Annotated in this window: 53 protein-coding genes and 2 pseudogenes (1 of these 55 only partly in view); 30 read left to right on the forward strand and 25 right to left on the reverse strand. The window is 70.0% G+C overall.

The features are described 5' to 3' along the window. Positions 1 to 518: the 3' portion of an MFS transporter gene (locus ABZ345_RS22560; RefSeq protein WP_359851878.1), read on the forward strand. The gene continues 799 nt to the left of window position 1, outside the view; the window shows 518 of its 1,317 coding nt (coding positions 800–1,317); its start codon lies beyond the left edge, outside the window; it ends in the stop codon at positions 516 to 518. Beyond that, positions 457 to 1,893: a long-chain fatty acid--CoA ligase gene (locus ABZ345_RS22565; RefSeq protein ID WP_359851881.1), complete on the forward strand. Its 1,437-nt coding sequence runs from the start codon at positions 457 to 459 to the stop codon at positions 1,891 to 1,893. Before ABZ345_RS22560 ends, ABZ345_RS22565 begins: the two co-directional genes overlap by 62 nt. Here ABZ345_RS22565 and ABZ345_RS22570 read toward each other — a convergent pair. The 5 genes from ABZ345_RS22570 to ABZ345_RS22590 all read right to left on the reverse strand — a co-directional run bounded on the left by ABZ345_RS22570 (position 1,862) and on the right by ABZ345_RS22590 (position 6,735). After that, positions 1,862 to 2,512 (reverse strand): hypothetical protein, encoded by a 651-nt coding sequence (locus tag ABZ345_RS22570; protein ID WP_359851884.1) that lies wholly within the window; start codon positions 2,510 to 2,512, stop codon positions 1,862 to 1,864. The genes ABZ345_RS22565 and ABZ345_RS22570 overlap by 32 nt on opposite strands. A 1-nt stretch (position 2,513) precedes the next feature. Further along, positions 2,514 to 3,110, reverse strand: coding sequence for a TIGR03086 family metal-binding protein (locus ABZ345_RS22575; protein WP_359851887.1), 597 nt, complete (start codon positions 3,108 to 3,110; stop codon positions 2,514 to 2,516). A gap of 61 nt (positions 3,111 to 3,171) precedes the next feature. Then, entirely contained in the window at positions 3,172 to 3,993 is an 822-nt protein-coding gene (locus tag ABZ345_RS22580) for an HD domain-containing protein (protein WP_359851890.1), read from the reverse strand. 65 nt (positions 3,994 to 4,058) lie between these two features. Then, positions 4,059 to 4,607, reverse strand: coding sequence for an AAA family ATPase (locus ABZ345_RS22585; RefSeq protein WP_359851893.1), 549 nt, complete (start codon positions 4,605 to 4,607; stop codon positions 4,059 to 4,061). Positions 4,608 to 4,671: 64 nt separating this feature from the next. Continuing rightward, positions 4,672 to 6,735 (reverse strand): 2Fe-2S iron-sulfur cluster-binding protein, encoded by a 2,064-nt coding sequence (locus tag ABZ345_RS22590; protein WP_359851896.1) that lies wholly within the window; start codon positions 6,733 to 6,735, stop codon positions 4,672 to 4,674. Between the two features lie 67 nt (positions 6,736 to 6,802). Between ABZ345_RS22590 and ABZ345_RS22595 the strand changes: the two genes are divergently transcribed. Beyond that, entirely contained in the window at positions 6,803 to 7,417 is a 615-nt protein-coding gene (locus ABZ345_RS22595) for a TetR/AcrR family transcriptional regulator (protein ID WP_359851899.1), read from the forward strand. Here the strand turns inward: ABZ345_RS22595 and ABZ345_RS22600 are convergent. Genes ABZ345_RS22600 through ABZ345_RS22610 form a run of 3 tightly spaced genes read right to left on the reverse strand, consistent with a single transcriptional unit; the run spans position 7,402 to position 12,192 of the window. Then, positions 7,402 to 9,297: a hypothetical protein gene (locus tag ABZ345_RS22600; RefSeq protein WP_359851902.1), complete on the reverse strand. Its 1,896-nt coding sequence runs from the start codon at positions 9,295 to 9,297 to the stop codon at positions 7,402 to 7,404. The two genes, ABZ345_RS22595 and ABZ345_RS22600, sit on opposite strands and share 16 nt — an antisense overlap. A 40-nt stretch (positions 9,298 to 9,337) precedes the next feature. Continuing rightward, positions 9,338 to 11,632: a VIT domain-containing protein gene (locus ABZ345_RS22605; RefSeq protein WP_359851905.1), complete on the reverse strand. Its 2,295-nt coding sequence runs from the start codon at positions 11,630 to 11,632 to the stop codon at positions 9,338 to 9,340. Further along, a complete protein-coding gene (locus tag ABZ345_RS22610; RefSeq protein WP_359851908.1) occupies positions 11,629 to 12,192 on the reverse strand; it encodes a MerR family transcriptional regulator in 564 nt (187 codons plus the stop codon). Before ABZ345_RS22610 ends, ABZ345_RS22605 begins: the two co-directional genes overlap by 4 nt. Positions 12,193 to 12,303: 111 nt before the next feature. On the opposite strand from ABZ345_RS22610, the gene ABZ345_RS22615 reads away from it, so the two are divergent. The 5 genes from ABZ345_RS22615 to ABZ345_RS22635 all read left to right on the forward strand — a co-directional run bounded on the left by ABZ345_RS22615 (position 12,304) and on the right by ABZ345_RS22635 (position 17,513). Beyond that, positions 12,304 to 13,521, forward strand: coding sequence for a lysyl oxidase family protein (locus tag ABZ345_RS22615; RefSeq protein WP_359851911.1), 1,218 nt, complete (start codon positions 12,304 to 12,306; stop codon positions 13,519 to 13,521). Between the two features lie 161 nt (positions 13,522 to 13,682). Continuing rightward, positions 13,683 to 14,570, forward strand: a complete 888-nt coding sequence (locus tag ABZ345_RS22620; RefSeq protein WP_359851914.1) for an Asp23/Gls24 family envelope stress response protein — start codon at positions 13,683 to 13,685, stop codon at positions 14,568 to 14,570. Between the two features lie 221 nt (positions 14,571 to 14,791). Then, positions 14,792 to 15,796, forward strand: a complete 1,005-nt coding sequence (locus tag ABZ345_RS22625) for a hypothetical protein (RefSeq protein WP_359851917.1) — start codon at positions 14,792 to 14,794, stop codon at positions 15,794 to 15,796. Continuing rightward, the gene (locus tag ABZ345_RS22630; protein ID WP_359851920.1) at positions 15,793 to 16,305 is read left to right on the forward strand and encodes a GNAT family N-acetyltransferase; all 513 of its coding nucleotides are present in this window, start codon (positions 15,793 to 15,795) and stop codon (positions 16,303 to 16,305) included. Before ABZ345_RS22625 ends, ABZ345_RS22630 begins: the two co-directional genes overlap by 4 nt. 83 nt (positions 16,306 to 16,388) lie before the next feature. Continuing rightward, the gene (locus ABZ345_RS22635) at positions 16,389 to 17,513 is read left to right on the forward strand and encodes a BMP family ABC transporter substrate-binding protein (protein WP_359852061.1); all 1,125 of its coding nucleotides are present in this window, start codon (positions 16,389 to 16,391) and stop codon (positions 17,511 to 17,513) included. Positions 17,514 to 17,518: 5 nt separating this feature from the next. Here the strand turns inward: ABZ345_RS22635 and ABZ345_RS22640 are convergent, their stop codons facing one another. From ABZ345_RS22640 to ABZ345_RS22650, 3 genes are read right to left on the reverse strand one after another with little or no spacing between them, the layout of a single operon-like run. After that, positions 17,519 to 18,244: a maleylpyruvate isomerase family mycothiol-dependent enzyme gene (locus ABZ345_RS22640; RefSeq protein ID WP_359851923.1), complete on the reverse strand. Its 726-nt coding sequence runs from the start codon at positions 18,242 to 18,244 to the stop codon at positions 17,519 to 17,521. A gap of 40 nt (positions 18,245 to 18,284) precedes the next feature. Next, a complete protein-coding gene (locus ABZ345_RS22645) occupies positions 18,285 to 19,442 on the reverse strand; it encodes a nucleotide disphospho-sugar-binding domain-containing protein (RefSeq protein ID WP_359851926.1) in 1,158 nt (385 codons plus the stop codon). Positions 19,443 to 19,447: 5 nt separating this feature from the next. After that, complete coding sequence (locus tag ABZ345_RS22650; RefSeq protein ID WP_359851929.1) at positions 19,448 to 20,041, reverse strand: GNAT family N-acetyltransferase; 594 nt, start codon at positions 20,039 to 20,041, stop codon at positions 19,448 to 19,450. Positions 20,042 to 20,091: 50 nt separating this feature from the next. Here ABZ345_RS22650 and ABZ345_RS22655 point away from each other — a divergent pair, with 50 nt between their 5' ends. From ABZ345_RS22655 to ABZ345_RS22665, 3 genes are read left to right on the forward strand one after another with little or no spacing between them, the layout of a single operon-like run. After that, entirely contained in the window at positions 20,092 to 21,531 is a 1,440-nt protein-coding gene (locus tag ABZ345_RS22655; RefSeq protein ID WP_359851932.1) for a hypothetical protein, read from the forward strand. Beyond that, positions 21,528 to 22,517 (forward strand): hypothetical protein, encoded by a 990-nt coding sequence (locus ABZ345_RS22660; protein ID WP_359851935.1) that lies wholly within the window; start codon positions 21,528 to 21,530, stop codon positions 22,515 to 22,517. The genes ABZ345_RS22655 and ABZ345_RS22660 overlap by 4 nt, the downstream gene beginning before the upstream one ends. Before the next feature lie 15 nt (positions 22,518 to 22,532). Then, positions 22,533 to 23,132: a TetR/AcrR family transcriptional regulator gene (locus tag ABZ345_RS22665; protein ID WP_359851938.1), complete on the forward strand. Its 600-nt coding sequence runs from the start codon at positions 22,533 to 22,535 to the stop codon at positions 23,130 to 23,132. Here ABZ345_RS22665 and ABZ345_RS22670 read toward each other — a convergent pair. Both ABZ345_RS22670 and ABZ345_RS22675 read right to left on the reverse strand, forming a co-directional pair. Next, positions 23,121 to 25,481 (reverse strand): GH92 family glycosyl hydrolase, encoded by a 2,361-nt coding sequence (locus tag ABZ345_RS22670; RefSeq protein ID WP_359851941.1) that lies wholly within the window; start codon positions 25,479 to 25,481, stop codon positions 23,121 to 23,123. The genes ABZ345_RS22665 and ABZ345_RS22670 overlap by 12 nt on opposite strands. Before the next feature lie 428 nt (positions 25,482 to 25,909). Then, positions 25,910 to 26,278, reverse strand: a complete 369-nt coding sequence (locus ABZ345_RS22675) for a DoxX family protein (protein ID WP_359851944.1) — start codon at positions 26,276 to 26,278, stop codon at positions 25,910 to 25,912. Positions 26,279 to 26,383: 105 nt separating this feature from the next. Here ABZ345_RS22675 and ABZ345_RS22680 point away from each other — a divergent pair, with 105 nt between their 5' ends. Further along, positions 26,384 to 26,770: a helix-turn-helix domain-containing protein gene (locus ABZ345_RS22680; RefSeq protein ID WP_359851947.1), complete on the forward strand. Its 387-nt coding sequence runs from the start codon at positions 26,384 to 26,386 to the stop codon at positions 26,768 to 26,770. A gap of 23 nt (positions 26,771 to 26,793) precedes the next feature. After that, on the forward strand, positions 26,794 to 28,053 hold the full coding sequence (locus ABZ345_RS22685; protein ID WP_359851950.1) for a cation:proton antiporter: 1,260 nt from the start codon (positions 26,794 to 26,796) through the stop codon (positions 28,051 to 28,053). Here ABZ345_RS22685 and ABZ345_RS22690 read toward each other — a convergent pair. Next, the gene (locus tag ABZ345_RS22690) at positions 28,025 to 28,675 is read right to left on the reverse strand and encodes a TetR/AcrR family transcriptional regulator (RefSeq protein ID WP_359851952.1); all 651 of its coding nucleotides are present in this window, start codon (positions 28,673 to 28,675) and stop codon (positions 28,025 to 28,027) included. The two genes, ABZ345_RS22685 and ABZ345_RS22690, sit on opposite strands and share 29 nt — an antisense overlap. Positions 28,676 to 28,810: 135 nt before the next feature. Between ABZ345_RS22690 and ABZ345_RS22695 the strand changes: the two genes are divergently transcribed. The 3 genes from ABZ345_RS22695 to ABZ345_RS22705 are packed head-to-tail and all read left to right on the forward strand — an operon-like array spanning position 28,811 to position 32,264. Next, positions 28,811 to 29,614, forward strand: coding sequence for an SDR family oxidoreductase (locus ABZ345_RS22695; RefSeq protein WP_359851955.1), 804 nt, complete (start codon positions 28,811 to 28,813; stop codon positions 29,612 to 29,614). Beyond that, positions 29,614 to 30,735 (forward strand): DUF5938 domain-containing protein, encoded by a 1,122-nt coding sequence (locus ABZ345_RS22700; protein WP_359851958.1) that lies wholly within the window; start codon positions 29,614 to 29,616, stop codon positions 30,733 to 30,735. The genes ABZ345_RS22695 and ABZ345_RS22700 overlap by 1 nt, the downstream gene beginning before the upstream one ends. Then, positions 30,735 to 32,264, forward strand: coding sequence for a long-chain fatty acid--CoA ligase (locus ABZ345_RS22705; protein ID WP_359851961.1), 1,530 nt, complete (start codon positions 30,735 to 30,737; stop codon positions 32,262 to 32,264). Before ABZ345_RS22700 ends, ABZ345_RS22705 begins: the two co-directional genes overlap by 1 nt. Here the strand turns inward: ABZ345_RS22705 and ABZ345_RS22710 are convergent. Genes ABZ345_RS22710 through ABZ345_RS22725 form a run of 4 tightly spaced genes read right to left on the reverse strand, consistent with a single transcriptional unit; the run spans position 32,257 to position 34,849 of the window. Further along, positions 32,257 to 33,354 (reverse strand): zinc-binding dehydrogenase, encoded by a 1,098-nt coding sequence (locus tag ABZ345_RS22710; protein WP_359851964.1) that lies wholly within the window; start codon positions 33,352 to 33,354, stop codon positions 32,257 to 32,259. The genes ABZ345_RS22705 and ABZ345_RS22710 overlap by 8 nt on opposite strands. Continuing rightward, positions 33,351 to 33,773, reverse strand: coding sequence for a thioesterase family protein (locus tag ABZ345_RS22715; protein WP_359851967.1), 423 nt, complete (start codon positions 33,771 to 33,773; stop codon positions 33,351 to 33,353). The genes ABZ345_RS22710 and ABZ345_RS22715 overlap by 4 nt, the downstream gene beginning before the upstream one ends. Positions 33,774 to 33,801: 28 nt before the next feature. Further along, on the reverse strand, positions 33,802 to 34,188 hold the full coding sequence (locus ABZ345_RS22720; protein ID WP_359851970.1) for a VOC family protein: 387 nt from the start codon (positions 34,186 to 34,188) through the stop codon (positions 33,802 to 33,804). A 1-nt stretch (position 34,189) separates the two neighbouring features. Then, positions 34,190 to 34,849: an ArsR family transcriptional regulator gene (locus ABZ345_RS22725; protein WP_359852064.1), complete on the reverse strand. Its 660-nt coding sequence runs from the start codon at positions 34,847 to 34,849 to the stop codon at positions 34,190 to 34,192. A gap of 150 nt (positions 34,850 to 34,999) precedes the next feature. Here ABZ345_RS22725 and ABZ345_RS22730 point away from each other — a divergent pair, with 150 nt between their 5' ends. Continuing rightward, positions 35,000 to 36,181: an MFS transporter gene (locus tag ABZ345_RS22730; protein WP_359851973.1), complete on the forward strand. Its 1,182-nt coding sequence runs from the start codon at positions 35,000 to 35,002 to the stop codon at positions 36,179 to 36,181. Here the strand turns inward: ABZ345_RS22730 and ABZ345_RS22735 are convergent. Both ABZ345_RS22735 and ABZ345_RS22740 read right to left on the reverse strand, forming a co-directional pair. Further along, on the reverse strand, positions 36,178 to 37,371 hold the full coding sequence (locus ABZ345_RS22735) for a serine/threonine-protein kinase (protein ID WP_359851976.1): 1,194 nt from the start codon (positions 37,369 to 37,371) through the stop codon (positions 36,178 to 36,180). The two genes, ABZ345_RS22730 and ABZ345_RS22735, sit on opposite strands and share 4 nt — an antisense overlap. Before the next feature lie 82 nt (positions 37,372 to 37,453). Then, positions 37,454 to 38,419, reverse strand: a complete 966-nt coding sequence (locus ABZ345_RS22740; RefSeq protein ID WP_359851979.1) for a WYL domain-containing protein — start codon at positions 38,417 to 38,419, stop codon at positions 37,454 to 37,456. An 89-nt stretch (positions 38,420 to 38,508) separates the two neighbouring features. On the opposite strand from ABZ345_RS22740, the gene ABZ345_RS22745 reads away from it, so the two are divergent. After that, positions 38,509 to 38,904: a RidA family protein gene (locus ABZ345_RS22745; RefSeq protein ID WP_359852067.1), complete on the forward strand. Its 396-nt coding sequence runs from the start codon at positions 38,509 to 38,511 to the stop codon at positions 38,902 to 38,904. Continuing rightward, positions 38,901 to 39,377 (forward strand): DUF488 domain-containing protein, encoded by a 477-nt coding sequence (locus tag ABZ345_RS22750; protein ID WP_359851982.1) that lies wholly within the window; start codon positions 38,901 to 38,903, stop codon positions 39,375 to 39,377. The genes ABZ345_RS22745 and ABZ345_RS22750 overlap by 4 nt, the downstream gene beginning before the upstream one ends. On the opposite strand, the gene ABZ345_RS22755 is transcribed toward ABZ345_RS22750, so the two are convergent. Beyond that, positions 39,374 to 40,078: a hypothetical protein gene (locus ABZ345_RS22755; protein WP_359851985.1), complete on the reverse strand. Its 705-nt coding sequence runs from the start codon at positions 40,076 to 40,078 to the stop codon at positions 39,374 to 39,376. The genes ABZ345_RS22750 and ABZ345_RS22755 overlap by 4 nt on opposite strands. Positions 40,079 to 40,171: 93 nt before the next feature. Here ABZ345_RS22755 and ABZ345_RS22760 point away from each other — a divergent pair, with 93 nt between their 5' ends. The 6 genes from ABZ345_RS22760 to ABZ345_RS22785 all read left to right on the forward strand — a co-directional run bounded on the left by ABZ345_RS22760 (position 40,172) and on the right by ABZ345_RS22785 (position 44,513). Then, positions 40,172 to 41,071 carry an ABC transporter ATP-binding protein gene (locus ABZ345_RS22760; RefSeq protein ID WP_359851988.1) on the forward strand — a complete coding sequence of 300 codons (900 nt, stop codon included), beginning with the start codon at positions 40,172 to 40,174 and terminating at the stop codon, positions 41,069 to 41,071. Next, complete coding sequence (locus ABZ345_RS22765; protein ID WP_359851991.1) at positions 41,071 to 41,799, forward strand: ABC transporter permease; 729 nt, start codon at positions 41,071 to 41,073, stop codon at positions 41,797 to 41,799. The genes ABZ345_RS22760 and ABZ345_RS22765 overlap by 1 nt, the downstream gene beginning before the upstream one ends. 10 nt (positions 41,800 to 41,809) lie before the next feature. Then, on the forward strand, positions 41,810 to 42,886 hold the full coding sequence (locus ABZ345_RS22770; protein ID WP_359851994.1) for a histidine kinase: 1,077 nt from the start codon (positions 41,810 to 41,812) through the stop codon (positions 42,884 to 42,886). Positions 42,887 to 43,082: 196 nt separating this feature from the next. Continuing rightward, positions 43,083 to 43,241, forward strand: coding sequence for a hypothetical protein (locus tag ABZ345_RS22775; RefSeq protein WP_359851997.1), 159 nt, complete (start codon positions 43,083 to 43,085; stop codon positions 43,239 to 43,241). After that, positions 43,238 to 43,843, forward strand: a complete 606-nt coding sequence (locus ABZ345_RS22780) for a response regulator transcription factor (protein WP_359852000.1) — start codon at positions 43,238 to 43,240, stop codon at positions 43,841 to 43,843. Before ABZ345_RS22775 ends, ABZ345_RS22780 begins: the two co-directional genes overlap by 4 nt. Positions 43,844 to 43,916: 73 nt before the next feature. Continuing rightward, entirely contained in the window at positions 43,917 to 44,513 is a 597-nt protein-coding gene (locus ABZ345_RS22785; RefSeq protein ID WP_359852003.1) for a TetR/AcrR family transcriptional regulator, read from the forward strand. A 2-nt stretch (positions 44,514 to 44,515) separates the two neighbouring features. On the opposite strand, the gene ABZ345_RS22790 is transcribed toward ABZ345_RS22785, so the two are convergent. The 3 genes from ABZ345_RS22790 to ABZ345_RS22800 form a co-directional block, all read right to left on the reverse strand. After that, positions 44,516 to 45,022 (reverse strand): hypothetical protein, encoded by a 507-nt coding sequence (locus ABZ345_RS22790; protein WP_359852006.1) that lies wholly within the window; start codon positions 45,020 to 45,022, stop codon positions 44,516 to 44,518. After that, on the reverse strand, positions 45,012 to 45,842 hold the full coding sequence (locus ABZ345_RS22795) for a thermonuclease family protein (protein ID WP_359852008.1): 831 nt from the start codon (positions 45,840 to 45,842) through the stop codon (positions 45,012 to 45,014). The genes ABZ345_RS22790 and ABZ345_RS22795 overlap by 11 nt, the downstream gene beginning before the upstream one ends. A gap of 184 nt (positions 45,843 to 46,026) precedes the next feature. Next, positions 46,027 to 47,631: a M28 family metallopeptidase gene (locus ABZ345_RS22800; RefSeq protein ID WP_359852011.1), complete on the reverse strand. Its 1,605-nt coding sequence runs from the start codon at positions 47,629 to 47,631 to the stop codon at positions 46,027 to 46,029. A 248-nt stretch (positions 47,632 to 47,879) separates the two neighbouring features. Here ABZ345_RS22800 and ABZ345_RS22805 point away from each other — a divergent pair, with 248 nt between their 5' ends. The 5 genes and pseudogenes from ABZ345_RS22805 to ABZ345_RS22825 form a co-directional block, all read left to right on the forward strand. Beyond that, positions 47,880 to 48,317, forward strand: a complete 438-nt coding sequence (locus ABZ345_RS22805) for a hypothetical protein (RefSeq protein WP_359852014.1) — start codon at positions 47,880 to 47,882, stop codon at positions 48,315 to 48,317. Next, entirely contained in the window at positions 48,314 to 49,186 is an 873-nt protein-coding gene (locus ABZ345_RS22810) for an AAA family ATPase (protein WP_359852017.1), read from the forward strand. The genes ABZ345_RS22805 and ABZ345_RS22810 overlap by 4 nt, the downstream gene beginning before the upstream one ends. Next, complete coding sequence (locus tag ABZ345_RS22815) at positions 49,183 to 49,713, forward strand: hypothetical protein (protein ID WP_359852020.1); 531 nt, start codon at positions 49,183 to 49,185, stop codon at positions 49,711 to 49,713. The genes ABZ345_RS22810 and ABZ345_RS22815 overlap by 4 nt, the downstream gene beginning before the upstream one ends. A 3-nt stretch (positions 49,714 to 49,716) precedes the next feature. Next, complete coding sequence (locus tag ABZ345_RS22820) at positions 49,717 to 50,424, forward strand: SGNH/GDSL hydrolase family protein (RefSeq protein ID WP_359852023.1); 708 nt, start codon at positions 49,717 to 49,719, stop codon at positions 50,422 to 50,424. A gap of 231 nt (positions 50,425 to 50,655) precedes the next feature. Next, positions 50,656 to 50,832 (forward strand): annotated as a pseudogene (locus ABZ345_RS22825) (helix-turn-helix domain-containing protein); the annotation flags it as partial. Between the two features lie 101 nt (positions 50,833 to 50,933). On the opposite strand, the pseudogene ABZ345_RS22830 reads toward ABZ345_RS22825, so the two are convergent. Beyond that, positions 50,934 to 51,393 (reverse strand): annotated as a pseudogene (locus ABZ345_RS22830) (transposase family protein); the annotation flags it as partial.

Here is a 51,393-nt window from a genome sequence, read left to right on the forward strand (position 1 = left end):
CCATTCTCAACGCCCTGACGCTGTCGTCGGCGCTCGCGATCATCGGCATCATCGGCTGGTCGGCGGCGTCGGACCGGTTCGGGCGCAGGCCGGTGGTCCTCGCCGGCGCGGTGCTCATGGCGGCGTTCGCGTTCGTGCTGTTCCCGTTGGTGGACAACGGTTACGTGGTCGTCGCACTCGTGCTCGGCCAGGCCGTGATCCACCCGATGATGTACGGGCCGCTCGCCGCGCTCTACAGCGAGCTGTTCAGCACCGGCAGCCGCTACACCGGCGCCTCGCTCGGCTACCAGCTCGCGGGTCTGGGCGCGGGCCTTGCCCCGTTGCTGTTCGCCCAGGTCCAGAAGACGGCCGGTACCGGCGCCATCCCGGTCATCCTCGCCGCGTTCTGCGTGCTCACGGTCGTCTGCACGGTCGCGTTGCGCGAGACCAGCCACACCAGCCTGACAGGAGACAGGAATGCGGAACGCGGGACTGGGCAGCTGGCCACACCGCCGCGCGCGCATGGCGCCGAAGCGTGAGGCGTTCACCTACAACGGAGTCTCCACGACCTACGGCGAACTCGCGGTCCGCACTACGAAGCTGGCGCACCAGCTGCAGGAACTCGGTGTCCGCCAGGGTGATCGTGTCGCGTACCTCGGCCCGAACCACCCTTCGTTCGCCGAGACGATGTTCGCCGCCCACCAGCTGGGCGCGGTCTTCGTCCCGCTGAACTTCCGCCTCTCCCCCGCCGAGATCACCTACCAGCTGGCCGACTGCGGCGCGCGCGTGCTGATCCACGCGCCGTCGCACCAGGCGGAGCACGAGCGGGCCGTCTCGCTCTCCGGCTACGAGGACTGGCTCGCGGGCGGCTCGGAGGAACCGCTCGACGTGCCGGTCGGCATCGACGAGCCCGCGCTGATCCTCTACACCTCCGGCACCACGGGCAGGCCGAAGGGCGCGGTGCTCAGCCACGCCAACCTGCTGTGGAACACGTTCAACCTGATGATCGGCGTCGACGTCGCCACCGACGACGTCGCGCTGGTCGCGGCCCCGCTCTTCCACGTCGCCGCGCTCACCCAGACGCTGTTGCCCACGTTCATCAAGGGCGGGCACAGCGTGATCGTCCCGCGCTGGGACGTCGACGAGTGCCTCGACGTGCTCCAGGGCTATGGCGTGACCTGGATGTTCGGCGTGTCCACGATGTACGCCGACCTGGCCGCGTCACCGCGCTGGGCCACCGCGGACCTGTCGTCACTGCGGGTGCTGCTGTGCGGCGGGGCGTCGGTGCCCGATGCGGTGATCCACGCCTACCAGGAACGGGACCTGGTGTTCTGCCAGGGCTACGGCCTCACCGAGACCGCGCCCGGTGCCTCGTTCCTGGAAGCGGCGGACAGCGTGCGCAAGGCGGGGTCGGCCGGGACGCCGGTGTTCTTCGGCGACCTGCGGCTGAGCGAGCTGGGCGAGATCGAGGTGCAGGGCCCCAACGTCACGCCTGGCTACTGGAACGACCCGGTCGCCACCGCGGCGGCGTTCACCGAGGACGGCTGGTTCCGCACCGGCGACATCGGACGGCTCGACGACGGTCACCTGTACGTCGTCGACCGGCTCAAGGACATGTTCATCTCCGGCGGCGAGAACGTGTACCCGGCCGAGGTCGAGAACGCGATCACCTCGCATCCGGACGTGGCCGAGGTCGCGGTCGTCGGCGTGCCCGACGCGCGGTGGGGCGAGGTCGGGCGGGCGTTCGTGCGGCCGCGGTCCGGTGCCGTCGTCGACGTGGCCGGGCTGCGGGAGTTCCTGTTGTCGCGGCTGGCGAAGTACAAGATCCCCGTGCACGTCGAGCTGGTGGCCGAGCTGCCGCGCACGGGGTCGGGCAAGGTCCTCAAGCCGGCGCTGCGCCGACTGCCCCTGTGACGATCTCGGTGTCCGCGTCGTGGCGGAGCGCGGTCGTGCCCGCCACGACGACGGTCGCCTTGCGCCACGGCTGTTCGCGGAGCAGGAACGGCACTTCCTCGGCCAGCCAGGCCGCGACGTGCCGTTGCTGCTCGGCCGAGTCGCCGTCGCGCGCCACCCGCCGGCGTTCCTGCTCGTCCAGGTCACCCTGCACCCAGATCGAGGCGTCGATCCACGCGGCGAGCTCCTCGCGGATGATCCCGGTGCCCTCGACCCACACGACGTCCGCTCCGGCCGGGACGCGGATCGCGCCGGACCTGCCGTGCTCCGCCCAGGCCGGTGGCCGGAACTCCACCGCCTCGCCGCGGTGCAGTGGCTGAAGGACGTTCTCGGCCAGGAGCGCTCCCCAGTCGAAGAACGCCTGGTTCCAGGCGATGTCGTCGGTGTGCACGACCGCGGACGCCGGGACGACCTTGGTCAGCCGGTCGACGAGGGTGGACTTCCCGGCGCCGCCGCGTCCGTCGACCGCGACCACCAGCGGACGGCCGGTCACTTGAGGTGCCGTCAGTCGCCTGACGACATCGGACAGCTTCTCGACCCGCCAGCCCGTGGCCTCGACCTCACCGTCGTGCAGTCGCATGTCAGGACCTCGGCCACTCCGGCGAGCGCCCCAGAGCGGTGAGGATCCGGTGCAACGGGTCGGCGTCCTCACCAGCGGCCAGTGCGGGCGCGAACGCCGCGCCGGGCTCCAGTCTGCCGTCCCCGTCCGGCACCGCGAGCGCGATCCGCAGCGCCGTCGCGGCCACGTCCGGTGGCAGCTGGTAGTCGAGCCCGAGCGAGCGCGCCACGTCCCAGCCGTGCACCACGTAGTCGATCAGGTGGAAGCCGATCGCCATGGCCGCCGGAAAGCGTGACACCGGCTGGAACTCCGGCAGTTCGAACACCCGGTCCGGCACTCCCGGCTCCGCGAACGCGGTGAGCACGTCCTCGGCCGCGTCGGCGTAGTCGGCGACCCGGTCGAACGGCTGGACCTGCCAGGTCGCGAGATCGGATCCCCGGCCTCGTGCGGCGGCGGCGAAACCGCGGTGCTGGACGGTCATGTGGGCGAGCAGGTCGCCGAGCGTCCACTCGGCACACGGCGTCGGCCTGCCCAGATCATCGGCCTGGACCTTGGACACGATGGTGACGCTGTCCTGCACCACCGCGCGATGGCGAGCCAGCAGCTCGTTGAAGGGCATTGGCCCACGATATGCCTGGGGATTCCTGCGCTCACAACGAAATTCATTGCGGTGGGAGCGCTCACCACCGGCTGCTCGACCCCGCAGTCGCACGGCTGTAGGTCCGGCGCAGCAGCCGGTGAATGCGGCGCACCGACGCCAGCCGGTCGTCGATGTTGATCGCGCGAGCCTTGACCACCGGATCCTCGGGACCACGCCGGTCGCGGATCTCGCCGATCCGTTCCTCGACCGTCGTCGGGTGGCCGTCGGGGCTGGTCGTCATGTCGGCGTACCAGAGCGCGTCCCGCAGCCTGCCGCGTTCGTCGTCGAACTCCGCGAGCTGGCCCGCCAGGCCGGTCAGCTCGGCCACCGCCGACGCTCCGGAGTGGTGCGCGACCAGGCCGCACACGCGTTCGGAGATACCGGCTCGCTGCAGGAACCGCGCTCCGTCGAGGGAGTGCAGGCCCGTGTCGGCGAGCTCGGCGGCGTACCCGATGTCGTGCACCCACGCCGCCGCGACCAGCACGTCCCGCTGCTCGACCGGCAGCACGCGCGCCACCTGCGCCGCCCGGCGGGCCACCCCGGAGGTGTGCGCCCAGCGGCGGGGCAGCTCGGCGGCGAGCAGCCTGCGGGCGGTGTTCCTGGCCCAGTCCGGAAGCCACGTTCCGGACATCTCGGGCTCGACGGAGGCGAAGTTCCGCACCGAGGCCCGCACCTCGCGTTCCACCAGCAACGGCACGAAGTCCTGCACCGGCGCGTCGCAGAACCGGGCGCTGGCGCGTGCGATCCACTCGTGCACCAGGCTCGGGGGCACCTCGTCGTGCTCCCGGACGAGCCGGGACGCCAACCGCCTGATCCGAGCGTCTGCCTGCCGCGGCACCGCGACCGGTGTGGTCGTCAGCACGTCATCCACCTTCCGCCACATCCGTCACGCCACGGTAGACCGCCGTCCTCCCGGCAGGCCACACCTCACACACCCGAAATGAGATAGCCGCGATCTCCGTCCGCGAGAAGGCGCCTGACCTCGGCGGCGGTCTGCTCCGCATCGAGGCCGCCGGTGTCGATCGCGTGGCTTTCGAGTTCTCCCAGCTGCGCGAACGCGCCGTGCAGGCCGGTGATGGCGGTGACGTCCTTCAGCTCACCGACGCGTTCTCTCGCGCGGGCCAGCGTGACGTCGAGACTCGGCCTGAGGACCACGTAGGACATCGTCAGCCCGTCCTGCTTCGCGAGCGCGCGGAACGGCGGCAGGAACCACGGCCCGACGATGCCGTCCACCACCACGTCGTAACCGCCGCGCGCGAACGTGGCGACGGTCCCGACGATCGCCTCGATCACCACCTCGTTCTGCCTGTGTGCCTCGGGCAGGAAGGGCAGGACGAACCCGGCGCGGATCGAGCGGTAGAAGAGGTCGGTCGTCAGGTGCACGGTCGGGACGTCCGCGGTGGTGGCGAGCAGGCCGGCCACCGTCGTCTTCCCCGCGGCGGGCGGGCCGGTCAGGATGATCACTTCGCCGTTCATGCTCGTGGAAGTTAGTCACGCGACCACGCCAGAAACAGTCTTGTTCTTCCGCCGGGCTCGGACGTCAGGGCACCGCGACGGTGACGTCGGTGAGCGGCGAACTGGTGCACGCGAGGATCTGACCATCGGCTTTCTGGTCCGCGGTCAGGCAGTTCGGCTCCTTCGGGGCGACCTCGCCGGAGAGCAGCTTCACCACGCACTCTCCGCAGCTGCCGACCGTGCACGAGTAGGGCATGGGCAGACCGGCCGCGAGTCCGGCGTCGAGCAGCGTCTGGCCAGGCTCGGCCACCGCCGCACCGAGGGGCTCGACGATCATTCGCTGCGGTGTGGCGGACCCGGACGGCGTCTCCGGGCCGCTGATGTACCGCTCGAGGTGCACGTGGTCCGCCGGGACGCCGAGCTCGTCCAGTGCCTGCCGGGCGATGTCCATCAGCGGTTCCGGGCCGCAGAGGTAGAAGCGCGCGCCGGGTGACTGCGTGATCCACTGCCGGACGCGCGTGACGTCGAGCCGTCCGTCACGGGAGGTCAGCACGTGCGTGACGGAGAGCCGGTCGGGGTGCTGGTCCGCCAGCCGGGCCAGTTCGGCGGCGAAGATGACGTCCTGTTCGGTCCGGTTGCTGCACAGCAGGGCGATCCGGCCTCCCGGTTCGGCCAGCAGGGTGCGGATCATGCTCATCATCGGCGTCACGCCGCTGCCCGCAGCGATCAGCACCGCGTCCTGACCGGGTTCGAGGTGGAACGAGCCTGACGGACCGCGCACGAAGAGCTTGTCCCCGACGGCGAGACCGCGGTGGACGTGTGCGGAGAACAGGCCGCCGTCGATGTGTTTGACGGTGACCTCCAACCGGTGTGAGCCCGGCGCCGACGAGGCCGAGTAGGGCCTGCGCACCTCACGGCCGTCGATGTCGGTCACCAGCGTGAAGAACTGGCCCGGCCGGAACGCGAACGGCTCGCCGTCCTCCAGCACCAGCGTGACGGCATCGCGTGTCTCCCTGCGCACCTCGGCCACGCGCACCTCGCGCAACGGATGCTCGGACGTGGCGCGCTGGGAGGTGCTCAGCGCGGCGACCTCGTAACCCTCCTTGCGCAGATCCGAGCGGTAGACCACGTTGATCACCGCCCTGAGCCAGCGGACCGGCACCAGCCGCGCGAGCGCGAGCATGAGGCGAGAACCCCGGCTCGCCGTGTTCGTGGCGATGTGCCGGCTGCCCAGAGCCATCAGGTCGGGCACCTCGGCGCGGTCGACGTGGGCGTCCGGGGTCCACAACCGGGCTCGCGTCACCGCGTCGCTCGTGGTCAGCTCGGCGGCCTCGACGTCGACGAGCAGTGCGGCGTGCGGCGGTATACCTCGCTGCGTCAACGGTTCCAGCAGCTCGGGATCCACGGTGATCGTTCCCCTGCCTCGGACGTGGAGCACGCCGGTGCGTCCCGGCACGAGCGCGGCGAACGCCAGCCGGTCGTCCGCCAGGAGGTTGTGGAGCGTGTCGGCGCGCTTGTTGCCCTTCCGGTCCGCGATCACGAGCGTGCGGCCGTCCAGGATCCGCGCGACCGCCCGCTCCTCGCCGCGCGGGCTGGTGTCGCTGCCGCCCGAGGAGTCCCATGTGGACAGTACCAGGAACGGCGCGGCGGCGAGGAAGTCCGCGACACCGGGCGCGGCGAGCGGACCGTCGCCGACCTCGGCACCAGGTTCGGCCACGACGGGTGGCTGCCACAACCCGGACCGCAGGACGGCCTGGGCGCAGTGCACGTACACCTGCTCGATGTCGACGACGACCTCGCCGTCCCGGTAGCCGGCGGCAGAACCGTTGACCCGCAACGTTTCCCCCACTCCTGGCAGGAGGAAGACCAGCGACAACGGCCCGTCGGCGGGTTCGTCGAGCGCGAAGGAGATCCCGGTCGGCGAGAGCACCCGCGCGAAACCGGGCCTGCCACCGGCGAACGTCGCCCTGCTCGACCCTGCCGCGTCCCGGTAGCCGAAGCCCGCGATCGGGCTGGCGGCGAGCACGGCCACGCACCCGTCGTCGAGCTCGCCCACCTGTTTCGCCGCGATCATCGGCGCCGGACGTCCGACGAGGGCCTCGACCTCGTCGGCGGTGGTCAGACTGCGGGTGGCGTTTACGCTGGTCATGACACTATTGTGAGCTTTTGCTCAGCTCTTGGGTACTCGCTTTTGGAGACCCCCGAGGAGGACGATCATGCCGTCGGCCGGCAGTCATCTCGACCCACGTCGCAAGCCTCGGCAGGTCCGCGCGGAGCTCACCCGCGACCGCATCCTGACCGCGGCTGCTCACGTTTTCACCGAGCACGGGTACGCGGCGGGCACCACCAACCGCATCGCCGAACGCGCCCGCGTGTCGATCGGCTCGCTGTACCAGTACTTCCCGAACAAGGACTCGATCCTCGCCGAACTGGTGGTGCGGCACATCGACCGCGGCACCTGGCCTCCGGCCGGGCCGCTCGACCTGGCACCGGGAACGCTGGAGGCGACGGTGCGGACGCTGGTCCGCGACGCGGTCGACAACCACAGCGACGACCCCAGGCTGCTGCGGATCATGATCGAGGAGGGTCAGTTCTCGCAGGAGCTCCGCGACACGGTCGCCCGGCACGCCGAGATGCGCGTCGCCCAGGTCCGCGACCTGTTCGCACAGCATCCCGACGTCCACGTCCGGGACATCGGCGCCGCGGCCGAACTCGTCGTCTTCACCGTGGAGGTGAACGTCCACCGGCTCATGGCCTTCCCGCAGGGCATCTCGGTCGAGACGGTCGAGAACGAGCTCGTGGACATGGTGACCCGCTACTTGCGCGGCTGACTCGGGTCCACGCCTTGGAGCCGCAGGTAGGCGAGCAGCGGCTGGGAGTGGCTGTGCAGGTTGGCGACCGGGTACGCCTGCATCGCGACGCCGAGGTCGGGCAGGGCCCATGTTTCGCCGGGACGGTCGGATTCTGGTGCCAGGTAGCAGTCGGGGCCGGACAGCGTGCCGGTCCAGATGCCGGGGTAGGCGGTGGTGTGGGCGTGCAGGGTCATGCGCCGCCACTCGTCCCACGCGAGGTCCGGGTCGTAGCGGGAGGCGGCCCAGACCAGCGTCATGTTGACGGAGAACCACACCTGGCTGGGCGTGCTGACGGGCCACCGGTGGCGCGCGCCCAGGGGCGAACCCACACGGCAGGTTTCGTCGATCTTGCGGACCAACGCGCGCGCCTGGTCAGGTGTGGCCGCACCGCAGAGGATCGCCCACGGCTGCACTTCCAGCCACAGGTCGTGATCACCGATCGGACCGCCGCCGGGAGCGTGCGCGCGGCGGAACCAACGGCCGTTCCACTCGTTCGCGACTCTCTCGCGGAGATCGTCCGCCCGCTCGCGTGCTTCTTCTGCCGTGGCGCGATCTCCGAGCCGTTCGGCGAGGTCCGCGTAGACCGGGAGCACCCAGGCGGCCATCGCCGAGTTGAGGACCGACTCGCCGCGGTCGATCATCAGCTCGCGGTCCACCCCGGACTCGGTGATGGCGAGGTCGTTCCAGTCGGCGTTGAGGATGCGGACGTGCCCGTGCTCCCCCACGCCCACCACGTCGGCGAAGAACCTGAACTGGCGGCGCAGGTTCTCGGCCAGCGGGACCGGGTCGGCGTCGTGGCACGGGTGGTACGGCACCGGTTCGCCGAACGCGGCCAGATCGCCGGTCGCGGCGGCGTACTCGGCAGCCAGCCAGAGGGCCCAGAGGTTCTGGTCGGAGGGGCGGAACAGCTGGGTCCACGGCTGTTTGCGGCCGTCGAGCGCGTACGGGAGGTCGCCGTCCGGGCTGCCCCAGGCACACGTGTTGCGCAGCACCGACAGCGCGAGGTCCGGTTCGAGGTGCACCAGCGGGAGCGCGTGCTGCAGCGGATCCCTTGCGGCGCCGTTGAAACCGTGCCGGAACGAATAAGCCGAGCCCTGGTTCAGGGTGTGGCCGCCGAGCACGCCGTCCACACACGCGCCGCCCGTGAGCAGAGCCGCGTGCCACGGGATCTCGGGGGCCGCATCGAGTGGCAGGCGTTTCCGAAGTCCGGCGAGGCTGTCGGTGTACACCGTCGCGGGATCGACCGGCCCGTCGAGGAGTCCGAACCGGAACCACACGGTCGTCCGCTCGCCCGGTGCCAACTCCACCGGCACCGAGACCGACAACAGGCCGGCGGTGGCCTCCACGCGCTCGCCGCCGAACGCCTCGAGCCCCACCACGGATGCGTCCGGCGGGGCCTCATCGCGTGAAGGTCCGAACTCGAGGTCCACCAGACGTTGCTGGACCTGCCATTCCTCGGTCAACGTCTGTCGCAGCCCGACCGAGCCGCTGTTGACCACGTCGATCTTGATCAGCAGCCACGGTACCTCACCCTCCGGGCACAGCACCGTGCGCTCGACATCGCCTGCTGCGACCCGGAAGAAGGTTGGGCCGAACAGCTTCACCGGCGCGGTGTCCGTGGAGAGCGCACCGAACCGGGCGACGCCGGTCCGCTCGGCCAGCCACCGGCATCCGAGGTGCTCGTCCCACACGCTGACGAGCCCGTCGCTGCCGGCCGCCAGGGTGATCCGGCGGTTGCCGACGTGCACCACGTGCCGGGTCGAAGGCGGGTCGATCACCGGATCCCAGGGCTGAGGGCCCGCCCGGTACTCGAACGTGGGCAGGCCCTCGGCTGTCGTCCACTCCCCGAACACGCTCACCCGCAGCAGCGTTCCGTCACTGCCCGCGGGTGAGCAAGGTTCAGCGCCAGAACGACCGGCGCCGCTCCTTCGCCACGGGCTGAGTGGCGAACTCCCGCAGCACCTTCGCGGCCCGCTCCCACAGCAGGTCCACGTCGCCGCCCGCGGTCAGCTCGGTGACCAGGCGCCGCAGCGGTTCGTACGCCGGCCCCTGCTTTCCGGCGATGAGCGTGCCGAGCCTGCTGGCGAGGTCGGCGAGCAGGTCGCGGCGTTCCCAGGCGGGCAGTGCCGCGTCCTTGTCCAGGCGCCGCACCTCCGTCGCGGCGATCTCGCGCAGTTGCGCCGGGTCGTCCGGCACGGGTGCGGGAGCGGGCGCGGGCATCATCTTCGGCATCGCGGGCCGGGAAGCGAGCATCCGTCCCCTGGCCGCCTGGGGAGCGGCGGGCGGCGGTGCGGCGAAGCTCATCGCGCCACCGGGTGCCCCGCCGTAACCCCCTGCCTGCATCGGGAACTGCGGAGCCGGCATCTGCCATCCCGCGGGCTGCTCGACCGGCTGCACCACTCGGTGGACCGTGCCGTCGGACACGACTTTCTCGTCCACCGCCACGAACGCGGTGAAGCGGCACAGCACGCCGAAACGCAGCGAGGTCCGCACGATCTCCGGCTCCACGGCCCGGTCACCGGTCGCGTACCGATCTTCGAGGTCACGCAGTGCGGCACGAGCCCACTGCGCGCGGACCGCGGACTCCGTGTGCCGCTGCACGGCGACCGTCTCGTGCCACTCCGCGCCGTCACGCGTCCGGCCGCGCACGATGAAGGTGTCAGGAACCTCGGTGTACCGGCCGAAAACGACCAGCGGCACGCCCGGATAGATCGCCGAGGGCGGCTTCGGCAGTGACGACTCCGGCGACACCACCACATCGGTGATGATCGGCGCGCCGATGCGGCGCTGGATGTGCGTCATCGCCTCGTCCAGGCGGTCCTCGCTCTCGACGAGCTCGCACCGGCCCGCGCCCGCCGCGGCGAGCCTGCCGAGGAAGCCCGCGTTCACGGCCGTGTCGATGCCGACCGCGTGCACCCGAGTCCGGTTGATCACCGGGGCGATGTCGCGCAGGAGCTGGTCCTCGTTGCCGACCTGCCCGTCCGTCACGAGGACCAGCACGGGGTCGCGCTCCTCGCTCGCGTCGGCCAGCAGGGTCAGGCCCTCCCGCAACGGTTCGAACATCTCGGTGCCGCCACGTGCCTGCACGGCCGCGAGGTGTTCGACGGCGCGGAACCGGTGGCGGTCGGTGGCCGCGACGAGTCCCGTCCCCAGGTCCGGCCGTTCCACGCGGTCGTCGAAGGTGAGCACGGCGAACGTGTCGTCCGCGGTCAGCGTGTCGACGATGCGGGCCGCGGCTCGCCTGGCCGCGACCATCTTCCAGCCCGACATGCTGCCGGACCGGTCGAGCAGCAGTACGACGTCACGAGGCCGGACCGGGGTCTCGAGGCCCGGCGGCAGCACCGTGAGCTGGTAGGTGCCCTCGTCGGAGTCCGCGTCGGGCACGCACACGGCCGCGGAACTGTTGCCCGCATATGCCAGGCGCAGCACGAAGTCGCGGTCCAGACGCTCCCCCGGCACGACCGTCACCGTGTTGCCCTCGCTCACCACGGTGTGCAGGCTCGACCGCACCTCGCCGAGCTCGAGCCCGGCCGGGTCGATCTCCACACCGATCGACAGCCGCACCGGGTTCGGGAAGCCCGGCAGCAACACCGGCGGCGTGATGCGAGAAGCGTCCGGGACGACGTCGGTGTCGAACGCGTACCCGTCGCCGACGGACGGACCCGGCAGCGGCGTGCCCGGCACGTACCGGGGCGCCACCACGAGCGGGAACCGGAACGTGCCCGCGCCGTCCTCGAACACCAGCGGCCCGACCAGGCTCAGCTCGACGGTGACCCGTTCGCCCGCCGGGATGTTGCCGACCCGCATGGTGAAGACGTCAGGCCGTTCCTCCTCGACGATCGACGCCTGTCTTCCCGCGGCTATCGCGTCGTCGTAGGTCTGGCGCGCCTGAGCACGTTCCTGCAGTTCGGCTTCGACGGTGCGGTCGCCGGCGGTCATCTTCATGCCGGTGACGGCGGCGCGGTCCGGCAGCGGGAACACGTAGGTGGCTTCGAGAGCGGTGTCGTAGGTGTTCACGAAGCCGGTCGTCAGCACGACGCGGCCGACCAGACCGGTGATCGTCGCCCGCACGTCGAGGCGCTCCAGCGGCAGGTTGCCTCGTTCGGTGCGCAGCGCGCCGACGCCCGCGTCCTCGCGCACCAGGCCGATCCGGTCCAGCTCCGCGGACTTCATCGGGGCGACGGAGAAGGTCATGACGATTCCCTTTCGTTGAGCAGACCACGGGCGGCGAGCAGGTCGAGCAGGGGCTGGGCGGCGGCGGCGATGTCCGCGAGGTCGGCTGCCGTCGGTGTACCCGGCACGAGGACGACGGCACCTCCTCCGAGCGCTACACCGTTCAGCGCAGCCGCCGGTGCTGGAGACGTTGTGGCCGGTGCGGCAACGGGTTCGGCCCAGAACCGCGGGCGAACGGCCTCCGGCGGCGGTTCTTCGGCGGACTCCAGCAGGCCGTCGGGCACGCGGGCGATGGCCGCGAGCGTCGTGTCGGTGGCGCCCGCCAGTTCGGCTTGGATCTCGGCCAGCGCTCTCCCCTGCGACTGAAGTCTCTTGACCGCCACCAGCTGAAGCAGGTGGCGCTTCTCGTACAACGCCGTGCGGCCGCGCATCGCGGACGGCCGGTCGACCAGACCCGTCGTCGCGTACCAGCGCACGGCCCGCCGGTCGGGCACATCGCGCACACGACCGTTGGGCGCGCCCGAGTACTCCGCCGTCAACGCGGCGGAGACACGTTCCAGCAACTCGTCGAGCGTCCACACCCCTCGATAGTGACACTGCAATCGTGACAGTGTCAACGTTGCAGTCGGGAGTAGCGTCAACAGTCGCTGAGCGTGACCAAACCTGCACTGAGGGGGCATGGAATGAGAGGCTTGGCAATACTGGCAACGCTTTTACTCGTCTTCACCCCGGCCGCCGCTGCTTCGGCACCGACCGTCGACTCCCACCGCCCGGTCTTCTGGAAGGGCGAGGTCCGCAAGTCCGACCCGCGGCTGCGCGACGTGCCCGAGTGCCGGACGAACGGCTGCGACCGCGCGTTCGTCGGTGTCCGACTGCCCGCCGGCCTGCGCGCGAAACCCGGTGGCGTCGAGCTGGCGATCCGGGCGGTCGGCGCCACACCCGACGACAGTCTCGGGTTCGCCGTCTACCAGGGCTCGCGCCGAGCCGCGCTGGCCGACGCGCAGATCGGCCCGGCGCGGTCGGTGTGGCTGCCGAAGACCACCGCGCACTACACCGTCTACGTCTTCTACAACCCGTTCGTGCCTGAGCTGGGGTCCGACGTCGTCCGGTACGAAGGCTTGCTGGAGAACGAGAACTCGCCCCGACCGTCCTCGCGCGAACTACTGCCGGATCTGGAGGCGCTCCCCCAGCGGTACGCGACGTTCGAGACGCCGCCGCCGTTCTTCGACGACGCCGCGGCGCCGGGCTCGTCGTGCTTCCGCAGCGAGGTGGAGGAGCAGAAGGCCCGCACGTGCCTGCGCTTCGGCCAGGCGATGGCGAACGTCGGCGAGGGCCCGGTCGACGTGCGCTACCAGACCCCTGCCGGGCAGCGCCCGCCGGAAGTGCCCGGCTCGCAACGCATCTACCGCGCCGACGGGACGTTCCGCGACGTGCCGTCGGTCGGCGTGATGCATTACCACCCGATCCACAGCCACTACCACTTCGAGGACTTCTCGGTCTCGACGCTGGAGAACGCCTCCGGCGCCGTGGTCGCCACCGGGAAGAAGAACGGCTTCTGCATGGCCGACACCGAGATGCCCTGGTGGGCGCGCAAGGGCAACGCGCCGCAGAGCTACCCGGCGCCGCGCTGCCTCGACCGCGAACCGACCTCACCGCCGGGTGTCGACGCGTTCAAGAACGGCATCTCGCGCGGGTGGGCCGACGAGTACTGGTGGGCGCTGCCGGACCAGATGATCGAGGTCAGTTCGTTGCAGGACGGCACTTACACGCTCGTCACGCGCGTCGACCCGACCGACAAGATCCGCGAGACCGCCGAGCGGAACAACTGCGTCCGGATCCCGATCACGCTGTCCGGGCTGGCCACCGGCGCGCCCAAAGCGGCCCTCGGAAGCACGCATACACCCTGCTGACAGATCGTGGGGTCGCGGTCACGTCACGAGCTGAACATTGTTGGGACACAGGGAAATCTCGAAGCGGGGCCGGTGATCTGGGTCACCGGCCCCGGTCCTATTCTGGCGCTGCGTCACTCGCTCCCTCCCCTGCATCCTTCGCTCGCGAGACGGGAAAACCCATGACCGAGATCATCAGCAACTTCTTCGGCCGCCCCAAGAACGACATCGCTGACTCCCGCGAGGACATCCCGGCGCCCGCCGCCGAGGTCGACACCACCCCGGCCGACGAGGTCACCACCGACGAGGCCGCCACCGACGAAACCGTTGCCGCCGAAGCGATCGAGGCCGAGGCCACCGAGCCCGAGACCGCTGAGCTCGAGTCCGACGAGCCCGCTGACGAGTCCTCCGAGGAGAACTCCGACGAGGCCGGCGAGGACGAGGAGACCGAAGACGACGAGCCGGTTGCGGCCGACGACGAAGCTGCCGACGAGGACGAGACCGAGGACCAGCCGGCGGACGAGGACGAGACCGAGGTCGTCGCCGAGGACGCCTCACACGAGTCTGACGAGACCGAGGAGTCCGACGAGCCCGTTGCGGCCGAAGACGTTGCCTCTGAAGAGGATGAGGCCGGCGAGACCGAGGAAGAGGACGAGGAGTCCGAGCCCGTCGCCGAGGTCGTGCCCCTCATCGTTGCCGAGCCCGCTGTCGTGGCCGAGCCCGTCGCGGAGGCCGAGCCCGCCGCCGAGGAGACCACGGCACCGGCCCGCGCCGCCGCCAGTGCTCGCGGCAACGTCTCGGTCGACAACAGCGTCATCGCCAAGGTCGTGACCATCGTGGCCGCCAAGATCGACGGCGTGTACAGCCTCGACGCCGACGGCATCTCCGTCGAGGTCGACGGCGACGTCGCCACGATCAAGGTCTCCCTGGTCATCGAGTTCGGGCACGCCGTCAAGGCGCTGGCCGAGCAGGTCCGCACCGACGTGATCGAGTCCGTCGAGCAGTTCCTGAACTTCGACGTCGCCGCGGTGGACGTGCACGTCAGCGACATCCACCTGCCCACCGCTTGAGCACACAGCGCCTGACCTAACATCGCGCGGGGCCGTGGCACGGGCGTGCCGCGGCCCGCAGGTCTCTGTCTCCCAACGGTTTCCTCGCGTACGGCGACCGTCCCTGCGGCGTGCGCGAAAACCCGACGCTGTGCCGTCCCGGGCAGCCGGTAGGGTGCCGCGGGTCGAGCGAATTACACAGTGGAGATTCGCGCGATCACCCCGAGGGACGGAGAGGACGAGTGCGCACCGAAGAGGTCGGCCGCGAAGCCGAGTTAGGCCGGCTCAAGACCATGAAAGAGCAGATCCTGTACGCGCTGGAGCACATGCCGCGCGGGAGCTCGGTGGAGGACGTGCGCCGCTGGCTGAGCAAGCAGGGTCAGCAGAAGGTGCCCAGCAGGGCTTACGCCACGCCGATCGTGAACGAGTGGCGCGCCCGCAATGGCGTGACCGACACGGCCGGCCACGTGCTGCTGACACCGGAGCTGATCGCGAAGCTGGACGAGGCCGACATCGCCGTCAAGGCGGCGGCCGAACCCGTGCAGCCCGCCGTTCCCGCGCAGCCGCCTGCCGAGCCGGCCAAACCCGCTGGCGCCAAGGGTTTCTACGCGGTCGCGCTCATGAGCATCGGTGTCAGCGTGGACACGTCCTGGCGGTTCTTCGAGCAGCGCCTGGGCATCACCGACGTCGCCGAGCGGGTCGTCCTGTTCTCCGTCATGGAGGCCGCGCTCATCGCGTGCGGCTGGGCCATGCGCGGTGGTGTGCGCCGTGACGGCCGTCCCGGTCCGGCGCGCCTGGTCGCGTGGGGGCTGACCGCGTTCGCCGCGTTCGCCGCCTTCAGCCTGTCCGGCCCGGTCGCGGGTACCGCGCGGGTGCTGCTGGGACCGGTGCTGGGCCTGGTGATGCTGCACCTCGCGCTGGGCATCGAGATCCGCGCTTCGCGTCAGCGCACGACGACGTGGGCGCGCGTGGGCCGTGAGGTGCGGGAGCGCCTGCTGTCGTTGCTGGGCCTGGGTGACGACCACCGCGACGCGCTGGCACGCACTCGCGACCGGGCGGCGTTGCGGGCCGCGAAACTGGCGCTGGCCGGCCGGTGGACGCCGTTGCGGACCTCGCGTCTGCGCAAGGCCCTGCACGCGTCGCACGTCGCGCACGACCCCGCGCAGAAGGACAAGATGTTGCGCGAACTGGGTGTGCTCCAGCACGCGCAACAGCTCGCCGAGACCACGCAGCCCTCGCCGTGGTGACGTTCACCGACGATCTGGCGCTCGCGGAGGAGATCGCGGAGCTGGTCAACCGGGTGTACGCCGAGGCCGAGGCGGGGCTCTGGGTCGACGGCGCCGCCCGGACCTCCTCGGACGAGGTCGCTGACCTCATCCGAGCCGGTCAGATAGCGGTGGTCCGCTCGGACGAGCGGGTCGTCGGCGCGGTTCGCGTGCAGCGGCTGGACGACGGCCTCGGCGAGTTCGGGATGCTGGTCGCCGCGCCGGAGCAGCGGGGCACCGGCGTCGGCAGGGACCTCGTGTCCTTCGCCGAGCGCTGGGCTCGTGAGAGCGGTCTCCCCGGCATGCAGCTGGAGCTGCTCGTGCCGCGGACCTGGGCTCATCCGGTCAAGGAGTTCCTGCGTGGCTGGTACACGCGCATCGGCTACGAGGTCGTGCGCACGGGCGACTTCGACGCGGACTACCCGGCGCTGGTGCCGCACCTCGCGTGCCCGTGCGACTTCCTGATCTTCCGCAAAGATCTTTCCCAATAGTTGAACGCTCGACCAGTTTTGGCGCAGCGCGAGGTACCGTCCGCGAAAGCCCTACCGGATGGAGAAGAGCCGTGCGCCGTCGTATGCGTGGCACCGCAGTTGCCGCGATCGCGCTGACCCTGGTCGCGAGTGCCTGTGCGAAGGACTCCGGTGGTGGCACCGGTTCGACCACTGCCTCTGGCGCGGCCTGTGAGTTCGCGACGCCGCCGAGTGCTCCCGCCGCCACCAGCACCAGCGCCGCGGCCGGGGAGAAGATCGACGGCAGCGCGCTGAAGATCGGCCTGGCCTACGACATCGGCGGCCGCGGTGACGCGTCGTTCAACGACCTGGCCGCCGCCGGGTTCGACCAGGCGACCAAGGACCTGGGCGTGAAGAAGGAGAACACCCGCGAGCTCTCCGCCGCCCCGAACGAGGACGAGGCGGCCAAGCAGACCCGCCTGCGCCAGCTCGCGTCCGAGGGCTTCAACCCGATCGTCGGCGTCGGTTTCGCCTACACCGAGTCGCTGAAGGTCGTCGCGCCGGAGTTCCCGAACGTCAAGTTCGGCCTGGTCGACTCGGCCGTCGACGGCGCCGCGAACGTCACGCCGCTGGTCTTCGCCGAGCAGGAGGGCTCCTTCCTGGCGGGCGTCGTCGCCGCGTACCAGAGCAAGAAGTGCCACGTGGGCTTCGTCGGCGGCGTGGACATCCCGCTGATCCAGAAGTTCGAGGCCGGCTACAACCAGGGCGCCCGGACCGCGGCCCCGAAGATCCAGATCGACAAGAAGTACATCACCCCGGCCGGTGACTTCACGGGCTTCCAGGACCCGCCCAAGGGCCAGGAGGCCACGAAAGGCCTGATCGACAAGGGCGCCGACGTCGTCTACCACGCCGCGGGCGCGTCCGGCATCGGCATGTTCGCCGCGGTGAAGCAGGCGGGCGTGCTGGCGATCGGCTGCGACGCCGACCAGTACAACCAGCCGTCGCTCGCGGCCAACAAGGACGTCATCGTCGCGTCGAGCCTCAAGCGCGTCGACGTCGCGGTGTACGACTTCTACCGCGCCGCCGCGAAGAACGACCTCGCGTCGCTGCCGAAGGTCTTCGACCTCAAGGTGAACGGAGTCGGGTACGCGGCGCCGGGCGGCAAGGTGGACGCGAAACTGCAGGGGATTCTCGAGGGCTACAAGGCGCAGATCATCGAAGGCAAGATCAAGGTGTCCGACAAGCCGTAAGGCTTTCAGAGGAAGACGCGGGCGACGTCGAGCCACGTGTCCGCGTCGTCGCCCACCGCCGTCAAGCCGGTCTCCGCGCGAGACCGGCGGTGGGTGACGCGAAGGCAGAAGTCCTCGGCACTCCCCCGGATCCGCTGCGCCGCGTCCGACGGCCCCCACGCCCAGGCTTCCCCGTCCGGGCCGGTCAGCTCGACGCGAAAAGGCTCCTGCGGGATGGGCAGTTCAGCGGCGTAGAACGACAGCGTCCGGCCGGTCACGCCCAGAAACGCCACGTGCTGCAGCCGTGCCGTCGGGTTCCGCTTCACGCCCAGCGCGTCGAACACGTCCTGTCCGTGCGCCCACGTCTCCATCAGCCGCAACGGAGCCATGAGCTGGGCGGTCACCTCCGCACCGAACCACGGAAACCCCTGCTCCTGCCGGATCTCCCGGAGCGCGGCCACCACCTCGGCGCGACCGGAGCGCCACTGCTCCAGCAGCACATCCCTTGGTGTGGCAGCGCCTTCCGCGGCCACGAGGTCGGAGTCCTTCGGCACGGTGCCGAACGCGTCCGGCGTCCGGATGGCGGCGACCACGTTGGCATCCGCCGCGGCGAGGTGAGCGATCTGGTGGGCGATCGTCCAGCCCGCCGCCGGCGTCGCCGTCGTCCAGTCGTGCTCGGCCACCAGGGCGTCGAGCTCGTCCCCCTCCGCCACCAGGGCGTCCAGCACCAGCCTGCTGTCCACTTCGGACATTTCAAGACCGTAGTTCAGCATGATCCACGCCTACCACAGCTCAGGCGACACCCGCGGTGACAGCGGCCCGGCACACCTCGACCGGATCACGGACACCCTCCACCGACGCCGCCCGAGCCGCCGCGGCCGCGAACCGGGGATCCCCGAGCACGCAGGTCACCGCGTCCCGCAACGAGTCCACAGTGCAGGGCCGGACGATCACACCGCTCCCCTGCCGGGCCACCCGGTTCGCCATCTCCCACTGGTCACCGCCACCTGGCACCACCACGACGGGAACCCCGGCCAGCAGCGCCTTGACCAGCATGCCGTGCCCGCCACCGCAGACCAGCACCGACGACTCGCGCAGCAACGAGTCCTGCCGCCCCGGCCCCGACCGCGCCCACGACGGCAGGTCGCCCGGTGGCGGCGCGAACGTCGACACGACGGCCCGCACACCCAGACCGCGCAGCGCCTCGAGAGCCAACGAGGCCATGCCGGTGGCGCCGGTCCACGCCGTCGACGGAGCGATCATCACCAGCGGAGCGTCGCCCGGCGGCGGCGTCATGAGTTCGTCGCTCGCCTCCCACAACAGCGGCCCGACGACGTGGGCGTTGCCAGGCCAGTCCGGACGCGGCACCTCCAACGCGGGCAGCGTCGCGATCAGCCGCACCGCCGGGCCTTCGCCGCGCGCACGAAGGCCGATCTGTTGCCGGACCAGAGCGCGTTGCCGGTCGCCCTGACGGATCGACCTGGCGGTCATCGCCCGCAACACCGCGTCGCGCAGCCTGCCCCGCATGCCGGTTCCAGGGGCCAGCCCGCTGCCCATCGGCGGCAGCCACCGCGACGGCTCGTACAACGGGTGGGGTGACAGCTGCGCCCACGGCACGCCGAGCAGTTCCGCGGCCATGCTCGCGCCCAGTGCGAGGACGTCGCACACCACGAGATCCGGTGACAGCGCGGCCAGTTGAGGGACCAGAGCCGACGCGAGAGTGCCGGCCTGCGAGTGCAACGCGGCACCGAGGTCCGCGCAGCCGTTCAGGTCCGCGAGCGACAGACCGGTGACCCGTGACGCGGTGATCCCCGAACGAGCGGCGGCCTCGACCCACCGGTCGCCGGTGAGAAGAGACGGTGTGTCGCCGGCCTCCAGGAACCGCAGGCACAGCGCGATCGCGGGCACCACGTGGCCCGGATCGCCTCCGGAGACGACGACTACCCGCACGCGGGTCAGTCAACCACCTTGGCGAAGTGGAACGCCGGAATGACGTAGCCGGAACCCAGGTAGAGCCGGTGGGCGTCGTGCCGGTGCGTGCCGGAGTCCAGGTGGACGCCCACGCAGCCGAGGCGGCGGGCCTCCTCGTCGACCCAGCGGAGCAACGCGCCGGCGTGACCCTGCTTGCGCGCGGTGGAGAGCGTGGTCAGGTCGTCGATGTACAGGTGCGATCCAGCGTAGAGGTTCGTGAGGGGCCGGAACCCCGCCACCGCGGCGACACGGCCGTCGGCGTCGAGAGAGGCCACGAGCCGATAGCCCTCCTTGCGCTGGATCCGCACGGCCGCGACGAAGGCGTCCGCGGACGTGAGGTGCGGGCGGAGCTCACGCATCGTGTCGAACGCCAGCGCGGTGCTCTCGTCGTCGAGTTCGGTGATGTTCACACCGACGATCGTCGACGACGAAGTGGCCTCTCGGTAGACCCATTTCGCGCCCGCATCAAAAGGCCACTTGCAGCGGACCGCGTCCACCGCGGTCGGCAAACGGGTGCGCGCCAACCCGGTGACGATGGCCGTGACGCCGTAACGACCATTGACGGTCGACCGGCTCATTCATACATTCGAGCGCACTTTGTATGAATGAGCCCGGGGAGTTGGTCCGCATGCGGCTCGGCAGGACCGCGGTCGTTCTTGGTGGCAGCGCGGCAGGTCTGTGCACGGCTGGGGCGTTGGCCCCGCACTTCGACGAAGTGGTGGTGCTCGAACGCGACGAGCTGCCGGTGCAGGCCGAGCACCGGCGCGGGGTGCCGCAGAGCAAGCACCCGCACTTCCTGCTGAACTCGGGGCGCCGCGCGATCGGGGCGTTGTTCCCCGGTTTCGAGGAGGCCCTGATCAACGCCGGCGGGCTGCACCTGATGCCGTCGATGGACGCCGCCTACCTCGACGGGGAGGGCTGGTCGGCGCGCAAGAAGGCCGCGATGACGATGATCTACAGCTCGCGCGTCCTCATCGAACGGGTGTTGCGCGACCAGGTGCACAAGCTGGGCAACGTCGTTGTGCGCGAAGGGGTTTCGGTCAGCGGTGTGAGCTGCCGCAGCGGCAGGGTCACCGGGGTGTCAGTCGGCGACGAGCACCTCGACGCCGACTTCGTGGTCGACGCGATGGGGCGAGGATCCGGAGTCGGCAGCTGGCTCGTCGCGGCGGGATGGCCGGAGCCGCAGGTGCGCACGCTCGACGCCAAGGTCACCTACACCTCGCGCTGGTACGAGCTGCCCGCCGAGCCGCCGGCCTCGTGGTGGTGGCGGCATCTGGTGATCATGCCGACGCTGCACAAGGGCGAACACCCGGCCGAGCACGAGTTCCTGGTCAACTTCTTCCCGATCGAGGGCAACCGGGCCATCGCGTGCATGGGCTCGTGGGGTCTCGAGATGCCGCGCACCACCGAGGCGTTCATCGGGTCGGCCCGGCGGGTGCGGACGCCGTTGTTCGCGCAGGCCATGGACAAGTGCACGCCGACCTCGGAGGTGCACCTGACGCGGTCTACGGGCAACAAGTGGCGGCGCTACGACCTGTGGAAGACGCCTCCGCGGCGGCTGGCGTTCGTCGGTGACTCGATCTGCGCGTTCAACCCGTTCTACGCTCAGGGCATCAGCTCGGCGGCGAGCTCCGCGTTGTTGCTGCGCGGGCATCTGGAAGGTGCCACCCAGGTCGACGGCGACTTCTCCGCGCGGTTCCTCGCGGCGCAACGGAAGTCGCTCAACGTGCCGTGGCGCCTGGCGATGGCCCGTGACCAGGGCTACGAGTGCGCGGAAGGCACCGAGAAACCGCCCGAGTGGCGGCGCAAGCTCGTCGCGGCGGTGTCGGGGCCGGCGTTCAGCTTCATCGTCGGTGCGGCACGGGAGTACGCGGTGGTCGACGAGCACTTCGCGAAGGTGTTCAACCTGGACGAGTCGCTGGGCGACATGATGACCAACCCTCGGGTGATAGCGGCACTTCTGCGCTACCGCGTCCGGACCGCGTTGGGGCGTCACCGGGTTCCGTTCGGGTTCGACCCGATGGCCGAGCCTCCGGCCAGGGACTACTCGACGGCGGCGGCGCGATGACCGAGTGCGGGCCGGACGCGGAAGCCGTCACCCGCGGACTCGGGTTCGACTGCCACGACGTCTCCCCCGTCGTCTCCGTGCGGGCGCCGTGGGATCTCGCGAACTGGACGATGCCGCTGCTCGAGGTCCTCGTGATCGCGGGAGCCGTGTTCGCCCTGGTGCACGCCGTCCGGCGACGGCGCGAGGGCGATCCGGTCAACCTCGCGCTGTGGTGGGCTTCGCTGGTCTACCTCTTCGTCATCGAGCCGCCGCTGTACTTCCCGGAGTGGTTCGGGCTCGACGAGATCTACGGCTTCATCTTCGCCCACAACCAGTTCACCATGCAGTTCATGTGGGACCGGCTGCCGCTGTACATCGTGGCGTTCTACCCGATGATCAGCCAGCTCGCCTACGAGGTCGTGCGGGTGCTCGGGATCTTCGCGCACCGCGGCGCGCTGGCCGGGTCGGTGGCCGTGGCGTTCGTCTGCCAGGTGTTCTACGAGGTGTTCGACCACATCGGACCGCAGCTCAAGTGGTGGGCCTGGAACCCGGCCAACGCCATGGTGAACCAGCCCATGATGGGGTTGGTGCCGATGAAGAGCGTGTTGCTGTTCGCTTCGGTGTCCCTGGCTGCCATGACCTATCTGGTCGTGCGGCTGCCAGGACGATGGCGGTGGGTCGCCGGGCTGCTGGCTCCGCTGTCGATGATGATCGCGGGCTTTCCCGCGAGCCTGTTCGGCGCCAACGTCACCGGCCAGGCCTGGGTGCTCGGTGCTGAGCTCGCCCTGATCTGGGTCGCGGGCGGATGGCTGGTCGTTACCGCGCAAGGACTTCCGGGAACATCGGCGTTCGCGCGGTACTACCCGGCGTGCTACCTGGGCGTGATGGCGGTGTTCTGGGTGACCACCTCCGGCGTTCCGATCGTCGGCCTCGTGTACGCGCTCGCGTGCTTCGCCGGGGCCGGGCTGGTGCTGGCGCGGCTCTACCGGACGCGCGTCCTGGTGTAAGGAAAGATGGTGCGCATGGGGCACCACGGATGGCAGGGCAACCCGCCCGGCACGGAGCAGGAGGCACGCCGCCGGATCGTCGACGCGGCGACGGCGTGCCTGGACCGCGCCGGGCTCGCCAAGACCAGCCTCTCCGACATCGCCGCCGAGGCCGGCGTGACCCGGCAGACCGTCTACCGCTACTTCCCGCGGCTGGCCGACATCCTGGGCGCCGTCGCGATCGCGGGCGTCGAGGAGTTCGCCGTCCGGATGCAACGCCACCTGACGTCGTTCGGCAGCCCCGCCGAGGTGGCCGTGGAGTCCGTGGTGTTCGGCGTGCGGGCCGTGCCCGAGGAGCGTTACCTGAGCCTGCTCCTGCAAGCCGACGAGGGAGACTTCTTCACCGGCGCCGTCACGTCGCGCGAATGGCTCGCCCTGGGCGCGCGGATCCTGCGCAACGTGCCGGTCGACTGGGCCGCTGCCGGGGTGAGCACCGAGGAGGACTTCGCCGGGCTGGCCGAGATCCTGATGCGGCTCTTCCTTTCGTTCCTGCGCAATCCGTCGTCGCCGGAAGCCACCGACGACCAGCTGCGGCAGCTGGTTCGCCGGTGGATCGGACCGTCCCTAACCACCTAGTTGGGGTGGGGTGTCGGTCGCGCCCCAGGTCTTGTTCGGCGTCGGGCCGAGGACGTAGGTCAGCCGTCCGCCGTCCCGCACCAGCGACTCCGGTGCCCAAGCCCGGTTCGAGGCCGTTCCGTTGACCGACAACGACTGGACGTACTTGTTCTGCGAGGACGCCTGCGCTGCCTCGATGACGATCGTCTTGCCGTTGGCGCGCCGAATCTCCACCTTCGTGAACAGCGGTGCGGACAGCACGAGCTCGGCGCGGCTCGGCACCTGCGGGTAGATGCCCATCGCGGCGAACAGGTACCACGACGACATCGTGCCGAGGTCGTCGTTGCCGGGGATGCCGCCGGTTCCGGTGGTCCACAACGTGTCCACGATCTGCCGCACGGTCTCCTGCGTCTGGTACGGCCTGCCGAGGTAGATGTACTGCCACGGCGTCTGGATGCTGGGCTCGTTGCCCGCGTCGTAGCGGGTCGGGTCAGCGCCGCTGAGGTCCCAGTTCCCGTTCTGGTCGTGGAAGAAGCCGTCCAGCCGGGCCGCTGCCGCCGCCTTGCCGCCCATGGCCGCGGCCAGGCCCGTCACGTCGTGGTAGACCATCCACGTGTACTGGGCGCTGGTGCCCTCGACGAACCCGGTGCCGGTGCCCGGCGTGAAGTTCGGCGCCCAGGTGCCGTTCGAGGCCCGGTTGCGCATGTAGCGGACGCTCGGGTCGAAGACGTTGCGCCAGTAGCCCGCACGCTGCTCGAACTGCTGTTGCCGCGTGCTGTCGCCGAGCTTCTTGGCCAACTGCGACAACGCGTAGTCGGCGGTGACGTCCTCCAGGGTCTCCGCTGCCGCGCCCCAGCAGTGGCAGCTGTTCGACGGCACGTAATGCAGGCTCTGGTACCGGTCGAGGGACGGACGCTGGCCAGGACACTGGATCGGGCAGCCGTTGTCCGACGTGTCGTTCGCCGTCGGCACCGTGGCCGCCGTGACCAGCGACGCGAAAGCCTTCTGGACGTCGAAGTTGTCCGCACCGAACGCGTACATGCCCGCGATCGCCGGCGCGGACGGATCACCGGACATGACCGCCGTCTTGCCATTGTTGTGCAGCCAGCGATCCCATTCGCCGCCGCGCTGGTCGGCGTAGTTCAGGAGCGACTGGGCGTAGTCGCCGGCGACCCGCGGTTCCAGCAGGGCGAGCATCTGCACCTGGGACCGGTAGACGTCCCAGCCGGAGAAGGTGCCGTACTGCGCCGTCTGGCCCGCGCTCAGCCGGTAGGTGCGCAGATCCGAGCCGAGGTACTCGCCGTTGACGTCGTTGGCGAGACTCGGCTGCAGCAACGCGTGGTACAGCGCGGTGTAGAAGACCGTGCGTTGCGCGGTGGTCCCGCCCGTCGCCTGGATGCGGTTGAGCGCCTGTTCCCACTGCGCCCGTGCCGCTGCCCGCACGGTGTCGAAACCGCTGCTCGGCGGGTTCTCCGCGGCCAGGTTCGCCTGCGCGTTCGCCACGCTGACGTACGAGATGCCGACTCGCGCGGTGACGGTGCCGGGCTCGAAGCCGACGTAGCCGCCCGAGCCCTTGCCGGCCCGCTGCGTGAACCCCTCGCCGCCCTGACCGGAAGTGCTGCCAGGGGACAGGGTTCCGTCGCGCCACGTGCCGTACGAGGTGATCGGCCGGTCGAACTCCGCGGTGAAGAACAGCCGGTAGTAGACGCGCTGGTTCGCCGCACCGCCCGAGGTGCGCCCGCAGAACCCGCCGCCGTCGACCGATCCGGTCACCCTGCGCCCGGCCGGGTCGATCCGCACCGACGCGTTCCCGCTGCCGTTCAACGAGTTCGAGGTGCGGAACAGCAGGTTCGCCGGCCGTCCAGCGGGGAACGTGAACCGCCCGGTCCCGGTCCGCTCGGTGGCGGTCAGCTCGACGTTCACCCCGGAGTCGAGCCCGACCCGGTAGTAGCCGGGCGAGGCGCTTTCGTTGGCGTGCGAGAAGTTGCTCGCGTAGACCTGGTCGGTGCTGTCGGCCGAGGGAGACGACGTCACGTCCCCGGCGTGCGGCATGATCGGGATGTCCCCGGAAGCGCCCGGCGTGCAGCCCGTCCCGTTGAGGTGCGTCAACCCGAAGCCCCGGATGCGCCGCACGTCGTACTGGTAACCCCCGGCCGCCCCGGCACCGGTCTGGTCACCTCTGGTCGTGGTCGGACTCCACGAGAGCATGCCGAACGGCCGCACCGCGCCGGGATAGACGTTGCCCGCGTTGGTGGTGCCGATGAAGGGGTTCACGAAGGAACTCAGATCCTGTTGCGCCGCGGCCGGCGACACCGCTGCCACCGTCGCCGCGACCGTCGCGCACGCCACGAACAGCGTCCTGAAACGCATGGTTCCCGCTCCTCACCGCGGCGGCGGTCTGTGACAACGTTGTCAAAGCTCGAGTCTCACGCGGGTCCAGCTTGGCAGCTCGACCGGGGGCCGCCCACCGCCGAAAGAAGGGTCACGGTCACGGTGATTTCGTGGGCGGGCAGGGATTCACGGCTTGCAGCGTGATCGCACCCAAGACCCGCGCGAACAGAACGCGGCCGCTCGCACCCGAGTCACCCTTCGACCCGCACGAACGGGGACAGCGTGATCGCACCCGAGTCCCGCGCGAACGGGACGAGACGGCCCACCCTCTCTTCGAAGCGATGGTGGGCCTGCGCTCGATCTCGAAGCGTGGCACCCCGTTCTGATTAGTTTCATTCACCACTGAAACTACGAAGACCACGAGCATAACCCGCCGCCGACATCGACCTGCCCCCACCCGCAGCAGATCAGCTCGCAAACCGCCCCACCGCCACAAACGCGGCCAGCAGCAGCAGAACCATGTTGACGGGCAACGACTTCGTCTCCCCCAGCTTCAGGTGCACCCGAGCTGCGAAGACCTGCACGATCACCAGCCCAACAGCGGCGATCGGCGTGAGCACGGGCATGATCCCCGTCAACTCCGGCAGGACGAGCCCAAGCGCTCCCAGCACCTCGACCGCGCCGATCGCCTTCACAGCACCGTCGGTCATGTCCTTGGCCCACTCGAAACTCCCGGAAGCCACCATCTGCTCACGCGACCGAAAGAGCTTCATGAGGCCGGCCGCCAGATAGGCCGCCGCCAGGAGACCCTGCACCACCCACAGCGCGATGTTCACCGCATACTCCAATGCTTACGACTTGTGCGTAGCGGGATGATCTGTGAGTTTTGGAGACCTGCAAAAGGCACATCCGTGTATGTGTCCAGGAAAGCGAGGTGTGCTGTGACCAGGCTCACGCGCACGTGCCCGCCGCCGATGAACGACGGCGGCGCGGTCCGCGAGGTGCTGGACCGCATCAGCGACAAGTGGAGCCTGCTGGTCATCGGCGCGCTGCGGTCGGGGCCGTTGCGCTTCGGCGAGCTGGAGAAGGGCATCACCGGCATCTCCCAACGCATGCTCACACTGACGTTGAAGCACCTCGTCGAGGACGGCCTGGTCAGCCGCACGGCGTACCCGGAGGTGCCGCCGCGCGTCGAGTACGAGGTCACTGAGCTGGGCATGACGCTGGTGCCGCTGGTGATCGCGCTCGCCGAGTGGGCGATCGAGCACCGCGACGAGATCAACGCCAACCGCAGCGGCGCACCGGCACCCCGGAGTGTGTCCTCTTAGGACCTCTGGGCGAGGATGGGCGCATGAACTCGTTGCTGCTCGCCGCGGCGTTCGCCGTGGTCGTCAGGTCACTGGCGGCGAACCGGCTGGACCGGTGGCACCTCGGCGCGCCGATCGTGATGGTGCTGGCCGGGGTGGCGGTCGGGCTGTTCAACGAGAACTCGATCTCGGCCGGTCTCAACACCGAGTCGGTGCAGCACGCGGCGGAGATCATCCTCGCGGTGCTGCTGTTCGTCGACGCCACCGAGGTGCGCGCCGGCAGGTTGTGGGGTGCCTATCCCGGGCTCGTAGCGAGGGTGCTGCTCGTCGCCATGCCGGTGAGCCTCGCGCTGGCGGCGTTGCTGGGCTGGTTGCTGTTCCCGAGCCTGTCGTGGGCCGTGCTGCTGCTGGTCGCGTGCGTGACGGTGCCGACCGACTTCGCCCCGGCGGAACGGGTGGTCCGCGACCCCGCGCTGTCGGTGCGGGTCCGCGGCACGCTGAACGTCGAGAGCGGCTACAACGACGGCATCGTCTCTCCGCTGTTCCTGTTCGCGTTGATCCTGGCCGGCGACAACTCCCAGGAACGGACGCCGCTCGAGGCGCTGGCGACGGTGCTGCCGTTCGCGGTCAAGGCGCTCGTCGCCGGTGTCGTGATCGGGGCACTGCTCGGCTGGCTCATGGACCGCGCGCACCAGGCCGGGTGGGTGAGCAGCCAGTCCGCGCGCGTCGCCGTGCTGCTGGCACCTCTGCTGACCTACACGGCCACCGTCGCGATCGACGGCAACGGCTTCGTGGCCTCGTTCGTCTGCGGCATCGCGTTCCGCTACGTGCACCGGCTTCTCAAGGCCCGCCGGGTCCACAAGGGACGCGCGGAGGCCCGTTCCGACGAGCTCGACACGGACCTGCACCTGCTGGAGGACGTCACCGGGCTGCTCACGATGACGATGTGGTTCGTCGTGGGCATCGCCGCCGTCCTGATCTTCTCCCTGGGCGTCTCGTGGCAGGAGGTGCTCTTCTGCGCCGCCGTGCTCACGGTGATCCGCATGGTGCCGGTGTTCCTCGCCTTCATCGGGTCGAGGTTGTCCACCAAGGACCGCGTGCTCGTCGGGGCGCTGGGGCCGCGCGGCACGACGACGATCGTGTTCGGGCTGCTGGCGTTCAACAAGCTGCCGGAGGGCTCGGCCGCCGACACGATCCTGACGATCACCGTGCTGTGCGTGCTGGGCAGCGTCGCACTGCACGGCATCGGCGCGGGGCCGATCGCCCAGTGGCTGTCTAAGCGGAGGTCACCAGCAGGTCGATGACGCCCGGCAACTCGGCGCGCAACGCGGCGATGGTCTCGGTGTTGCCGGCCAGGTGGTGCAGCAGCGCGCGCTGGAAGATGCCGTCCAGCGTCACGTAGGCGGTGCCCGGTGAGGCGGCGGGCGTGCCGTCGCGCAGCTCGGCGTAGCGGCTGACCACCCGCCACACCATGTCCTCCCGGTGGCCGTCGATCTCCAGCACGTCCGCGCGGAAGTACTCCTCGTACAGGCTCTGGTTGCGCAGGTCGTACCAGAGGCGGTGCAGCGTCGCGTCCTGCACGAGGGTGTCGAAGAACATCGCCACGAACTCGTCGCACAGCTGCTGCGCGCTGGTCGCGTGCGCGACGACCTCGTCGTACTTGGTCACGCAGACCCGCTCGTACTGGCGGACCGCCTCGATGATCAGGTCGCGCTTGTCCGTGAAGTAGTAGTGCAGGACGCCGTGGGAGAACTCGGAGTTCTGCGCGATCTCCCGCAGGCTCGTGCGGGCGTACCCCAGCTCGGCGAGCGTGTGCAGCGTCGCCACGGCGAGCTCGGTCCGCCGGGCGTCGAACTTGTCGACCTGCCGGCGGGCGATCTTGTCCAGTTTCCGCTGACTCTGATTCTCCTGGGCGACATCCGTCACGCCGCCGATCGTAGCTCTGTTTGCGACAACCGCTGACCATTCGTCCAAAAAATCTTGGACAGTCGTCAAGGAAAAACTTGACGACTGTCAAGTTCCCACTAGGGTGTGACCCAACTCACCTCAGGAGGCGACGCAATGACGAGCTATCAGCTGAGCGGACGGAAAGCGCTGGTCACAGGGGGTGCGCGGGGTCTGGGCGCGGGCATGGCCGAGGCGCTGGCCGCGGCCGGGGCGGCGGTCCTGATCGGCGACATCCTCGAGGACGAGGGCAAGCAGACCGCTCAGACGTTGCGCGACTCGGGTGCGACGGCGGAGTTCGTGCCGTTGGACGTCACCGACGACGCGAGCTGGGCCTCGGCGGTGAGCACGGCGGTCGACGCGATCGGCGGGCTCGACATCCTCGTCAACAACGCGGGCATCGAGATCACCAGCCTGATCACCGAGCTGGAGGCCGCCGACATCCGCAGGATGCTCGACGTCAACGTGCTCGGCACCGCCCTCGGCATGAAGCACGGCCTGCGCGCCATGCGTCCGGGCGGCGCGGCGGGCAACGGCGGTTCGATCATCAGCGTCGCGTCCGTCGCCGCGACCATCGCCTTCCCCGGCATCAGCGTGTACTCGGCGACCAAGTCCGCCATCGACCGGCTCACCAGGGTCGCCGCCGCAGAATCCGGCAAGCTCGGCTACGGCGTGCGGGTCAACTGCATCTACCCCGGCCTCACCCCCACCGCGATGGGCAACCAGCTCGCCGTGGACTGCGCCGCGCTCGGCCTGTTCCCCTCACCGGAAGCCGCCGCGGGCGCGGTCGTCGAGCTGACCCCGCTCGGCCGGCTCGGACAGGTCGACGACATGGCCGACGCCGTGGTGTTCCTCGCCTCCGACGCCTCGAAGTTCATCACCGGAGCGGGTCTTCCGGTCGACGGCGGGATGGGGATGTGATGAGCAAGCCTGTCGTCGTCTACGGCGCCTCCGGCTACACGGGCCGCCTGATCTGCGAGTACCTGCGCGAGTACGGCGTCCCGTTCCTCGCCGCGGGCAGGGATGCCAAGCGGGTCAAGGAAGCCGTCGACGCGGTGCCCGGCATCGACACCGTCGACTACGAGGTGCTGGAGGTCGAGCACACCGAGGCGGCGCTGACCGAGGCGTTCGCCGGGGCCAAGGTCGTGCTGAACACCGTCGGCCCGTTCTCCCGCTACGGCCACGAAGCGGTGCGGGCAAGCCTCAACGTCGGCGCGCACTACACCGACACCAACGGCGAGCAGGACTGGATGATCGACGCCGACGAGCAGTACGGCGCCGAGTTCGCCGCCCAGCGTCTGCTGCTCTCCCCCGGCATCGCGCAGATGTACACGGTCGGCGAGATCGCCGCGCAGATCTGCCTGGAGCAGCCCGGACTGGACACTTTGGACATCGGGGTGTTCTGGAAGGGTTATCCCACGGTCGCTTCCACGAACACGATCCTCACGAACGCCGCGTTCGCCAAGGCGTACTACCTGGAGCAGAACCAGTACGTGGAATGGCCGGCGGACGCGGGGCTGTACGAGCTCGTGGTGCCCGGCCAACACGAACTGGGCCTGGCGCTGCCGTGGGGCGGCACAGCACATCCGGTGTGGTTCAAGAAGGATCCGCGGGTCGCGTCCGTGCGGGCACTCGGCGGCGTGTTCAACCGGCCGTTGATGCTCGGTGTGCCGCAGATCGTCACGGCGGCGCTGCAGCAGATGGAAGGCAAGTCGGACGAGGAGAAGTACCGGATCGTCGACGAGTTCTCCGCTCAGGTGCGGAGTGAGATGCCGCCGCGCGAGAACCCGCGGATCAACATCTCCCTGGACTCCGTGCACGCGTCCGGACCGCTCGGCCGCGCGCACTGCGTCATCCACGGCAACTGCAACTACAAGCAGACGGCGTTGCTGAACGTGCACGCCGCCGTGCACCTGCTGCAGGACGCGCCGCGCCGGGTCGGGTTCGCGTCGGGCTGCCAGGCGTTCGGGCACCGGGAGCTGCTGGGCGCGCTGCGGTCGTTCGGCCTGGTGCTCGACCCGATCCTCGAAGTGCACCGCTGATGCGTCTCAGCGACTACCTCGACAAGGGCGCGTCGCTCGGAGGCGACGCGCCCTGCCTGACGATCGGCGGCGTCTCGCAGACCTACGCCGAGGTGCAGCAGCGCACGAATGCGATCGCGGGAGCGTTGCAGGACAGCGGAATCGGGCCCGGTGATCGCGTCGCGGTGCTGTCCGCCAACGACCCGCTGGCGCTCACGTGCGTGTTCGGCATCTCGCGGGCCGGCGCGGTGTGGTGCCCGGTCAACCCCCGCAACGAGGCGGCGGAGAACCGGGAACTGCTCGACCTGTTCGGCTGCCGGTGCCTGTTCTTCCAGTCCCAGTTCGCGCCACTCGTTTCCCGCATCCGCGGTGAGCTGCCGGCGCTGACCACGTTGGTGTGCCTGGACGGTGAGGCCGAGGGAGCGGTCACGTTCGCCGAGTGGCTCGCGCGCCACGGCCGGGAGCCCTCGCCGGTGACCGTGGCCGACGACGATCTCTGCGTTCTCGCGGGTACCGGTGGCACCACCGGGAGGCCCAAGGGCGTGCGGCTGACAGGGCACAACCTGGAGACCGCGACCGCGCTGACACTGATGAGCTACCCGTTCGGCGTCCGGCCGCGCTACCTCGCGCTCGCGCCGCTCACGCACTCGGCGGGCGTGCTCACGTTCCCGAGCATGACGCTGGGCGGCGAGACCGTGATCATGCCGGCGCCGGACCTCGGCGAGTTCCTCCGGCTGATCGAACACCACCGGATCACGCACGCGTTCCTGCCGCCGACCGTGATCTACGGGCTGCTCGACCACCCGGCGCTCGACTCGACGGACCTCAGTTCGTTGCGCTGCCTCTGGTACGGCGCCGCGCCGATGTCCCCGGTGCGACTGAACGAGGCGCTGCGGCGGATCGGGCCGGTGATGGGTCAGCTGTTCGGGCAGACCGAGGCACCGAACATGATCGCCACGCTCTCCCCCGCCGACCACTTCCTGCCCGACGGCTCGATCGCGGTCGACCGGCTGTCGTCGGCGGGCAGACCGACCCCGCTGACCCAGGTCGCGATCATGGCTCCGGACGGTGCTGTGCTGCCCCCTCGCTCACGCGGCGAGATCGTCGTCCGCGGGCCGCTGGTGATGGCCGGCTACCACGAGAACCCCGCCGCGACGGCCGAGGTCAGCGCGTTCGGCTGGCACCACACGGGCGACATCGGCTACCTCGACGAGGACAACTACCTGTACATCGTCGACCGGGCCAAGGACATGATCATCACCGGTGGGTTCAACGTGTACTCGGCCGAGGTCGAGCAGGCGTTGCAGGCGCATCCCGCGGTCCAGGACAGCGCGGTGGTCGGGCTGCCCGACGAGAAGTGGGGCGAGCGGGTCACCGCCGTCGTGCAGCTGCGGGTGTCCGGTGACGCCGACCCCGCCGCGTTGATCGCGTTCGTGAAGGAGCAGCTGGGCAGCGTGAAGGCGCCGAAGCAGGTCGAGATCTGGCCCGACCTGCCCCGGTCCAAAGTGGGCAAGGTGCTCAAAGCCGAGATCAGGCAACGACTCACATGACGACGACCTGACGCACGGCCTCGCCGGACGCCAGTTTGGCGAACCCGTCGTTGATCTCGGTCAGCTGCAACCGGCCGGACAGCAGGCCGTCGACGGGCAGCTTGCCCGCGCGGTAGAGGTCGATGAACCGCGGGATGTCGCGGCGCGGCACGCACGAGCCCAGGTAGCTGCCCTTGAGCGTGCGTTCCTCGGCGACGAGGTTCAGCGCGGGCAGGGTGACGGTCCGGTCCGGGTGCGGCAGGCCGACCGTGACCGTCGTGCCGCCCACAGCCGTTGCGGCGTAAGCCTGTTCGAGCACGGCCGCGACGCCGGTCGTGTCGATGACCTTGTCCGCGCCACCACCGGTCAGCTCCCGGACGTGCGCGACGACGTCCGGTCCGCCGGCGGCTTCGTGCGTCGCGCCGAGCGTGAGTGCCAGCTGCCGTTTGTGTTCCACGACGTCCACCGCGACGACCTGGGTCGCACCCGCCGTGACCGCCGCGAGCACCGCGGCCAGGCCGACGCCGCCGAGGCCGAACACCGCGACCCGGTCCCCCGGTGTCACCTGAGCGCTGTAGAAGGCCGCGCCCGCACCGGTCAGCACGGCGCACCCGAACAACGCGGCCACGTCGAGCGGCAGGTCGGGTGGGACGAGGGTGGCCGACCGGTCGGAGATCACGGTGTACTCGGCGAAACCGGACACCCCGAGGTGGTGGTGCGGCCGTGTGCCGTCCGGGAGCGTCCACCGGCGGTGCCCGCTGAGCAGCGTGCCCTCGCGGTTCGCGGCCGCGCCCGGTTGGCACAGCGCCTGTCGCCCGGAGGCGCACGGACGGCAGGCGCCGCACGCCGGGACGAACGACAGCACGACGTGGTCACCCGGCTTGAACTCGGCGTTCGGTCCCGCCTCGACGACCTCGCCCGCCGCCTCGTGGCCCAGCACCATCGGCAAAGGCCGGATGCGCGAGCCGTCAATCACGGACAGGTCGGAGTGGCACAGGCCGGTGGCGTGCACCTTGATGAGCACCTCGCCGGGACCGGGCGGGTCCAGGTCGAGGTCGACGATCTCCAGCGGCCCGCCGACACCGGTGAGCACCGCACCTCGGGTCTTCACGCGACCACCACGCCTTCCATCGCCGTGCGCAGGTGCGCGGGGATCTCCACGGGCTTGCGGGTCGTCCGGTCGACGAACACGTGCACGAAGTGGCCTTCCGCCACGACGTCGTCGCTTCCCTCGACGAAGAACCCGACCTCGTAGCGCACGCTCGACCGGCCGAGGTGCCCGACGCGCAGCCCGGCGTCCACCGCGTCCGGGAACGAGATCGAGGCGCGGTAGTTGCAGTGCGACTCGACGCACAGCCCGATCTGCTGCCCGGCCTGGATGTCCAGGCCCGCGGCGATCAGCCACGTGTTGATCACGGTGTCCATGAACGCGTAGTGGACGACGTTGTTCACGTGCCCGTAGACGTCGTTGTCCGCCCATCGGGTCGGAATCTGCTGCCAGTGCCGGTAGTCGTCGCGCGAGGTGCTCACGGCCTCACCCTAGCCACGACCACTTCGATCAGGCGGGCTGGAACAGCTCGACCGGGTTTCCCGCCGGGTCGTCGAGCACGATCTGCTGTCCGCCGGGGCCTTTTACGACATCGCTGCGGAACTCGACGCCCGCGTCGCGCAGCCGGGCCACCTCGGCCTCGATGTCGGTGACGATCAGGTGGATGCGGTTCCAGCCGCCGGGGCCGGGCCTGGTGCCGTCGGGCATGGGGCGCCCGGCGGAGCTGGCCGGGCCGCTGAGCAGCAGGCGCAGGTTGCCTCGCACGACGTCGGCGAAGGCCGGGGCGAAGTTCGTGCGCACCTCGAAGCCGAAGTGCGTGGTGTAGAAGGCGAGCGCGGCGTCTACGTCGTCGACGAGATACCGCACGCTCACCAGGCCGGTCAGCTCGGTGGTCATGTCAGGCCTCCTGATGGACGGGCAGAAATCGGATGCGGGTGTCGAGCTCCGCGGCGACGCCCCGGAAGTCGGCGAGGTCGTCGGGGTCGGGCAGGCTCCAGTGGATCAGCCGCGGCGTGCCGGGGAACGCGGGCAGCACCTCGCGCACGCGGTCGCACAGGCTGATGACCAGGTCGAACCTGGTGCGGCGCACGGTGTCCAGGTGCGTGGGCTCGTGGCGCAGCGTGACGCCGTACTCGGCCATCGCGCGGATCGCGTTGGGGTGCAACGGTTTCGGCCGGCTGCCGGCGCTCGTCACCTCGACCCGCCGGGCCCGGTGCCGCAGCAGCGCCTCGGCCATCGGGGAACGACCGCTGTTGCCGGTGCACACGAACAGCACCCGTGATCTCGCGGGCGCCGGGCGGTGGCCGTCGAAAGCGGGATGCAGTGCTGTGCCCGCGTCGGACCACGCTTGCTCGCACCGCTTTAAATCGAGGTGGTAATAGGTGTCGCGGCCGTCGAAACTGCTGCGCCGTGACGTGACCAGTCCAGCGTCCCGCAGCTGCTTGAGGTGATAGGACACGAGGTTCTGCGGCTGTTCGACGGCGGCCACCAGCTCGCGCACCCGGCGGTCGCCAGCGGACAGTTCGCGGGCCAGCTGCCACCGCAACGGCTCCCCCATCAGTCGCAGGAACAGCGGCAACGCTCCATCTTCCGTCGGCACACCCCTCACGATACATCAATCCAGCTTGATGTACATGCTCCCATTTCAATTAATCATCCGTTGCATTCAGAAATGCCATTCGATTAATCATTCGGTTAGCGTGCCGGTATGCGAAGCACTTTCCAGGGGTATCTGCGTGCTGTCCGCAATCCACCTTTCCGGCGCTTCTGGCTGGGCATGATGGTGTCGCGGTGCGGCAGCGCGTTCACCGTCGTCGCGTTGTCGTGGCTGGTGCTGGACCTCGCCGGGCCGCGCGAGCTCGGCCTGGTGCTGCTGTGCTCCGGGCTGCCGATCCTGGTGTGCGGCCCGGTCGCGGGCAGGCTGCTGGACCGGTGTCCGGTCCGGCTGCTGCTGGGCTGGGACAACGCGCTGCGCGGGCTGCTCGTCGTGCTCCTCGCGGTGCTCCACCACTTCGGCCGGCTCGGAGTCGTCCACCTGTGCGTGGTCGCCGCCGCCGGCGCGGCGCTCGCGGCGGTCAGCGAGGTGGCCGAGGGCGTGCTGGTCCCGCGACTCGTGGACGACGCCGATCTCGAGTCGGCGAACTCGCTGATCTCGGTGAACTGGGAGCTCGCGTACGTCGCGGGACCTCCCGCGGCGGGGTTCCTCGTCGGCACGGCCGGGATCGGCGCGGCGCTCGTGGCCGACGCCGTCAGCTTCGCCGTGATGAGCTGGCTGTCCTTCGGGCTGCCGGATCTGCGGGCGCGGGCCGAGACCGCGAGACGACCGGCTTTCGCTGTGCTGACGAGGTATCCGGCGGCAGTGGTGCTCACGTTCTGCGCCGCCGGGTTCCTGTTCCTCAGCGGGGTGACCGATCTGCTGTATCCGGTCTACGCGCGCAACGTGCTGCACGACGGCGCTTTGGCGTTCGGCGTGCTGCTCGGTGTGGCGGGAGCGGGCGGGCTGTGCGGTGTCCTGTGTGGACTACCGCTGTTCCTGCGGCTGCCGGTGAGAGCACGGCTCCCCGCGGTGATCGCGGCCGGGGCGCCCGCGTTGGCCGGGTTGGCGTTCACGAGCGACCTCGTGGTCGCGGCCGTGCTCGTCGCGCTGGCGTCGTTCCTGTGGGCGCCGTTCTACGCCATCGAACGTTCGTCGTTCCAGCGGGCAGTTCCGGACGAGGTGCGCGGCCAGGCCACCGGTGCCCGCGCCGCCGTGACCTCGCTCGGGTTCCCGCTCGGCAGCGCGGCGGGCGGTCTGCTGCTGTCAGGGCCGGTCGCCACGGCGGTGATCGTGCTCGCCGTGGCGCACCTCCTGCTCGCGGTCACCCTCGGGCGCGGACTGCCACGCCGCTAGAAACCACAGCCCTCCGGTGACCACGTGTTGTCGCTGGCATTGCTGCCGTCGGCCCGCACGACCCGCACCTGGACGCACAGCGCGCCCGGCGCGTAGAGCTCGATCGACGGTGACTCGACCGTGCCCGACTTCAGGTCGTCGTTGGTGCGCCAGGCGAACTTGTCACCGGCCACCGGCGAGGGGTAGGTCCACGTGAACTTCAGCGTCGTGGGGTTGACGCGGGTGACGTTGACGGCCACCTTGCTCGACGGCCCGCCCGTCCCCTCCGCCGCCGCGTTCTGCGGCTGCACCTTGTCGGACGGCGGCAGGGTGTCGTCCTGGAGCAACAGGACCCCGCTGGTGCCGATCACACCGACGGCGACCGCGGCGACCGTCGCGTACACCGGCCAGCGCTTCCGCTTCGGCTTCTGCGGTGCGTGGTCCACGTGGATGGCGACAGCGTCCGGAGTGGACGCCTGGCCCGTTCCGCGCAGGATCTCCCGCAACCGCAGCCCGAACTCCTCCGCGGACCGCGGGCGCAACGCGGGGTCGGCCGCCATCGCCTGGTGCAGCAACGCTTCCAGTGGCTGCGGAGCCCGGCGCGTCGGCGGAGGGCTGCCGCGCAGGACGCGTTGTTCCAGGGCGGCGTGCGAGTTGTCGCCGCGCGGCACCACGAACGGCGGGTACCCGGCGAGCAGGTGCCACAGCGTCGCGGCGAGCGAGAAGACGTCAGTGCTGGCGCTGTAGGAGCCGCTCGCGACCACCTCGGGCGCGGTCCAGGGCAGACGGTCTCGGCCCAGCACGCCGAAGTCGGTCAGGCAGGCCTGGCCGCCCTCGTCGAGCAGCACGTTGGCGGGCTTCACGTCGCGGTGCACGACACCGGCCCGATGTGCGGCCTGCAGCGCGTCCGCGATCTGGATGCCGATCTCCAGCACGCGCTCGAACCGCAGCGGTGCCAGGGCGCCGGCGTCACCTCCCGGGTAGTGCTTCATCACCAGGTACAGCAGACCTGCGCGGGTCCGTCCGGCTCGGTGCACGGTGACGATGCCGGGGTGCCCGAGACCGAGCGCCGTCCGCATCTCGGCCGCGCGCGCCGGGTCGATGAGCAGTTTGACCGCCACCTCACCGCCGTCATCGCGGTACAGGTGCACGTTCTTGCCGAGCGGTCGGACGTACCGGAAGCCGGGGAGCTCCGGTAACTCCTCTGTCATTCGCCACCTCGTTGCCAAGCGCCTGCGGTCAGGTGGCCCCGCCCACCTTCCGCTGACTGAGTAATCCACCTCGGCTCGACTGTCAACGGTCAACCACCAGTTGAGACGACCCGTAGTGGTCGGCGATAGCCGCCGCGCGACGGTGCAGGGCGGTGCGTAACGACTGCGGGGCCAAGGCTTCTGCCTGAACACCAAGCTGCCACAGCGCCCACTCGGCGTGCCACAAATCTTGGAACACAACTTCCAGCCGAAGCCAGCCGTCCGCGTCTCGCTCGGCGGCGCGGACGGCCACCGCGGTGGTCAGCAGGTCGTCGTGGCGGGCCGGGTCCACCCGCAGCAGGACGGCGATGTGGCCGTCGGACAGGAACTGCGCGCACCGCTCCCGCCAGACCCGGTCCAGGTCGACCTCAGGTGGCCGCTGGGCCGGCTCCGGCAGCGCCTGCGCGGCCAGCACGCGCGACAGCCGGTAGGTGCGGTCGGCGCCGGATCTCGTCGCCAGCAGATAACCGCGGTCGCGAACCGTGACCAGGCCGATCGGGTCGACCGTGCGCCACCGCGGTGCCTGGTTCGTGGCCTCGTAGTGCAGGCGCAACCGGTGCCCGGCGAGGACCGCGCGCCGGATCTCGGTCATCGCCGCGGCGGGCACCTCCTCGGTGGCGGCGCGCCGGGGCAGCAGGTCGGTCTCGGGCTCGACCAGGAACCGCCGGGCGGCGTCGCGATGGCTTTCCGGCAGTGCGTCGGCCACCTTGCGCATGGCCGACGCGAACGCGGGGCCGAGCCCGAACACCTGCTCGCGGCCCGCGGTCAGCAACGCGAGCGCCTCGTCGTGGTTCAGGCCGGTGAGCTCCGTCTGGAAACCGGGCAGCAGCGCGAACCCGCCGTGGCGGCCGCGTTCGGCGTAGACGGGCACGCCTGCGGCGGACAGTGCCTCGATGTCCCGCAGCACCGTCCTGGTCGACACCTCCAGCTCGCGGGCCAGCGCAGGAGCGGACAGCCGGCCCCGCTGACGCAGCAGCAGCACGAGCGAGACCAGCCGGTCGGCGCGCATGGCCCGAAAACTACCGGAATACACGACACAGGGTGTCGTGATTGGTTGCGAGGCTGGTGATCACCGAACCGAATGGAGCTGAAGTGGCAGTGCAACGAACGGCCGTCAATCCCGTCGCCTGGTCGGCCGAGCTGGGTTTCAACCAGGGTGAGCTCGTCTCCGGGCACACCAGGACACTGTTCTGCTCGGGACAGACCTCGATGGACGGTGACGGCAAGCCGCGGCACGACGGCGACATGGCCGCTCAGCTGGCGCTGAGCCTCGACAACCTCGAAGCTGTGCTCGAGGAGGCCGGCATGGCGCTCGCGAACCTGGTGCGGCTCAACGTCTACACGACGGACGTCGACGAGCTGTTCCCGCATTACGGCGTCCTGGCGTCACGGCTGGGTGCCGCGGGGGTCGCGCCTGCCACGACGATGCTCGGGGTGACGCGGCTGGCGATCCCGGGCCAGCTGGTCGAGCTCGAAGGGACCGCCGTCGCGTGATCAAAGTGGTGACGATCGGCGTCTACGGCTTCGACGCCGAGTCATTCCTGCAACGCCTGCGGCAGGCCGGGGTCGGCCTGCTGCTCGACGTCCGGCAGCGTCGCGGTGTGCGCGGACCCGAGTACTCCTGGGCGAACTCCCAACGGCTGCAGGCCGCCCTCGCCAGTGCGGGGATCGCCTACGAGCACCACGCCGAGCTCGCCCCGACAACGGACATGCGGCGGCTCCAGTACGCCGAGGACGATCGGCTGGGGGTCGGCAAGCGGTCCCGTCACGAGCTAGCGGACGAGTACATCCGCCGGTACACCACCGAGATCCTCGCCCGTGCCGACCTCGCGCCGATCGCGTCAGGTGACGGGGTGTCGGCGTTGTTCTGCGTCGAGGCCGATCCGGAGGCGTGCCACCGGTCGCTGATCGCTCAGCGGCTGGCCGACGAGTTCGGTGTCGCGGTCGAGCACGTTCGTCCGGTTTAGAGCACCTTCAGCAGGCGCTGGACGTCGGCCTCGAACCCGTCGGCCATCCACCGTTCGAACGCGAGCTTGTCGTCGCGGTTGCGTTCGAGCGAGTTGACCTCGCGGTAGAGGTCGTCGTCCGGCGCCTTCTTGTTGAGGAAGTGCATGTGCTCCAGCACGACGTCGGGCAGGTAGCGGATGCGGTCCAGGCGCTTGCCGAGCGCCAGCCAGCAGTTGTCGAGGTAGAGGTGCACCAGGCCGGACGGGGCCATGTAGCCGAGCGTGGCGATGATGTACGCGGTCATCGCCACGCCGGTCGGCAGCCGCTCGCCCTGCAGCAGGTCGTTGCCGTAGACGAAGCCGGAGCCCAGTTCGCGCAGCGCCGCGGTGAAGTGCTCGTCCCAGCCGAGGGTGCGCGGATGGTGGTCGTCGCCGATGAAGCCGATCGCCCGGTACCGGCCGGTCGCGACGGCCTGTGCCGAGACGGCGTTGAGGGTGCCCGCGAGCCACCGCCGGGGACCGACCACCCAGTGTGGCGGGCGCAGCGTCCCCCAGTCCTTCGTGGACCGGACCGCGCGGCTCTCGTCGAGGGACGGGTCGTCCTCGTCCAGCGCGATCCACAGTTCGGTGTCGCCGGTGGTCGTCTCGGCCCACGCGTCGAGCAGGGCGGCGATGTTGTGAGGGCGTGCCCGGGACGGCACGATCATGAGCAGCTCGGTCATCGCGATCACCGTACCGCTGCCATGACATCTGTCATGGCGCAGTCGTGACAGCTGAGCCGGGCCCGGGCAGGCGTGGGCACCGAGCATTGAGGCATGACGGAGACAGCAGTGCGAGCCGGCGCCGCGGTGGCGCTGAGCGGGGTGCGGAAGCGGTTCGGGGAAGTCCGCGCGGTCGACGGGATCGACCTGGTGATCTCTCCTGGCGAGGTGGTCGCGCTGCTCGGACCGAACGGGGCCGGGAAGTCGACGACGGTGGACATGTTGCTCGGTCTGTCCACTCCGGACGGCGGGGCGATCAGCGTGTTCGGCAGGTCGCCGCGCGAGGCGGTGGTGGCCGGGCAGATCTCGGCGATGCTGCAGAGCGGGGCGTTGCTCGACGACGCGACGGTGGCCGAGGCGGTCGGGCTGATCGCGGCCCTGCACCGCAGGCCGATGCCGGTGGCGCGGGCGTTGGAGCAGGCGGGGATCGCCGATCTGGCGAACCGCAAGTGCACCAAGCTCTCCGGTGGCCAGAAGCAGCGGGTGCGGTTCGCGCTGGCGTTGGTGTGCGAGCCGGATCTGCTGGTGCTCGACGAGCCGACGGTCGCGATGGACGTGGAGACGCGGCGGGCGTTCTGGCAGCAGATGCGCGCCTACACGAACACGGGCAGGACGGTGTTGTTCGCGACGCACTACCTGGAGGAGGCCGAGGAGTACGCCGACCGCGTGGTGCTGATGCGCTCGGGGCGGATCGTGGCGGACGGGTCGGTGGCGCAGGTGCGGGCCGCGGTGTCCGGGCGGACGTTGCGCGCGGTGGTGCCGGGCGCTTCCGACCTGGACCTGCCCGGAGTGCGGTCGGTCGAACGGCGGGGCGACCGGATCACGTTGACCTGCACGGATTCCGACGCGGCGGTGCGCGCGTTGCTCGGCCGCTACCCGAACGCCCACGACATCGAGATCACGGCTCTGGGCCTTGAGGACGCGTTCCTCGCGCTGACTGGGGAGGACAACTGATGAACGCCCGATTCCTGGCCTTGGAACTGCGGCGCGCGGTCCGCAACGGCCGCTACCTGATCTTCACGGTCGTGGTGCCATCGGTGATGTTCGTGCTGTTCGTGAACCTCTACGGCGGCGGGCAGGGCACGTTCCCGAACGGGTTGCCCGTCACGACGTCGCTGATGATGAACATGGCGCTGTTCGGGGTGATGGCCGGGCCGCTGTCGATCGGCGCGCGGATCGCCGTCGAGCGGGGCCTGGGCTGGCAGAAGCAGCTGCGGCTCACGCCGTTGACCGGCGGCGGGTACCTCGCAACCAAGGGCGCGCTGGGCATGCTGGTGGGGCTGCCGGGGATTCTGCTGGTGTGCGTGATCGGCGCGGTCGAGGGCGTCCGGATGGACGCGATGCACTGGGTCGGCGTGCTGGCGACGCTGTGGCTGGGCGCGATTCCGTTCGTGCTGCTCGGCATCGTGATCGGGCTGGTCGCGAGCCCCGACGGCATGCAGGCGATCACGGGTCTGGCGTCGATGCTGTTCGGTCTGCTGGGCGGGATCTGGATCCCGGCGGACGTGGCGCCGGACTGGCTGGCCACGCTCATGAAGGCGCTGCCGACGTTCTGGGTCAAGCAACTGACGCAGGCGCCGTTCGTGTCCGGGGTGGACGTCAAACAGGCGTTGCTGGTGATCGTGCTGTGGGTGGCCGGTCTGTCGTTGGTCGCCGTGCGCCGATACCGCGCGCAGAGCTAGGTTCGTCGTCGTGCGCCGCAGGGGAAACGACAGCAGCAAGTGGTACTGGTTCGCCCTCATCTTCGTCCTGCTCTACATCCCGGTCCTGACCTACGACGTGCTCGTCAGCGACCGGAGCCTGGCGGCGCGGGTGGTGCTGGCGCTGCTGATCGTGGCGTACGGGGTGGGCTGGATGGCGGCGCCGCGCTGGCTGTGGACCAGCGGCGAGAACGTCAACACGGCGATCTGCCTGGCGCTGACCGTGCTCGGCCTGATCATCGTGTACTGGGTGGGAATGTCGTCCGCGGGCCTGATGGTCTACATCATGTCCACGATCGGGGTGGTGCTGACGCCGTGGCGGGCGATCGCGATCGACGGCGCCGTGCTGCTGACGCTGGCGGGCACGATGTACCTGGAGCAGGACCTGGCGATCGACGGCGGCCAGCTCGGCACGTTGCTGTCGATCTCGCTCGGCATGCTCGCCGTGGGCCGGATGATGCGGGCGAACCGGGCGCTTTCGGCCGCACAGGAGGAGATCGCCGCGTTCGCCCGCACCGAGGAACGCAACCGGCTGGCTCGGGACCTGCACGACATCCTGGGCCACAGCCTCACCACGATCACGCTGAAGACCGGCGTGGCACGGCGCCTGCTGGAGAGCTCTTCCCCGGAGCGGGCGCTGGAGGAGATCCGCGAGGTCGAGCACCTCACCCGCCAGGCCCTCAGCGACGTCCGCACCACCGTCTCGGGCTACCGGGAGGTGTCGCTGTCGGCCGAGGTGGTGGGCGCGCGGGCGGCGTTGCGCGCGGGCGGGATCGAGGCAGACCTGCCGCACGCCGTGGACAACGTGCGACCCGAACTGCAGGGGGTGTTCGGGTACGTGTTGCGCGAGGCGGTCACCAACGTGCTCCGGCACGCGGCCGCGACCCAGTGCTCCGTGCGGCTCGGCGACACGTGGCTGGAGGTGCGGGACAACGGGCGCGGTGCGGGTGTGGGCGAGCCGGGGACGGGGCTTCAGGGGTTGGCGGAGCGGCTGGCTCCGGTCGGGGGGACGGTGCTGGCGGGGCCGCTGGACGACGGCGGCTACCGTCTGCGGGCTGAGGTCGCGTGATGGGGCGGGGTTGTGGAGGCCGGCGGCGGCCACACGGGCGGGCCGAGGTCGCGTGATGAGGCGGGCGGGGTTCTGGAGGTCCGCGGCGGCCACACCCGCGAGCCGAGGTCGTGCGGCGTGGGTGAGCGGGAGCCGGCGTGATCAAGGCGCCGGACGTCGACCACAGCAACACCCGCAAGCCGAGGTCACACGGCGAATGCGGGCTGAAGGCAGCGTGGACAAGGCGCTCGACGTCGACGACAGCCACACCCGCGAGCCGAAGTCGCGAGATGAGGCAGGCAGGGTTCTGGAGATCCACGGCGGCCACACCTGCGGGCCGAAGTCGCATGACGCAAGCAGGCAGGAGGCGGCGTGATCAAGGTGTTGCTGGCGGACGACCAGGCGCTGGTGCGGGGCGCGTTCGCCGCGATGCTCGGACTGGAGCCCGACATCGAGGTGGTCGCCGAGGTCAGCGCCGGCGACGAGGTGGTCTCGGCGGCCCGGCGCACCACGCCTGACGTGGCGTTGCTCGACGTGCAGATGCCCGGCAAGGACGGACTTAGCGCCGCCGCCGAGCTCCGCACCGCCCTGCCGAGCTGCCGGGTGATCGTCTGCACCACGTTCGGACGGCCCGGCTATCTCGCGCGGGCCATGGCGGCGGGCGCGGCCGGGTTCGTGGTCAAGGACGCGACGCCGGAGCAGTTGGTCGACGCTGTGCGCCGGGTTCATGCCGGGCTGCGCGTGGTGGATCCGGCGTTGGCCGCGGAGTCGCTCGCGACAGGACACAGCCCGTTGACCGACCGTGAACGTGACGTGCTGGCGGTGGCGCGTGACGGTGGCACGGTGGCGGATCTGGCCAAGGCGCTCCATCTCTCGGAGGGCACGGTCCGCAACCACCTCAGCGCCGCGATCGGCAAGACGGGCGCGCGGACGAGGGCGGAGGCGGTGAAGGTCGCCGAGGACAGCGGCTGGCTCTAGGAGTCCGCTGACCAAGGCGCGGGCATCAAGGCGCACCAGAGCCCGGCCGTGCGACAGCAGGTAGGTTCGGCGGGTGGAACCTGTTGCGCTGCCGTGGGGCCGGCCTCGTGAGGAGCGCGCGGACGCCGCCCGCAACCGCGCCCACCTGATCGACGTCGCCCGGCAGATGGTGGCGGAGCTGGGCGCCGACAAGGTCACCATGGACGGCCTCGCCGAACGGGCCGGGCTCGGCAAGGGCACGGTGTTCCGCCGCTTCCGCACCCGTGCGGGCATCTTCCTCGCGCTGCTGGACGAGGAGGAGAAACGCTTCCAGGACCGGGTTATGACCGGGGCGCCGCCGCTGGGTCCTGGCGCGCCGGCGGTCGAGCGGCTGGTCGCGTTCGGGCGGGCGCGGCTCGAGTTCCTGGTGGAGCACACCGTCCTGGCCCGCGCGGCGCTCGACCCCGGTCAGCCGGTTCCCGTCGGCGAGAGCCCGTCGTTGTTCCACGTGCAGATGCTGCTGAGCGAGGCGCGTCCTGAGGTGGCGGTGAGCGGCGCGCTGGCGTTGCAGCTGGTGGCCGCGCTGGAGGGGCCGATCCTGCTGTACCTGCGGACCGCGGACGCGCCCAGCCCCGTGGTGCACGACCTCGTCGCGAGCTGGCGGGTGCTGGTGGAACGCGTCTGCGGCTGACGTCAGTTGAGCAGCTCGGCCACCCGCACGACAGAATCGGCCGGCCACGACTGACGCAGTCCACCTTGGAAGGTCACGTCGACGTCCTCCCCCAGCGCGACCTCGGCCACCTGACCGACCGGCCCGATCGAACCGTAAAGCCGGACGAGGTCACCCGGAACCAGCGACTCCGCCGGCTTCGCCGCGACGTTGCGCGCTACCGAAGCGGGACGGATCCGCGAGGTGAAGAGCCACCACCCGACGCCGGTCACCACAGGGGTCGCGAGCACCAGAACGCCCGCGGTGACGGGGAACTCGCGCACCAGGACCGCCGCACCTACCGATGCCCACAGCAGGCCCGTCAGCGCGGCGACGAGGGCCGAGCTCACCGGGTGGTCGCCGACCTGGAGCCAGCCCGTCGTGCGCACCCAGCCTTCCTCGGTCAGGCCGCGCGGTGGCTTGCCGTCCGTCTCGAGCGGCGCCAGGTCGACCGGTTTGCTGAACAGGTCGATGCCTTCTTCAGTCCGCACGGCGCCACCTCAGCTGGTTCTTGCCGTTGCGGGCGCAGACCATCTCGTTGCCGTTCGCAGCCTTGCGCCGCGCGCCTTCCTTGAAGCACGCCTTGCCCAGCCAGACGTCGTCCCACGAGTCGTCGGGGGGTGACGTAGTGGTGGGAGTGACCCGTGACGAAGGCGGCGGCTCGGAAGACTCCGGCGTCGGTGTGGTCGTAGTCGTGGTCGTGGTGGCTGGGGCCGAAGTGGTGGACGGCGGCGCGCTGGTGGCCGTTTCGATGCGCAGGCAGGCCGACGCCCACAGGCCGCGGTGTTCCTGGCGGGCAACGGTTTCGACCTGGGCGAGCTCGTCGCGGGTCGACACGTCCGCCGGTGCCATGCCGTCGTGCACGAGGGTCTGGGCGTAGTCAAGGCCGTTCGGCAGCTGCACGTCGACCACGATCCGGTCGCTGTCGGGGTCGACGTCCTTCTTCACGGTCAGCCGGACCGTCTTGCCCCGCAACAGGTTCTGCGCGGTGGCGCGCGACTCTGCCAGCCAGCAGTCCGCGATGCGGCCGACTCCGGCGACGCGGGCGTGGAAGAGGACTCCCGAGGCGGGCTCCATGCCCTCGAAAAGGTCCACATCGGACACCGCGTGCACGGTCACCTCGAAGGAGTCGCCCCTGTGCATCGCGGTGTCGGGTCCGGCGGGACCGTGTGCGCGCGGCGCCGTGCCACCGAGGAAGCCCGCGGCCGCGGTCGTGGCCAGCGCGGTGAGCACGCCGAGGCACATCACGGCGACCCGCGTGTGCTGCTGCGCGCCCCACCACGAGCGGCGGACGATCCCTGGACTCGGCAACGGCGGCCCCCCGGCTCGGTGAGCAGTTGTCGAGGCAGTCTCAACCCGAGAAAGTGGACCGTCAAGAACGAAAAAGGTTCAATCTATTTCCGTCCGATGTTTTCACGGAGACTCGGGGCTTGTGATTGCCTCCGCACGCGGTCGCGCACCCCGGCCGCGAGGACCGGGGTGCGCGACCCGCGCCTCACGGGTTCAGGGTGAGAGTCCAGGTATCGATCGTGCCTACGTCGATCGCCGCGAGGTCGCGCACGCGGAGCTTCCACGTCCCGTTGGCGGTCTCACCGGCCAGGTTGACCGTGTAGGTCTGGTTGATGTTGTCGGTGCTGCCACCGGATCGGTTGTGCAGCGAGTACGACGAGCCGTCCGGTGCGATCAGGGCCACCGTCAGGTCACCGATGTAGGTGTGCCGGATGTTCACCGCCACCTTGGAGGCGGAGGACGGCGTGGCGGTGCAGCCGGAGATCACGATGTCGCTGTCCACGGCACCGGCGTTGTCCGGGATGGCGACGTCGTTCGGGTTGGTACCGGTGCAGCCGCCGCCAGGACCACCGGTGACCGTCAGGGAGTAGGTCGCCGTGTGGGAGACGGACCCGGCCGCGGTGACCGTGACCGGGTAGGTGCCGGAAGGCGTCGACGCCGTGGTGCTGATGGTCAGCGTCGAGTTGCCGCCCGTCGTCACCGAGGCCGGGTTGAACGAAGCCGTTGCGCCGGAAGGCAATCCGGACGCGGACAACTGCACGGACTGAGCCGAGCCGCTCGTCGTCTGGGTCGACACGGTGGCCTGGACCGACGAACCAGCCGCCACCGAGCCTGAGGTCGGCGACACCGCCACGGAGAAGTCCGCGCCCGGCGTGCCGCTGACCGCCGAGGCCCACAACGTGTAGGCGATGCCGTCCACCGAGCGGTTCAGGTGGGTGTCGCTGATGTTCGCCGTGGTGTCGCAGGACTTGTGGTAGCAAGGGTCGAAGGAACTGTTCGTGCCACCCCACTTCGCGACCTGGGGCGGCTTCTTGACGGCGCCCGCGCCCGTCGCGTACCCGGTGGCCGGGATGCTCTTGCCGCTGAAGGACGCGTCGTCGGAACGGCCGACGCCCTCGACGTTCTCCTCGGGCTGCAGGCCCAGGGAGTCCCAGTACGCCTTCATGTGCGTGGACTGGGCGGCGCTGATGTTGTTGATGAAGTAGCCGCCGTTGGTCGAGGCGACCATGTCGAAGTTGTGATAGGTCTTGATCTTCGCGCGTTCGGCCGCCGACAGCTGGTTGACGTAGAACTTCGAGCCGAGCAGGCCGGACTCCTCGTCGGTCCACCAGGCGAAGCGGACCTTGTTCTGCATCGCCGGGTTCACCCGCGCGAGGGTCAGCGCGACCTCCAGGATCGACGCGGAGCCGGATCCGTTGTCGTTGATGCCGGGACCCGCGGAGACGCTGTCGAGGTGGGCGCCGAACATGTAGACGCTGTTCGGGTCGCCGCCCGGCCACTCGGCGATCACGTTCGGACCGGCGCCGCTGCTGCAGCCCGACGTGCAGGGCTGCTCGGTCACGGTGTAGCCCGCCGCAGTGAGCTTGTCCCTCACGTAGGCCACCGACGCCTTGTAGCCGGCCGTGGTGGCACGCCGGGTGCCGCCGTTGTTCGTGGCGATGGTGTTGAGCTGCGTCAGATGCTGCTTGACGGCCGCCACGTCGATGTCTGGGGCGGCGAGGAGTGCCGGGGCGGCGGCCGCAGGGACGACCATCGCCGCCGCGACGACCAGAGTCGTCAACGCGGTGGAGAGCAGGGAACTTCTTCGCACCGTTGGGCTCCTTCACAGGGATGCAGGGTCAGGCCAACGTAGCCACGGCGAGAACCGCCCACATCGGGCCTTTCGGATGGTTGTCCTCACGGTTGACAAGGATCGGCGGAATCCGACCCGTTCGGAGCAGTCCATTCGGAATGCGAATAACCGAGTGCGAAAAGCCTTGTAACGAACTCCGGTCACGACTCGAATGCCCATGCGGAAGCTCCTCGATCAGTGACCGGAGCATTGCCGGAAGGAACCGGATGGTTTTCCTCGAGCTCACCGTGGCCGCCATGCAGGGATTCGCCCAGGCTTTGGCGGAACGGTTCATCAAGGGCCGCGAGAACTCGGTGGCACTGCGGTCCGTCGTCAGCGAGGTGGAGGCGATCGGACGCCTGCAGGCGTCCGACCGGGAAGGCCTGAACGAGCTCAAGCACCTGCTGGTCCAGGTGCTCTCGCGCGCCGACGGGCTGGAGGTGCGCCGCCGCAAGATCGTGTTCATGCCGACCGAGCACACGCCGAACGTCGAGTCCGCCCTGCTCAACCTGCAACTGGAGATCAGCAGGGCGTGCGGGCCCCAGCCGGAGGCGAAGCAGCCGGCAGCGGACCTGGCGAGCAGGAGCGCCGACCCGTCGAGCATCTTCTACCAGCTCGACGAGGAGATCTCGCGCCTGCGCGGCGGCCAGGAGGACCCCCGATGACCTTCATCGCCCAGCGGTTCGCCCGCGCCGTCCACGACCACCTGGTGCTCAGTCTCGTGAATCTGCCGGAACACCCGGTCATCATGGGCATCTTCGGCGCACCGGGTGAAGGCAAGACATTCCAGTTGCGCACAGTTCTCGACGACGCGAATGTCCACGTTTTGTCCATCAATGCGGCGGATTTCGAAAGCGACCGCGCCGGAGTTCCCGGCAAGCACCTGCTCGCGTCCTATGTCAGCGCCGCCCGCGCGATCGAGGGCAAACGGCCGTCCTGCCTCGTGATCGACGACGTGGACACCACCGCCGGCGAGTGGGAGAACAACACCGGCACGGTCAACCACCAGCAGGTCCTCGCCCAGCTCATGCACCTGGCCGACCGGCCGTGCGACGTGGAGAGCATCGGCAGGATCGCCCGCGTGCCGATCTTCGTGACGGGCAACGACTTCGGCAAGCTCTACCCGCCGCTGCGCAGGCCGGGACGGATGACCGCGCTGCACTGGGCCCCCTCCGCGGAGGAACGCCGCGCGGTGATCACGACCGTCCTCATGGGCCTGGCCGGCGACGACGTGGTGGCGAACCTGCTCGCCAGCTATCCCCGCCATCCCGTCTCGTTCTTCGCCGAACTGCGGTCGCACCTCACCACGATCGGGGCGGCGCAGGTGATCGAGCGGCTGAGCCAGAACCTGCCGCTGATCGCCGGCGAGGCCGACCTGTACCGCCCGCACGTCGAGGCGGCCGTGCGCGGGCGGCTGGACCCGTTGCTGGTCGAGCAGACCGCCGCCGCACTGCACGAGCAGCACCAGGCCGCCGGCCGCGCCTACCTCGCCCCCGCCTACCTCACGCCCAGCCCCGAACAGGTGGACGAATGAAGACCTACTCCTACACCGTGACGAGAACGAGAACCGAGGCGGTGGTCGACCAGTTCGCGATCTTCCTGCAGTACGCGGGCGTCTCCGATGCCAGCCGCACCAGGACGCTGCACGCCGTCGACCAGCGGTGGCTCGAGCGGGTCGCCGTCTACCTGGTCGACTCCGCCGGCCTCCGCGTGCTGGAGGTCGCCGTCGGCATCGACTGGACGGCGCACTCCGACTTCGCCGCCATCAGCCCCCAGATCAGCACGGACCTGCCCGGCTGGGAGCAGGGCGCCGCACCGGAGATCCGCGCGCTGGGCCACCGGTTCGGCGCGAAAGCCAGCGCGCTCGGCCAGACTCCCCGGCTCTGGGTCCGCTTCACCAGGGCGATCCGTGACAACGCCGACTTGCACCGCACCCTCTGCGACCAGAGCGGCTACCAGTACCGCGGCAGGGTGCCCGAGTGGCGCAACCCGCCCGTGCGCCGCGACAACATGCAGCTGCCCGACCTGCCGGAGGTCGACGTCTCCATCTGGGAAGCTTGATCCGTGTCGTGGCGAATCGTCGTGGTCCTGGCTCTCGGTCTGGTGGTGCTGACAGGCCCCGCCCAGACCGAGCCGACCCCGGCTCGGCCGGCCTCGACCGAGCCCGCGGGCAGCGTGCGGATCATGCCGCTCGGCGACTCGATCACCGACGGCTTCAACGAACCCGGCGGCTACCGCATCGTTCTGTGGCAACGACTTTCCGGCCGCAACGTCGACTTCGTCGGGTCCGCCTCCAACGGGCCGCGCGTGCTCGGCGACCACGACCACGAGGGCCACTCCGGCTACCGGATCGACCAGCTGGACGCCGGGATCGTGTCGTGGGTCCGCTCGGCGAACCCCCGGACCGTGTTGCTGCACGCAGGCACGAACGACCTGGTGCAGAACCACTCCGGCGCCCCGGCCCGGCTCGGTGCGTTGATCGACAAGATCCGCTCGCTCGCGCCGCTGGCCGAGGTGTTCGTCGCCCAGATCACGCCGATTCCGGACAACGCGGTACTGGAGGAGCGGGTCCGCGCGTACAACGCGGCGATTCCCGGGATCGTGGCCGAGCGCGGCCAGCGAAACCACCTCGTCGACATGCATTCCGGCTTCACGGCGGCCGACCTCGAGGACGGCGTGCACCCCAACTCGGCCGGCTACGCCAAGATGGCCGACCGCTGGGCGGCGGCGCTCGAATCGGTGCCGGAGAGCCTGGTTCCGTCGGCGCGCTGATCAGCCGAGACCGATCTGCTGGAAGAACGTCTGGTTGTCCCAGAACAGGAATTCCAACACCCAAACCTGGGACTGATCCCGTGTTCATCTGAACACAGGAAGTCATATTCGGGAGGTTAGCAGTAACGGCGAGCGACCCCACAAGACGGGATATGTCACGTGTCCCTCGGCATCGCAGCCATCATGTTGCCGGGAAATCGAGCCGCTTAGGTCGGCCGCGAGGTCAGGGCATCGCGGCAGTCGCTGTACTCGTGGGTGGCCGCTACGAGGCCGAGGGCCTGGCCGGGTTGGTGGATCGGCCGCGGCGCACAACTCGCCACCCGGATGGCGGCCGAGGTCGAGGCGCGGATCTGCGAGCTGCGCCGGACCTATCCGCGGTGGGGTGCCCGCCGCATCGCCTACGAACTCAGCTCTCGGGTCGAAACGTTCAGCCTGGGTTGAGAGCCGGTGTTTGACCTTCACCACAAGTGGCCCAGCAAGCTGGTGACCGCGTCCGCGATCTCCACCAGTGTCTTGAGCTGGGCGTTGGCTCGTTCGCCGGGTCCGCGCAGACGCGCGTGAGCGCGGTTGGCGTCCTTCTGCGACTCGGGTTTGTTGCGGCCCTTGTACGGGGTGATCACATGCTGACCGGTGTCGTCGTAGCCGTGATAGCCCTTGTCGCCCAGGGCGATCAGCCCGGCCTGGCGCAGGGCGGCAAGGATGTTCCAGATCCGGGCCGCGGCGGTGTCTTGGGTGCTGCCGGGCAGATCGCCGGACCCCCACAGGATCGTCCCGTCCGGCGAGGCGATCACCTGCAAGTTCACCCCGTGCGTCTTGTGCTTGCCGGAGTAGAACGGCCGGTCGGCGGCGATCCGGTCGATCGGGATCAGCGTGCCGTCGATCACCACGTAGGCCACGCCCTGGCATTTCGCCGTGCGCAGCGCTTGCCGCAGCTTCGGCGACCTGGCGGCGAGGAGTTCGACGGTCTCG

The organism is Lentzea sp. NPDC005914, assembly GCF_040629405.1.
Taxonomy (GTDB): Bacteria; Actinomycetota; Actinomycetes; order Mycobacteriales; family Pseudonocardiaceae; genus Lentzea.

Coding starts and splice junctions, on each gene's coding strand:
- ABZ345_RS22595 (WP_359851899.1), top strand. CDS start 6,803: ATGCCGTCGGCCGGCAGTCATCTCGACCCACGTCGCAAGCCTCGGCAG.
- ABZ345_RS22755 (WP_359851985.1), bottom strand. CDS start 40,078: ATGACCGAGCTGCTCATGATCGTGCCGTCCCGGGCACGCCCTCACAAC.
- ABZ345_RS22775 (WP_359851997.1), top strand. CDS start 43,083: ATGCGGGCTGAAGGCAGCGTGGACAAGGCGCTCGACGTCGACGACAGC.
- ABZ345_RS22740 (WP_359851979.1), bottom strand. CDS start 38,419: ATGCGCGCCGACCGGCTGGTCTCGCTCGTGCTGCTGCTGCGTCAGCGG.
- ABZ345_RS22570 (WP_359851884.1), bottom strand. CDS start 2,512: ATGCGACTGCACGACGGTGAGGTCGAGGCCACGGGCTGGCGGGTCGAG.
- ABZ345_RS22695 (WP_359851955.1), top strand. CDS start 28,811: ATGACGAGCTATCAGCTGAGCGGACGGAAAGCGCTGGTCACAGGGGGT.
- ABZ345_RS22725 (WP_359852064.1), bottom strand. CDS start 34,849: ATGGGGGAGCCGTTGCGGTGGCAGCTGGCCCGCGAACTGTCCGCTGGC.
- ABZ345_RS22705 (WP_359851961.1), top strand. CDS start 30,735: ATGCGTCTCAGCGACTACCTCGACAAGGGCGCGTCGCTCGGAGGCGAC.
- ABZ345_RS22585 (WP_359851893.1), bottom strand. CDS start 4,607: ATGAACGGCGAAGTGATCATCCTGACCGGCCCGCCCGCCGCGGGGAAG.
- ABZ345_RS22575 (WP_359851887.1), bottom strand. CDS start 3,110: ATGCCCTTCAACGAGCTGCTGGCTCGCCATCGCGCGGTGGTGCAGGAC.
- ABZ345_RS22700 (WP_359851958.1), top strand. CDS start 29,614: ATGAGCAAGCCTGTCGTCGTCTACGGCGCCTCCGGCTACACGGGCCGC.
- ABZ345_RS22655 (WP_359851932.1), top strand. CDS start 20,092: ATGCGGCTCGGCAGGACCGCGGTCGTTCTTGGTGGCAGCGCGGCAGGT.
- ABZ345_RS22660 (WP_359851935.1), top strand. CDS start 21,528: ATGACCGAGTGCGGGCCGGACGCGGAAGCCGTCACCCGCGGACTCGGG.
- ABZ345_RS22620 (WP_359851914.1), top strand. CDS start 13,683: ATGACCGAGATCATCAGCAACTTCTTCGGCCGCCCCAAGAACGACATC.
- ABZ345_RS22765 (WP_359851991.1), top strand. CDS start 41,071: ATGAACGCCCGATTCCTGGCCTTGGAACTGCGGCGCGCGGTCCGCAAC.
- ABZ345_RS22720 (WP_359851970.1), bottom strand. CDS start 34,188: ATGACCACCGAGCTGACCGGCCTGGTGAGCGTGCGGTATCTCGTCGAC.
- ABZ345_RS22760 (WP_359851988.1), top strand. CDS start 40,172: ATGACGGAGACAGCAGTGCGAGCCGGCGCCGCGGTGGCGCTGAGCGGG.
- ABZ345_RS22670 (WP_359851941.1), bottom strand. CDS start 25,481: ATGCGTTTCAGGACGCTGTTCGTGGCGTGCGCGACGGTCGCGGCGACG.
- ABZ345_RS22685 (WP_359851950.1), top strand. CDS start 26,794: ATGAACTCGTTGCTGCTCGCCGCGGCGTTCGCCGTGGTCGTCAGGTCA.
- ABZ345_RS22640 (WP_359851923.1), bottom strand. CDS start 18,244: ATGTCCGAAGTGGACAGCAGGCTGGTGCTGGACGCCCTGGTGGCGGAG.
- ABZ345_RS22605 (WP_359851905.1), bottom strand. CDS start 11,632: ATGACCTTCTCCGTCGCCCCGATGAAGTCCGCGGAGCTGGACCGGATC.
- ABZ345_RS22635 (WP_359852061.1), top strand. CDS start 16,389: ATGCGTGGCACCGCAGTTGCCGCGATCGCGCTGACCCTGGTCGCGAGT.
- ABZ345_RS22735 (WP_359851976.1), bottom strand. CDS start 37,371: ATGACAGAGGAGTTACCGGAGCTCCCCGGCTTCCGGTACGTCCGACCG.
- ABZ345_RS22815 (WP_359852020.1), top strand. CDS start 49,183: ATGAAGACCTACTCCTACACCGTGACGAGAACGAGAACCGAGGCGGTG.
- ABZ345_RS22810 (WP_359852017.1), top strand. CDS start 48,314: ATGACCTTCATCGCCCAGCGGTTCGCCCGCGCCGTCCACGACCACCTG.
- ABZ345_RS22590 (WP_359851896.1), bottom strand. CDS start 6,735: ATGACCAGCGTAAACGCCACCCGCAGTCTGACCACCGCCGACGAGGTC.
- ABZ345_RS22650 (WP_359851929.1), bottom strand. CDS start 20,041: ATGAGCCGGTCGACCGTCAATGGTCGTTACGGCGTCACGGCCATCGTC.
- ABZ345_RS22565 (WP_359851881.1), top strand. CDS start 457: ATGCGGAACGCGGGACTGGGCAGCTGGCCACACCGCCGCGCGCGCATG.
- ABZ345_RS22730 (WP_359851973.1), top strand. CDS start 35,000: ATGCGAAGCACTTTCCAGGGGTATCTGCGTGCTGTCCGCAATCCACCT.
- ABZ345_RS22805 (WP_359852014.1), top strand. CDS start 47,880: ATGGTTTTCCTCGAGCTCACCGTGGCCGCCATGCAGGGATTCGCCCAG.
- ABZ345_RS22665 (WP_359851938.1), top strand. CDS start 22,533: ATGGGGCACCACGGATGGCAGGGCAACCCGCCCGGCACGGAGCAGGAG.